Below are 57,671 nucleotides of genomic sequence, written 5' to 3' on the forward strand. Positions count from 1 at the left end.
AGCTATGTTTTCATTTTGTCTTGCTGCATTATATTTAAGCACCTCTAGCAGCTGTGGCACGATGCTTTGACGTAATAATGCACGTTCTTCACTCATTGGCATTGCAAGGTTGATTGGGTTTCTTTTCTCTAAAGCAAAGCTATGCACTTTCGCTTCATTTGTTAATGAATAGGTAATTGCTTGATATAACCCAGCCGATTCTAAATATCTTCGTGCCATACGACGTTTTTTCTGATAAGCAGTTAAAGAACCTGGTGTAGCAGCACCTATCGGCAATGTTTTCGGCAAGTTATCATAGCCATAAAGACGAGCAACTTCTTCGATTAAATCTGCCTCGATAACAATATCATTTCTTCTTGTTGGCACAGTTACGATGAATGTATCACCTTCCATTTGTGTCGCAAATTGAAGACTATTAAAAATAGCCGTTACTGCATTCGTCTCTAATGTCGTTCCTAATGTTTGATTGATTTTTTCGAGCGTAATCGAAACTACTTTTGGCTCGGCAGTTAGTGTATCAACTGCGACTTCCCCTTCAAGCACTTCTCCGCCAGCATATAATTGTAATAATCGACAAGCTCTATCTGCAGCTTCACGTACTCGATTTGGATCAATTCCTTTTTCATATCTTGCGCTCGCTTCACTTCTTAAACCAATTACTTTAGAGGATCTGCGAATTACTTTACTGTCAAAATAAGCCGATTCTAATAAAACAGTAGTAGTGCCAGCTTGAACTTCAGAATTCGCACCACCCATTACACCGGCAACAGCTATTCCTTCTTTTCCATTCGTAATAAGTAGATTATCTTCTGATAATGTTCTGTCTGTTTCATCAAGTGTTGTAATCTTTTCACCACTTTGTGCTCTTCTTACGAGAATTTCTTTTGAGCCAATTTTATCATAATCAAAAGCATGCAGCGGTTGACCATATTCTAGTAAAATAAAGTTCGTAATGTCGACCACATTGTTATGTGGGCGAATTCCTGCAGCCATTAATTTTCCTTGCATCCATAATGGAGATGGAGCGATTTTAATATTCTTAATCACTCTTGCTGTATATAATGGTACATCTGCATTCTCTTCTACTGAAACTTTAATATAATCAGATGCTTTTTCGTTAATAGTTGGATATTCTGTATTAGGTAGTTTTACTTCTTTTTCTAAAATGGCAGCTACTTCATACGCTACACCAAGCATGCTTAAGCAATCAGCACGGTTTGGAGTTAACCCCAGTTCTAGTACAGCATCATTTCGTTGTAAATATTCTAATGCGTTTTTGCCGACCTCTACATCACTTGGAAAAACAAAAATTCCTTGCGCATAGTCTTTTGCGACAATTTTTCCTTCGATACCAAGCTCTTGCAGGGAACAAATCATCCCGTTTGATTCTTCCCCCCGTAGCTTCGCTTTTTTAATTTTGAAGTTACCTGGAAGAACTGCACCAACCTTTGCTACAGCTACTTTTTGGCCTTTATCTACATTGGGAGCGCCACAGATAATTTGGATTGGGTCTCCCTCGCCAACATCGACTAAACATTTATTTAATTTGTCTGCATTCGGATGTTGTTCACGCTCGACAACATAACCGATTACTACATTTTTAATTCCTTCATCAAGAACCTCGACGCCTTCTACCTCGATACCACTCTTTGTAATTTTTTCTGCTAATTCATCAGGACTTATGCCATTTAAATCTACATATTCATTTAACCAATTATAGGATACTAACATTTTTTCTCCTCCACCCTTAATATTCCGGTACTGAAAATTGTTTTAAGAAACGTACATCATTTGTATAGAAATGACGAATATCATCAATTCCATATTTCAACATCGCAATTCGCTCTGGACCCATTCCAAAGGCAAACCCAGAATATTTCTTAGAGTCAAAACCGGACATTTCCAATACATTTGGATGAACCATTCCAGCTCCTAGAATTTCAATCCAGCCTGTTTTTTTACAGACACTGCAGCCTGCACCTTTACAAATAAAACAAGAAATATCCACTTCAACAGAAGGCTCTGTGAATGGGAAAAAGCTTGGGCGTAAACGGATTTCTCTATCTTCCCCAAACATTTTCTTCGCAAAAACTTCAAGCGTACCAATTAAATCACTCATACGAATGTTTTCATCAACCACAAGTCCTTCAATCTGCATAAATTGATGGGAGTGTGTCGCGTCATCATTATCACGACGATATACTTTACCCGGACAAATAATCTTCACTGGACCTTTCCCTTTATGTTTCTCTAATGTTCTTGCTTGCATTGGTGATGTTTGCGTTCGAAGCAATGTTTCTTCTGTAATATAAAATGAATCTTGCATATCTCTTGCTGGGTGATCCTTAGGCAGATTCAATGCTTCGAAATTATAGTAATCATTTTCCACTTCGGGGCCTTCTTCAACGGTATAGCCCATTCCAATAAATAAATCTTCAATTTCTTCTACGACTCTTGTTAGAGGATGATGATTACCTGTAGAAACAGGACGACCAGGTAGAGTTATATCAATTGTTTCAGAAGCAATTTTTTCTTGGACGAGCGCTTCTTCTAACGCCTTTTGTTTAGCCTCAATGCGGCTTGTAATTTCGTCACGAATAACGTTTACTAACGCCCCCATCTTTGGTCTTTCTTCAGCAGATAGTTTGCCCATTCCTTTTAATACTTCTGTAATTGGGCCTTTTTTCCCTAAGTATGCGATACGAATTTCATTTAGTTCTTTCATATCAATACTGCTTTCAATGCGTGTTAGTGCTTCAGCTTGCAATTCTTTTAATTTATCTTCCATTACATTTCCTCCTTATATATGGTTTGTTCTCGCATGAAAATTGGCATAAAAAAACCCCATCCCCAAAAAGGGACGAGGTTATTGTCGCGGTACCACCCTAATTAACTTGTATGTATAAAAAAACAAGTTCACTTCATTTGGATAACGGTAGTCTATACCGGTACATCTTTACATCTTTCTAAACAAGAAAAATGGTCCCGATGCCGACTCAGGAGGTGAACTTCATTCATGTTTTTAATAAAAATGCTTACAGTCTGCGGCATTTTCTCCCTTAATTAAAAAACATCAATTACTTTTCTCCATCAATGTCTTTATTCATGTAATTTGGTTTTAATTATAATATATATCTAATTAGTTTTCAAATGCCTTTTTTGCCTTTGCCAGCCTACCAACACATTATTTAAAATAATACATTAAAATACCAGCTGCGACTGCAACATTTAAAGATTCACTTTTCCCGTAAATTGGTATATATAGGTTGGTATCAGTCTTACTTAATACTTCTTTCCTTACACCATTACCTTCATTCCCAACAATTAAACAAAATGTGGCTGTTTTTTCTACCTCCCGATAATCCCTTCCATTTTCAAGGGCAGTGCCATAAATGGGAATATTTCTTTCTTTTAATTCATCCATAAACGATGCTAAATTTGCTTTTATAATTGGCAAGTGAAAATGGCTTCCTTGGCCTGATCGAACTACCTTTGGATTGTATATATCTACCGTTCCTTCTCCGATAATAACCGCATCGATTCCTGCTGCATCAGCTGTTCGGATAATCGTTCCCAAATTCCCCGGATCTTGAACTTGATCAATCGCAATAAAAGTTTGCGCTGTAGGGAGAATTTCTGGATGGCTTTGCTGCTTACATAAGGCCAGAATGCCTTGGGGTGTTTCTGTATCTGAAAGCTCCTTAATAATCTCTTTTGTAACGATCGTTATCGGAGTATCTCCATAATCCCAAGCAGGTACATCGATATCCTCTGAAACGATTAAATCAATAATAGAATCTGCTTTGAATGCTTCTTCCACAAGGTGAAAGCCTTCCACCAAAAACGTTCCCGTTTTATCTCTTTCCTTTTTTGTTAATCGTTTTTTCCATTCTTTAATTTGTGGATTTTTAACCGAAAGTATGTGTTTCACTTGCTATTCTCCTTCACAATCACCAATTGATCTCTATTGCCTCTATTATAGCGTAAATAAAATACATAATAAACGCCATTAGTGAAATGATAAAAATAGATATGTTTTACAAAAACTCTATACCATATCATTCAATAAGTGATTGGATGTGGATAGGTAACAATGGGAAAGAAGGTGCTTATTATGAATTTAAATTTACGAAATGCAATAATCCATAATGTTTCTGGCAATTCTCAAGATGAATTAAAAGATACAATCGTGGATGCTATCCAAAACGGAGAAGAAAAAATGCTGCCTGGTTTAGGCGTTTTATTCGAAGTAATTTGGAAAAATTCTTCTGAAGAAGATAAAGTAGAAATGCTGCAGACATTAGAAAATGGACTAAAGTAAAACAACTATTCCAACCATAAACCCGAACGATTAGAGGGAAATGCCAATATAATTGGATTTTCTCATAATTATTCGGGTTTTTATTCAGTCTGCTCCATTTTCTCCTAGTAATTTTAGTTTGCTTAAAAACTAAATAATCTTTAAAAACGGAGTAAAATGGAGCGGAGGACACCTGACTCCTGCGGGATGCAAAACCTAAGACTCCACAGGCTTTTGGAGTGTCCCCAAAAATTAGACACATTATTTTAACCTTTGTTCTGAGCTCGATATACTATTGGACTCCGACCATTTAGTTTTGTTTTAATTCATTTAACGCTTGTAATTTATGTGAAGTTTCTTTCGTCTCCGCATAAACTTCTTTATAAATATTATATACTTGTTCGTATTTTTTCACATTTTCTGGAATAGGGTGAAATTCTTCTTTATATTGAACAAACTTTTCCACACACTCATTCATCGTTGCAAACCACCCTAACCCAACTGCAGCAACCATCGCCGCACCTAAACCTGGCCCTTGTTCCACTGTTAAATTAACAACTGGCGTATTAAAAATATCTGCTTGAATTTGTAGCCACTTGCTGTTTTTTGCTCCTCCGCCTACGGAAACAATGCGTGTAAACTGCTTATTCGCATTTTCCTCCATCAAAATCTTACTATCATTCAATGAAAAAGTAATACCTTCTACAACAGCGCGTGCAAAGTTATCTATTGTATGTCTAGCGTCCATTCCAATAAAACTGCCTCTTATTTGACTATCTGTATAGGGTGTTCTTTCTCCCATTATATAAGGAGTAAACACTAATCCATCTGAACCGATTGGAATATTTTCAATATTTGAAAGTAACTCATCATAACTTTTCTCTGAAGCAAACGTATTTTTAAACCAATTTAAACTATATCCTGCAGATAATGTTACCCCCATGGAATAAAAACTATCCTTTATTGCATGATTGAAATAATGAACTTTCCCTGCATAATCTTCTTTCCCATCTTGTTCATAGGAAAGAAATACGCCTGATGTTCCGATACTAGCTAATCCCATACCTTCTTTAACAATTCCTGCACCAACTGCTGCACAGGCATTATCTGCTCCTCCAGAAAATACAGCAATATCATTTGTAAAACCATACTTTTTTGCAAGTTCTGCTTTCATTACGCCTATTTTGTCAGAGGACTCAACAAGCTTAGGAAAAATACCTAATGGAAGATCAAATAATTCAGCAATTGATTCACTCCAAACCTTCTTTTCCACATTCAGCATTAATGTTCCAGCAGCATCTGAATACTCCATTTGCTTATTACCAGTTAAATAGAATCCTAAAAAATCTTTAGGCAATAAAAAGTGCTTTGCTTGTTCCCATATAGTCGGTTCATTTTCTTTTACCCAAAGCAGCTTAGGCAAGGTAAACCCTTCTAGTGCTTTGTTCTTCGTGATGCTAATAACTTCTTGTCCTGCCCTATCCATTATTTCCTGACATTGCTTACTTGTTCTTACATCATTCCATAAGATAGCATTCCTGAGGGGGCTTCCATTTGCATCTAATAAAACTAAGCTATGCATCTGTCCAGAAAAACTAATTCCTTCCGTTTTGGATGCTGCTTCTGGAAATGCCTCAATAATTTCTTTTAGTACAATATCTAATGCTTCTATCCACACATTTGGATTCTGTTCACTGTACTTCGGCTGTGGAGTTAAAAGCTCGTACTCGGAGCTCTTTGTGATAAGAACCTTTCCTTCTTTATCTACTAACAATCCCTTTAAGGAACTTGTTCCTAAATCAATCCCTATTACATATGACATTTATAAACGCTCCCTTCTGAAGACCAATGTAAAGGGATGTCTCATTCAGAGAGATTTCGACCTCCACAAGTATTTCTAGTAGATTTTTTCAATTAGCTACTACTAATAAACTTGTGATGCCAACTCCTTCTATTGAGACACCCCTTTATGGTGTTATATTACTTATTTTTCTATTTGTATTATACTAAATAATCATTCAAACGAGATTTTAAGAATTCCAGATGATTTGGCTCATTTTCAATTTGATCATGTTGTAATGCATATTCAGTTAATGTTTTCAGATTTTCTTTTCCTTCTACAATAGATTTACCAATTCCAGTTGTATAGCTCTTATATCTACGTTCAATTTCTTTATCGAAGAAACCATCTTCTTTTAGTTTTGCAGCTGATTTAAGTCCACGTGCAAAAGTATCCATACCAGCAATATGTGCAAGCACTAAATCTTCCATAGAGAATGAAGAACGGCGAACTTTCGCATCAAAGTTAATACCACCTGGAGCAATTCCTCCATTTTCAAGCACTTGATACATTGCTAGAGTTGTATCATAGATATTAGTTGGGAACTCATCTGTATCCCATCCAAGCATTATATCTCCTTGGTTCGCATCTAGGGATCCAAGTGCATTATAACTTCTCGCAACAGCCATTTCATGTTCAAAAGTATGTCCTGCTAATGTAGCATGGTTTGCTTCTAGATTTAGTTTAAAGTATTTATCAAGATCGTATTTTTGTAAGAATGCCATTGCCGTAGCAGCGTCAAAGTCGTATTGGTGTTTGGATGGCTCCATTGGTTTTGGTTCAATTAAAAATTGAACTTCATGGTTTAATTCTTTGGCATAATCAACTGCCATATGGAAGAAACGAGCCATGTTATCTTGTTCTAATTGTAAATCTGTGTTTAATAAAGACTCATAACCTTCACGTCCACCCCAGAATACATAGTTCTTGCCGCCAAGCTTTTTGCTGATTTCTAAGCCTTTTTTCACCTGTGCAGCAGCATATGCAAAAACTTCTGCATTGGATGAAGAAGCAGCACCATGTACAAAGCGAGGGTTTGTAAACATATTAGCTGTATTCCATAGTAATTTAATCCCTGTTTGATCCATCTTTTCTTTAATTAAATCTGTGATTACATCTAAATTATCGAAGAACTCTTGAAGCGTATCACCCTCTGGAGCAATATCCACATCATGAAAACAGAAGTATTCAAAACCCATTTTTTCCATTAATTCAAATCCAGCTTCTACACGATTTTTTGCTGTTTCCATTGGCGTTTCACCAAACCAGTTACGATTATTTATAGCAGCACCAAATGGATCAGAACCATCCTGCGTTAATGTATGCCACCATGCCATACTGAAACGCAAATGTTCTTTCATCGTTTTTCCTAATACAACTTCTTCTGGATTATAGTGACGATATGCATAAATATTCTCCGTCTTTGGTCCTTCATATTTTACTTTTTTAATCATTGGAAAAAATTCCATTCTAATTCCCTCCTATTTGTTATAAAAATCAAGATCATTTAAACTTACTTTTTCTTTTCTCATCCATTTTCTACAAATCTATTAATTTACTTTCTATTTGTTAGTTCAATATACTAACTGAATTTATCATAAATCTAACTTTGCTTTTTGTCAAGCGCTTACAATATTATTTTTGTTATTTTATTAATAAATTTGATAGAAGAATTATAATTAGTATGGTAACCTAACAATACATACATCGTTACTAGGTGATAAACTGTTTGGAGGAAAATAATGGTTACAGACAAATATGTAATTAGAGAACAAAATGCTTCTCTTGTTATGGAGCAAATTGTTCAGCATGCCCCTATCTCGCGGGCAACCCTTTCGGCTAATATTGGGTTAAATAAAGCAACTGTTTCTGATATAACAAAGAAGTTACTTGAAGAGAAATTAATAGAAGAAATCGGCATTGGCGAAAGTAGTCATTCTGGGGGAAGAAAGCCAATTCTTTTACAACTAAATAAGAAAGCTGGTCTTTCGATTGCCATAGAGCTTGGCTATGACTTTATTTCTACAATGGTTACTTATTTAGATGGAGAAGTGGTTTTTTATAATAAAGAAAGGGGTACGTTTATTAAGAAAGAAAATGTTCTTACCCATATTTCTGATATTATTGAAAAATATGCGAAAATAAGTAATCTGACAACCTATGGTATTGTTGGGATCGGGATTGCTATACATGGTATTGTAAATAAAAATAACATTTTATTTACTCCCTATTATGATTTAGACAAAATAGAACTTTATGAAGAGTTAACGAAACTGTATCAGTATCCTATCCATATTGAAAATGAAGCTAATTTAACTGCCATTGGAGAGTCTACTTTTTCAACAGAATTTAATAACTTAATTAGTTTAAGTATCCATAGTGGTATTGGTGCTGGAATTATTATTGATGGGCAATTGTTTACAGGTTTAGACGGAAGAGCTGGTGAAGTTGGTCATTCAATTCTTTATCCTGATGGCAGAACTTGCCCATGTGGAAATAAAGGCTGCTTAGAGCAATATTGTTCCGATAAGGTGCTTCTAGAGCAGTTTAAAGAGTTAAAACAATTATCCAATGTTACACCAGATTTATTAGCTGAGCATTATTATGATAATGATTCAGCTATACAAGAACTCATTCAGCAACATTGTTATAATCTTTCAAAAGGGTTAAACAATATAATGACTTTTTTTGCTCCAAAGATTATATATATGAATAGTTCTGTTATTCGAAGAATCCCTGATATACTTTCAATCATTCATAATAACCTAGAAAGTTCCTTTAATAAAGATATCGCCATTGAAAATTCACGTCTGGGTTCTAAGGCATCTTTATTCGGCGCTACCGCTCTAAACATTCGTAATTTCTTAAATATTTCCCATTTAAAAATTATCAATGTAGAGTAACACGACTTTTTTTGCTTACGTTAAAGGGTGATACAATCTTTTCATACAAGTGGAGTAGATTGTATCATTTCTTTTTATTTCTACCTCACACCTTCCCAAAATACCATTATTTTTTTATCGTTTTTTGAAACTTTTTTCACAGTTATTTCGTTAATATCATGATGGATATAAGGATGCTATAATCGTTTTATATAATGTTTGGCTATCATTACAAGAAATAGAGCGAATATGCTATACTTGCTATACAAAATATGAAAAAGGTGAAAAATTTTGACAAAAAAGAAGTTTCATTATTGGTTATTACAAGTTCTTATCATTGTTGCGATTGTTTATTTATGCACAAAAATTTCATTTTTATTTAAACCAGTTGCAGTGTTATTTTCTACTCTTTTTGTTCCCATTATCATTACTGGTTTCTTATACTTTTTACTTAATCCAATCGTTAAGTTTTTGCAAAAAAATAAAATTCCAAAGACACTTTCCATTATTATTCTTTATGTTGGTGTTATCGGCATTTTGATTTTGGTTATTGGCAGTATCGTTCCTATGATCAGCAAAGAATTTAGTGAGTTATTTAAAAATATACCTAAATATGCTGATGAAGCAGTGCAATATTTCCAATACTTAAATGATACAAAACAGTACAAATGGATTATGAATCAAGAATATGTAAAAATTGAAGATATAACAGAAAACTTAAAGGCTTATGCTCAAACAATTCCAAGCAATATAACAAATGGAATCGGTAAAATCATCAGCACTATGACTAATATAACCATTACGATTGTCACAGTTCCATTTTTACTTTTCTATTGTTTAAAAGATGGCAGCAAATTTCCAGAGGCTCTCTCTAAATTTTTCCCTGCATCTTATCGTAAAGAAGGATTACATATTATCAAAGATACAAGCGAAACAATTGCTGCCTACATACAAGGACAAGTTATTGTAGCTCTATTTGTAGGAACCTTGGCTTTAATTGGTTATTTAATAATTGGTCTTGATTATGCGCTTGTAATGGCTTTACTTGTGGCTGTAACAAACATGATCCCATATGTTGGACCATTAATCGGTGGTGCTCCTGCTGTTATTATCGCTATTTTCACATCACCAACACAAGCCTTACTAGTTATTATCGTCATTACCATTGCTCAACAAATTGAAGGAAATATTCTATCTCCTTTAATTCTTGGAAAAAGATTGGATACACATCCAGCAACCATTATTATTCTGCTATTAGTAGCAGGAAATTTAGCAGGTATTTTAGGAATGATTCTTGCAGTACCAACTTACGCTGCTGTTAAAACGATTGTAATCAATATTAACCGCCTGCTCAAAGCAAGGAAGGCAGCGATATTGAATACTAAGATACCTCCACTAGAATAAATATCATATAGCTATTAGGGATAAGATATAGGACTTGTCGATAAAGCTTCTTAATAAAGGGAATTTGATTAAAAATCAAATTCCCTTTTAATTATGCAAATGTTAATGAATTTACTGTTTCACGATCTAATTTTTTTATTACTTCGACGATTAACTTAACAGCATTTTCATAATCATCACGATGCAGCATTGCAGCATGTGAATGAATATAGCGAGTTGCAATCGTGATAGATAAAGCCGGCACTCCATTATGTGTTAAATGAATGGAGCCTGAGTCTGTACCACCTGCTGGCACACTGTCAAATTGATAAGGAATCTTCAACTCATCAGCAGTATCTGTTACCAGATCACGTAAACCTTTATGAGACACCATGGAAGCATCATATAAAATAATTTGTGGACCTTTGCCCATTTTACTTAATGCTTCTTTTTCTGTTACTCCTGGTGTATCCCCAGCTATACCAACATCTACTCCAAAACCAATGTCCGGCTCAATAAAGTTTGCAGCTGTTTTTGCACCACGAAGGCCGACCTCTTCTTGAACAGTACCAACACCATAGACAATATTAGGATGGTTGCTGTCTTTTAAATTCTTTAATACATCTATCGCAATAGCACAGCCAATACGATTATCCCATGCTTTTGCAAGCAGCATTTTTTCATTATTCATGACCGTAAACTCGAAATATGGAACGACCATATCGCCTGGTTTCACGCCCCACTCCATCGCTTCCTCTTTAGAAGATGCGCCAATATCAATAAAGATATCTTTTAGGTCGATTGGTTTCTTTCTTGCTTCTGGACTTAATACATGAGGTGGTTTGGATCCTGTAATACCAGTGATCTCTCCTTTGCTTGTTACAATTGTTACTCGTTGAGCTAACATTACTTGTGACCACCAACCGCCTACTGTTTGAAAATAGAGAAAACCTTTATCATCAATACGGGTTATCATAAAACCAACTTCATCAAGATGACCTGCAACCATTATTTTCGGTCCATTTGCTTGGCCAACTTTCTTAGCAATTAAGCTTCCTAAATTATCTGTTGTTACCTCGTCTGCATATTCTGCTATGTACTTTTTCATGATCTCTCTTGGTTCTTTTTCATTTCCTGGAATACCTTTTGCATCAGTAAGATCCTTAAGCATTGTTAATGTTTCATCTAATTTCGCCATTATTTCGACTCCCTTAATATAATATATTCTTCATTATTATACTAGAAAATAATTATAGTACAAAATATAAAATACTACTTATAGCTTTATTGAAAAGAGATTTCTCCTTCGTCATATGGGTACAGAATAGAATCCTTGCTTATATTATGTATCAATTCTTTGTTTCTATTTATTTTTATTTCTTTTTTAAAATATTTTTCTAAAAATGAAACCTTTTATGTTCTCTTTCGTATTCTATTAGTTAATCCTGAAAATTTAAGTTACTGGAGGCTCTTTTATGAAATGGCTTTTGTTATTCGTTCTTCTCGCATTTCTTATTTATGGGTTGTTTCGACTCACTTCTTTCTTAACGAATCCGCAGCGAAGATTAACATTCGCGCAAAAGCGTGGAACATTTTATTTGTTTGATAATAAAGACAATATAAGAATGAATCTCTTACTAACATATAAAGGTCATTTGCTTGAGGGGGAAAAATACGCTGCTGCTGAAGAAGTGGATCACATTTTACTCTTTCCTACAAATCCTTATAATACAAAGTTGTCCACTCAAGACAAAGCCTATATAGAGCAGTCGCTTTTGTCTATCTATCCAAAGGCAAGAATCGAATGGACACGGTTTAAAAAATCGTAAATACCGGAAGCTCAGACATACGTAATCAACCAAATAAACCCTCGAACAATGATACTTCCTTACTAAGAAAGCTTCGTATTATTGTTTGGGGGTTTATTCATTTTAAGAAAGAAGATCTTCATTCTCTCTTTTTATTCATGAGCCTCTTTAAAAAATTCTCTCCATTTTATTATCGTAATTTTTTCTCGTAAGATATAAACAAGAATTGCCAAAGCAAACATAATGATAACAACCATCGTCAACGAGAATTGGCTTATGAATTGGCCAAAAATAGTATAGAAAAATGCTAAAGGAATATTGCTTATAAAAGAAGTTTTACTATATTCCTTTAAACTTTTTCTTTTTTCCAACAAGCAGAAATTTAATAAATGATAATGAAACACTGGGATCAATCTTAAAATGGAGATTTGTCCGAGTGTTAAATTACGATATTCACCAAACCATCTTTTTTTAAGATGAGATAGTTTGTTATGTGTTTTTGGCAAGCGGTGAATGACTGCATAGAATAAGAGACAATTAATGGTTAAGCCGATAATAGAATAGATGGTGCCAAGCGTCACTCCAAATAAAATTCCTCCCGCAATACAGACTAGAATAGGAGGAATAAACAAAAATTGCCGAAGTGTATGGAATAAAATAAAAATAATCGGTGCTAATATGCCACTAACTTCTACCATAACAAAGAGGACTGATAACTGCTCTTCCATCTTATCACCTTCTGCTCTATAGAATCATGTTGTTATTACAGTGTATAAGAAAAAAGACGAGAATATGCCTAAACATTTAGTATGTAAAGTACAATCCCAGCATCTAGTAATGTCAAGAGAGGTAAACCATATTTGAAAGAAGCATGCTTTGTTTTATGACGAAACTTTTGCATTCCAATAAATAAACCAAACGCCCCAAATAGAATAGCCGTAATCCATAATGTCCTTTCACTTATCCGATACTGATGCTTAATAGCCCTTTTTTTATCTATTCCCATTAAAAAGTATGCGAATATATTCACTACTGCCAAATAGATTAATACATATGTAATCACATGCTCTTCCCCTTTCGCAAAAAAGTATAGAAAAAAAGAAGGTATAAGCTACCTTCTTTTAAAAACTTATTTTAAGTTTTGTTTTGCAACTGTTGCTAATTCAGCAAATGCTTTTTCATCGCTTACAGCAAGTTCAGCAAGCATTTTGCGGTTTACTTCGATACCAGCTAATTTTAATCCGTGCATTAAACGGCTATAAGAAAGACCATTAATACGAGCAGCTGCGTTGATACGAGTAATCCATAATTTACGGAAATCACGTTTCTTTTGACGACGATCTCTGTATGCATACATTAATGATTTCATTACTTGTTGGTTTGCAACTTTATATAATGTATGTTTTGAACCATAATAACCTTTAGCTAATTTAAGAACTTTTTTACGACGTTTGCGTGTAACTGTACCGCCTTTAACACGTGGCATATTATTTCCCTCCTATATTGAAAAAATTACTTAATGTTGTCTAATAAATGACGAATGCGTTTGAAATCGCCTTTGGATACTAATCCAGCTTTGCGAAGTTTACGTTTTTGCTTAGTAGATTTGTTAGCAAATAAGTGACTAGTATAAGCTTTTGAGCGTTTTAATTTACCAGAGCCTGTCTTTTTGAAACGTTTAGCAGCTCCGCGGTGAGTTTTCATTTTTGGCATTTGGTATTCCTCCTCTTACTTGTCGTTTTTAGGCGCTAAAGTCATGAACATGCTTCGACCGTCCATTTTTGGATGTGATTCCACAGTGGCAACTTCTGCACAAGCTTCTGCAAAACGAACAAGTACACGTTGACCGATTTCCTTATGTGTAATAGCACGTCCCTTAAAACGGATGGATGCTTTTACCTTATCGCCTTTTTCTAGGAACTTAATAGCATTACGAAGCTTTGTATTAAAGTCATGCTCATCTATAGTTGGACTAAGGCGAACCTCTTTAATATTAATGATTTTTTGATTTTTACGTGCTTCTTTTTCTTTCTTTTGCTGTTCAAACTTGTATTTACCGTAGTCCATGATACGAGCTACCGGCGGCTTTGCGTTTGGAGCAACAAGAACCACATCAAGATTAACACGTGTTGCAATTTCAAGAGCTTCAAATTTCGTTTTAATCCCAAGCTGTTCTCCATTTTGGTCAATAAGACGAACTTCTCTAGCACGAATGCCTTCATTTAAAATCATATCTTTGCTAATAGTTAAACACCTCCAAGGTTAATGACGAATACAACGTTCGAGTCAAGAATATTCTATCCTAGGTCACCTTCTCTAGTTTAGATACTAATTGACACTTGACTCCCAAGTTGACATCGTAGGCTTTGTAATCTTTATCATCCAAATAAAAAAGTGTGGATGATGAATTCACCCACACTTACGAAACAAAAGTAATACCTAAAATGTTTTACGTAATACCTGTTAACTACTTGGAATCTGTGTCAATCAGGTGAGAAGCGGGTGCTTCTTCTTTTCCTCAAACTCGTATTCAATTTACCTTAGTAACTATATCACAATTGATATCTATAAGTCAACGAAAGAAATATCACAACGAGAAAAATTTTATCAAAATAATGGATTCAATGCAATACTTTTTATGCATAATTTCAGAAAAGCTCGGAATATAGGTTGAAAATTAGAAAATCCCGTTTGGAATTACAACTCTTTTAATTTGATAATTTCACTTCTTGTGTTAACTTTTCTAAGAAATCTACATAAGAAACTGTTTCTGATTTTTGTTCTCCGTATTTGCGGACATTTACGGCTTTGTCTTCCACTTCATTGTCTCCTACTACTAGCATGTAGGGAATTTTTTTCATTTGTGCTTCACGAATTTTATAGCCGATTTTCTCGTCGCGCTCATCTAACTCTACTCGGAAACCGTGTCTTTGTAAGTTTTCTTGTACTTCTTTTGCATATTCAAAATGAACAGAAGGTGATACTGGAATAACTTGTACTTGTACTGGTGATAACCATGTAGGGAATGCTCCTTTGTATTCTTCAATCAAGAATGCAATAAAACGCTCCATTGTTGACACTACACCTCTGTGGATAACTACTGGACGATGCTGCTTTCCATCTTCTCCAACATATGTTAAGTCAAAGCGTTCAGGTAATAAGAAGTCCAATTGGACAGTAGAAAGTGTTTCATCCTTTCCTAAGGCTGTCTTCACTTGCACATCTAATTTCGGACCGTAGAAAGCTGCTTCTCCTTCTGCTTCAAAGTAATCTAAACCTAGGTCGTCCATTGCTTCTTTCAACATGCTTTGTGCTTTATTCCACATCGCATCATCATCAAAGTATTTCTCTGTATCTGCAGGATCACGATAAGATAAACGGAACGAGTAATCTGTAATATTAAAGTCTTTATATACTTCTAACACTAAGTTTACAACACGCTTGAATTCATCTTTAATTTGGTCTGGTCTTACAAAAATATGTGCATCATTTAGAGTCATCCCGCGAACACGCTGTAATCCTGATAAAGCACCAGACATTTCGTAACGATGCATTGTGCCAAGTTCTGCGATACGGATTGGTAATTCACGATAGCTGTGAATATCATTTTTGTAAACAACCATATGGTGCGGACAGTTCATCGGACGAAGAACTAGCTGCTCATTATCCATTTCCATCACAGGGAACATATCTTCTTGATAATGATCCCAGTGTCCAGATGTTTTATACAAATCGACACTTCCCATGATTGGTGTATATACATGGTTATAGCCCAATCGCTCTTCTTTATCTACAATATAACGCTCTACAATGCGTCTGATTGTTGCGCCTTTTGGCAGCCATAGCGGCAAGCCTTGTCCCACTTTTTGAGAAGTCATAAATAAATCTAATTCTTTTCCGATTTTGCGATGATCTCTTTCTTTTGCCTCTTCTAAAAAGCGTAAGTGCTCTTCTAACTCATTCTTCTTAAAAAATGCTGTTCCATAAATACGTTGAAGCATTTTATTATCGCTGTTCCCTCTCCAGTATGCACCTGCAATGTTCAGCAATTTAAACTCTTTTAGTTTTCCAGTAGATGGTACGTGAACACCGCGACAAAGATCAATAAATTCTCCTTGTTGGTATAATGTTACTGTCTCGTCTTCAGGAATTGCTTCAATTAATTCTAGTTTATATTCATCATCCATTTCTTTAAAAAGCTCAATCGCTTCTGCGCGACTTACTTCTTTACGGATAATTTCCAGGTTTTCGTTAATAATTTTTTTCATTTCTTTTTCAATTGCTGGTAAGTCTTCTGGTGTTAACGATTGCTCTAAATCAATATCATAGTAAAATCCATTTTCGATAACTGGCCCTACACCGAGCTTAACATTTCCATAAATTCGTTTAATAGCTTGTGCCATTAAGTGTGCTGAGCTATGGCGCAAGATTTCTAAAGCATCTGGGCTATCCGGTGTAATGATTTCAAAAGAAGCATCCTCTAGTATAGGTCTTTTCAAATCATATAAAGAGCCATTAATCTTCCCTGCTAGTGCTTTTTTTCTTAAGCCTGGGCTAATGGAACCTGCAATATCTTCTGTTGTAGTCCCTTCTGGAAACTCCTTTACCGCTCCGTCTGGAAATGTAATCTTAATTAATTCTGACATGAAACTTCCTCCTTTATTTTTGCCATTAAGCTTTCCTTGTACGATAAGAACCGATTAAAACGCAAAAAAACCCGTCCCTATACGAAGGGACGAGTTTTATAGTAAAAACACGTGGTTCCACCCTAATTCCCAAACAATGAAAATGTCTGGCTTTAGTTTAAACAGATAACGGCTGCTGAGACCGCCAGTCATTACTGAGGATAATCCCGTTCCTGACTGAAGTTTAAAGGTGGTAAGCAATCTTATCGTGTTAGGAAGTTCCCAGCATCCTTCCCTCTCTTAAAACCGTACAAGAAAACTATTGTCCTTATCATTACAGGTATAAGTTATAGTTAATTTATGTACGTTATTATATGCTTTTCTAGACATAAAATCAAGGGAATTAAAGGGAAACTTACTTCATTTCTGTCTGTGTGCTTATTCTTAGAAAAAATTGTTCCTTTTCTAAAAGTTGTACTCGTTCTTCAAAAATATTTACAATAGTTCGCACAATAGGTAACTCTCTATCCTCTGTATACAAAAAGATAGTTTTCGGTGCGAGGGCAAGCAATGGTCCTAGAGAATAGGGATCGATATAATGGGTAGAAGAAACAACATTTTTTTGATCATACAGCATCATTAGCTCTTGCTGGGGAATTTCCCGGTATTCTGTATCAAAAAATTGTATTTCTAGATCGATTAACACATGGATATGATTCACTTTTGCAGCCTTTTTGGAAAGGGAATTTCGCAAAGTATGAATAAACACCTGATATTCTTGTTCCATTTTGTACTCATCAATCGATAATTCTATGTATTTTATCAACTTTCCAATAAAAGATTTTAATCGAAAGGTCACAAAGGAATCAAAGGAAAATTCTTTATGTTGTTCTATTATGAAGTTATTCATACACTCTGTCAGACAACTTTTTATGTTTATCTCTTTTGTTAAAGTGGTAAGTCCTTCCCGCTCTTCCTCCACTAAACTATGAAGTATTTCTAATATACTTCGCTGTTCTAGTTCATCCATATAGAAATAACGATTTTTTAATATTTCTCTTGCCCAATCATCTGTTTTTATATGCAAGATAAAAGCAGTTAAGCATTTCTTTATCTCCTTACTGCTTCCATCTGTTTTAACAATAATACACTTATTGTCGTCGTCCATTCTGTCAAACGACTCCGCATATTTTACTTGTTTCTTCAGTATGCGCAAAAACCTCAAAGCATCTTTTTGATCATGAAATTGAATTTCAATCAACCGTATCCCCCCTTTTATAAAGAAGTCCTCGATTTCATATATATGGGGGAGAGGTAGAAATTAGACTATAAAATATGTATGCAGATGAATGGACGTTTATAAAAAATAGTTAAAAAACAAAAAAGACAGACTATCCACTTAGTCTGTCTCACACTGTAGTCAAACACCTATATTTTGGAAATAGAGGTTTGGCTACAGTATATTTATCAATTCCTTCGAGTGGGATGTTACTTTCCATTTCAGGGGTTCGCTTTCCGTGAGGTTCGTACTAATCCCACAGGAGTCTCACCCCCTCCACTCCAAGAAATGTGTGAAAATGCAATTATACTTCTCCCATATCTTTTTATCGACAAACAGAGACAAATTATCGACTTAGTCTATCTTCATCATTAATAAAATTCCATCACAAAAACAATAGGATAGCTCCTAATACGAGAGCATACAAAATAATATATCCACTATACAATTTTTGAAACGAAATGGATCGTTTTTCGCATCGAGTTCTTATATATGCAAGTAATCTTCTATTCTTTATTATATACGTATAGGTTAAACCAAATACCAATAACGCTAGGATTATTTTATAGATTCCCGGACTATAAAAAGACAGAAAAAAGGGAATTAATAATAACAATATCGTCATCGATACAAAGAAAAGAAACTGGTTATACCGCTTTATTACTAATTTTTCTGCATTTGAAATTTCCGTCAACGCACACTTCTCCTTACTAAAAATTGAAACTTTTTAACTCTATTATGTTCGCTTATTTTTTCCTTTCACGCGAATAGGTGTAGATAAGTAACGAATTCTCTCCATTACTCTCATCGCTTTCATCTTTTCCTCTTCTCCTCTTTGCGAATAAGTAAGATGATGCTCTAAGCCACTAAAGTCAAAATTAGACGTAAATAACGTAGGTAAATTCTCTAACATTCTGAACTGCAAAATCGGTCCAAGCACCTCATCTCGAATCCAACTAGACATTGTTTCTGCTCCGATATCGTCCAGCATTAAAATAGGCTCACGTTTTATACTTTCGATTTTATCATTTAATGTGCTATCAGCAATGGAGCTCTTCATTTCTCTAAATAATTCAGGAACATATACAATCATAGACGAAATTTGCTTTTGAGAAAGTTTATTAGCAATGGCTCCTAAAATATATGATTTGCCAACCCCAAATTCTCCATAAAAATAGATTCCTTTATGTCTTTCACCAGGTTTATAATCCTCTACAAATCGGATAGCAGCTTCCACTGCCTCCATTCTCTCTCCGTCAAGATCAATGGTATTGAAGGAAGCTTCCAGAATATCCTTTGGTACATATAAGCTTTTAATCAACTTCTCTTTTTTCTTCTGATTATCTTCCGTCAACTTACGGGGACAACGGTCATACTGAATCTCAATATTCCCTCTGACTATTACTAGACTAGGATGGTATCCCTGCATCATATTTACACATCCTTGAAGACTAGGGCATTTATTGCAAGCTTTGCTTTGATTGGCATATTCATATAGCTTTATCATGCCAACATCAACTGCATTGGAAGTAAGCTCGTCCTCATGCTCTCGTAGAAAGGCCCTTACATCAGGATGTGCAAGCACTTCCTGTTTCATAGCACGGTATCGTTCCTGAAAATTATTACCCGCACCAAATTTCTTTAAGGTATCGTTAATTCTTTCCACCGTTTACTCCACCACCTGATATTATAATTTTTTTATGCGCTCTTCCAGTTCACGCTTTTTTTGTTCCAAATCTTGATCGTTTGCTTCCTTGGAAGAAGTATTTTCTTCCGTTTTTTTCGTTCCTTCGTTATCCTGATTTTGCCCAAACCATTCGGGGATTTTTTCTGTCCGGATAGCTTTTCGAGTTGACTTCGACTGTGGATTTTTTTTACCTTGAGCCCATTCCATATATTGCTTGTGCTCTTTTTTCGCTAGATCCATTGCCTCTTTTACTGTACGGATATTCTTTCTAACCCATTGGCCAGCAATCTTCTCTATATATCCCTTTGTCAATTTCATATCTGTTTTAAGCATAACATATTGAATCAGCACATTTATTACACCCGGGAGCAGCTTCTGCGAGAACATAATTTCTTCAATTATTTGCAAATCTGTTTTGGAAGGTTCTGCACCTCCTGAAACATCCTTCAACACTTGGCGCGGTGAAGCATGATCTAAATAATAGATTAATTCTTCCTCTTGTGATTTTGGAGCATCGGTTGATGAATAATCCTTTTGCGGCTGTTTCCGATCAACTAACATCGGCAGTAAATCATTATGTTGAAATTGATACCAATCACGAGCAGCTATACGCAGCTCTTCAATATCAATCTCATCCTGTTGATTAATCGCACTAATAACAATATTCTTCATTTGAATTGGATCAATTCCATAAATAAAGGCAAGATTTTGGATCGCTTCCTTCACCTTTTTCGTAAATGCCTTTTTCGATAATAAAGAATCGTGAATTCCCGCATATAACAATTCAAAGTCAAAGTCGCTCTTAGTAATTTGTATTCCCGGTTGTTCTTCTCTCCCCACATAGGTCTGATCAGTAGTCTCTTCTTCCTCTAATTCATGTATTGCTCGAACAGCACCACTATGATCAGACATAAATACCTCTTGGAATGCTTTCGTTATTGGCTGGAAACTAGGATCTGCGATTTTTTCATCAGAAAAGAACTTCTTCAATCTGCTATACTGTGCTTTTCCAATTTTTCTATATAAATAAACATTTAGCATTCCATCAAGAAAATACTGAGCGGGTGATAAAGGCGGCTGTAGTTCATATATAAACGACCGATTGCCATCTTCTTTCTTTAAATATGTTTTTAAAAGACCAATTCCTTCTAACTTTAGTCTTGCTTCATATATATCATTTAAACCACAACTCATAAAATTCATTAAGCTATGATGTGTATTTGTCAGAGACCACAAGCGATTCTCTTCCACTTCTGCCCATAAGGTCATGTATAAAGCTAAACACTTTGTCCCAATTAATGGCTGATATAAGAAGGTGATTGTCTTTCGATCATAATCACTCAACAGTCCATTCACCGCTACTCGATATCTATCGACAGGAAGCAGGTCTTGCCAATGCTGAGACATACTCATCATCCTTCCTTTCTATTTCAATCCTTCCCGCCATAGAGGGAGGAAAGGCAAAAAAGAGCCAAAGAAATCTTTAGCTCCCTTAGTAATCTTTTCCATGTAACTTTTTAATAATCTTTTTTGATTAATTCTTTCAATTCATCAATAAACACATTAATATCTTTAAATTGGCGATATACAGATGCAAAACGTACATACGCTACTTCATCGATCTTCGCCAATCGATCCATTACCATCTCACCGATTGCCTCACTTTTTATTTCGGAAGCAGCATTACTGCGAAGTTCTTTCTCTACTTCTGCTGTTATTTCCTCTAATTGTTTTAAAGCTACCGGTCTCTTCTCACAAGCTCTTATTAAGCCACGCAATATTTTATCCCTGCTAAATTCTTCACGCGTCCCTTCCTTCTTCACTACAATCAAAGGAATTTCTTCTACCTTTTCAAAAGTAGTAAATCGATTCCCACAAGCCTCACATTCTCTTCTTCTTCGAATCGATTTATACTCATCAACTGGTCGTGAATCAAGAACGCGGGTGTTATTATGTTGACAGGTAGGACATCTCATTTCTATTATCAGCTCCGAATTCATTGTTCCATGTATATACTTATCTTCATATTATATAAAATTGCAAGCTTGTACAAGTAATTATCTAAATTTCTCTATCAAAAGATGAAATTCAGCGAGGGGAAACATTCCATTTTTTTAAAATTCTGTTTGCTTGTTGGATTGACTCTTCCATCGATCCATTATTATTAATTACTTCATCAGCAAGAGCAAGTTTCTCCTGTAACGGCATTTGAGTGTTTATTCTTTTGAGCGCTTGCTCATAACTTAAATCATTTCTTTTCATTAATCGCGTAATTTGAGTATCCTGATCCACATATACTAAGATTGTTCGATCAACTGTGTGATTTAGTTTATTTTCAAAGAGCAAGGGAATATCTAAGATCACTACTTTTTCGCCCGATTCCACTGCTTTTTTCTGCTTCTCATCCATCCTTCTTCTAACATCAGGATGCACAATGCTATTAAGCACACGGCGTTCCTCTTCATTTGAAAAAATAATTTCTCCCAGCTTTTGACGATTTAGCGTTCCATCTGAATGTAAAACTCCCTTGCCAAAATGAGACGCTATCTTTAGATATGCTGGTTCTCCTTTTTCTACAGCAAGTCTTGATTCAATGTCCGCATCGATAATCGGAATATTTAGTGATTGATAATAGGAGGAGATTGTTGATTTTCCACTCGCAATTCCTCCCGTTAATCCAACTATTAACGTCATAAAAATACCTACCTTATTGATTTTTAGTATGTAACAAAATCGATAAAAAAGCCTTCTCTTTTTATTAATAGAGAAGATAGATGAATTCTAAAGGCGATTCACCAAGGAGGTTCACCGCCTAAAAGAAACAACCTATTTCATAAATAAATAATTAAAGTTTAAAGATCCCAATAATGATTAGGATAATCCCAGGAATAAAGGAGAATTTATCCATATAACTTTTCTCTGAAAGAAATCTCCCTAGATAAATCCCTAATGAAACAAAGGAAGTACTCATAAAAATCACAGCAAGTGTTAAAAATAATGGAGGAAACCCTAGCATAGAGGCACCAATTCCAGCTCCAAATGCATCCAAAGACAAGGCGAAACCTAACACAACTGCTTCTAGCCCTGTAATTGTTCCTGATTTATCAAAATCGGCTGTTAATGGCTTCTTTAAAATATTGATGACAATCCCTAAAGATTTTATTTCAAAATTAATAATATTCTTTTCTTCTGTTAGTATTTCCTTTTCCTTGCTCGGCTTAAAATATTGGTAAAGAATCCAACCACCTAATAGGATTAAAATAATCCCACCTATACTCTCTGCAAACGAAGGGGAGAATATCCTTGAGATAACATGACCAACTAACATCGCTATCAGAAGTGTTAAACCGGAACAACAGGCGATAATCAGGATAGAATTTAAGGGCATTTTCATTTTTCGAAGTCCGTACGTAAAACCAACACTAAAGCTATCGATGCTAACAGCGATTGCTAACAATAAAAGAGAAAACACCTGGACCATAAAGATAAGCTCCTTCCAAATCAATAGTAATATACTATATGGAAAGAGCCCATCCAATGTTAATTCAGGTTTATTGTTTTATTTTTTTTGGCAATTAGGACAAAAAACGGTTCCTCTTCCCCCGACTATAATTCTTTCTAAAGTATGGCCACATACTTTGCACTCTTGGCCCTTACGACCATATACATATAGTTCAAGCTGAAACATTCCAATTTGTCCTTGGGTGTTTACATAAGAGCGAATCGTGCTACCACCTTTTTCGACCGCTTCAGATAAAGTAGCGATGATTTCTTTATATAATTTTTCTATTTCTTTCACATCTAGGGAATTTGCTGTTCTCTCCGGATGAATGCCACTTCGAAATAAAGATTCATCTACATATATATTTCCTAACCCAACCACAATCTTTTGATCCAACAATGCTGTTTTGATACTGCGATTTGTTTTCGATAAACGCTCTGAAAAATTCGCTATCGTAAAGTCAGCAGCAAAAGGTTCAGGTCCTAATTGCGAAAGAGGCATGGCGTTTGATTCTTCCCCTTTTTTAAATAAATGCATGGTACCGAATTTCCGGACATCTTTATACCGTAGCTCTGAACCATCTTCAAAAAAGAAAATAACATGGGTATGCTTATCAACTGGCTCTTGTGCTTGAAATACTCCATATTTGCCTTCCATTCGCAAATGGGAGACGATGGTAAAATCATTTGTTTCAATTAATATAAATTTCCCACGTCTTTTAACATCTAAAATGGTTTGACCAACCAATGCATCCGAAAATTCTTCCACATTTTCTGGTTTTTTAATCATTTTTGCCCATGATACAACCACTTCTTTTATTACTTTATTTTGCGTCAGCTGTTTCAGCGTTTTTCGTACCGTTTCAACTTCTGGTAATTCTGGCATTTCCATCCCCTCCTTTCATGTAAAAAATTTCTATTATAAGATTCGTGAAAATTTGTTCCTTTAAACTATCGCCTAATTATTTCTATAGAAAAAAGAATAATCTTTTAGAGAACAGTCTTTATTATTTTGCATCATACCAAGTTGGACCGTAAGAATAGTCCACTTTTAAAGGCACGCTTAATTCAACTGCATGTTCCATTACATCTGGCACAATTTCTTTCAGCTTTTCTATTTCGTCTTTAGGAGCTTCAAAAATCAATTCATCGTGAACCTGCAGCAACAATTTTGCTTTCAACCCTTCTACTTCCAAGCGCTTTGCCATATCAATCATCGCTTTTTTGATGATATCAGCTGCACTTCCTTGGATTGGTGTATTCATCGCCGTTCTCTCTGCAAAACCGCGAAGATTAAAGTTTCTGCTTGTGATATCAGCTAAATATCTTCTTCTCTGAAGCAAAGTGGAGACATAGCCTTTTTGCTTTGCATCTGCCACAATTTCTTCCATATAATTTCTTACTCCTGGATAACTTTCTAAGTAACGTTCAATGAATTTCGCCGCTTCTTTTCTTGTAATATGCAGACTTTGAGAAAGTCCATAATCACTAATTCCATATACAATACCAAAGTTAACTGCTTTAGCATGTCTTCGCATATTAGAGGTTACTTCGTCAGCTTCTACATGGAAAACAGACATAGCTGTTTCTGTATGAATATCATGATCTTCTCTAAATGCTTCGATTAATTTCTCATCATTAGCGATATGAGCAAGTACCCGTAACTCTATTTGACTATAATCAGCAGCAAAAATTACCCAATCCTCTTCTGTCGGCACAAACGCTTGTCTTATTTTTCTTCCTTCTTCTAAACGAATCGGGATATTTTGCAAATTAGGATCAATCGAACTTAAGCGACCTGTTTGTGTTAGTACCTGGTTAAATCTTGTATGAATTCTTCCATTATGGACCACTTTTTGTAAGCCTTCTATATAGGTTGATTGCAATTTCCCCAGTTGCCTATATTCTAATATTTCTCTAATTACTTCATGTGAACTAGCAAGTTGCTCTAATACATCAGCAGATGTGGAATAGCCTGTCTTCGTTTTCTTTACAACTGGCAATCCAAGTTTTTCAAATAAAATCACACCAAGTTGTTTTGGAGAATTGATATTAAAGGTTTCACCAGCCAGCTCATAAATTCGCCCTTCAATTTCTTTCAATCTTTCGGAAAGCTCTTGCCCCATTGCTTTTAGGCGAGATACATCCACCTTAACCCCCGTTGATTCCATATCAGCAAGTACCAAGCTTAAAGGCATTTCTAAATCGTAAAATAAGGCTTCTTGATCGTTCTTTTTCAATTCATCTTCCATTGTCTCTTGGATAGCCTTCAATGCGAATGCCTTTCTCACGAGATGGTCTGCTAATATTTCTTGTTCGGGAACCTTTCTTTTTGCTCCTTTTCCATAAAATACTTCATCTGATTGTAAATTAGTAAAATCATATTTTTTAGCAACAGAGGCAACATCCTCAATCGTTGCAGAAGGATCCGCTAAATATGCTGCGATAAGAATATCAAATGTAATTCCTTTTAAATGAATTCCTTGATGACGTAACGATACTTCCGATCTTTTAGCATCATAAACAATCTTTTCTTTCTTCTCATCTTCTGCCCAATTTTTAAAATCAGACGACTTTAAAGCATGATCAATTGGAAGAAAGTATGCGCCATTATCATTTAAAAGAGAAATCCCTAGAATAGGTGCATAATGATAATTATCTTCTAATACTTCAACATACATAATATTCCTATCAGAAAAAATATCGTCTGTGATATTTTCAACGGTTTTAAACTCGATATCTTCTAAAACAAGTTCTTCTTTTTCTGGTGCATCTCCTAATTTTTCGAGAAGAGAATTAAAGCCAAGCTCTTTGAAAATCTCCTTTAATTTCTCTATTTGCATCCCAGGAAATTCTGTATCTTCTAATGTTATGGTTAAAGGAGCTTCTCTGAAAATAGTAGCAAGTTCTTTACTCATTAATGCTTGGTCCTTAAATTCTTCTAACTTTTCCTTCAGCTTTTTACCACTTACTTTGTCAATAGATTGGACTAAATTTTCTAAGGAATCAAATTCCTTCAGCAATTTGATAGCTGTTTTTTCTCCAACACCGGGGACACCTGGAATATTATCTGAGCTATCACCCATTAGACCTTTCATATCAATAATTCGGTCAGGCGTCAGGCCATATTTTGCTTGGATATGGTCTGGCGTATAGGACTCCATGTCTGTAATTCCTTTTCTAGTGATATAGACAGTTGTCTTATCCGAACTTAATTGGGTTAAATCTTTATCACCAGAAATTACAACTACTTCAAAACCATCTTTTTCTCCTTGAAGAGAAAGTGTTCCGATAATATCATCAGCTTCATAGTTTTCTAATTCGTAATGATGGATACCATAGGATTTCAACAACTCTCTAATATACGGGAATTGCTCCGACAATTCTGGTGGCGTTTTTTGGCGCCCCCCCTTATATTCACTAAACGTTTTATGGCGAAAAGTTGTTTTCCCTGCATCAAAGGCAACAAGAGCATGTGTTGGCTTTTCTTCTTCAATAATTTTCATAAGCATCATCGTGAAACCATAAACAGCATTTGTGTGCACACCTTTATCATTGTTTAATAGAGGCAAAGCAAAAAACGCTCGATACGCAATACTATTACCGTCAATTAAGATTAATTTCTTTTTCAAGAAATCCTCCTCCATCCTTTTAATATGGTATATTTTCTCGTATATAAACGGGGATTATTACACGACTTAATATTATTTATTTTACATGACATATTCATAAATGTAAAAAAGCAGAGATTGTGATAAAAGAGGTCTTACCAGACACGTGCTTATTTCACCCTACAAGGAAATAAGCGTGCAGTACACATCTTTTAGCAACAAACTCCGCTATTTTTACAGCATCAAAAAACAATTTAGGTATATCGACACTGGCATGGATAAGAGGATCACAATTCTACCAACAATCATTTACGATTCCTTTCCTACCATACCCACTATTAAAAGGGGAAGCCAAAAGCGGGGTAGCTTTTAGCTTAAGTCCTTAACCAAATGGATAAGGGGGACTTCAAAAATAATTGTACCAACAAAGTGTAAACCCACCATAAACCAAATGTAAAAACAATGTAAAGGAAGTAGAAAAGCGGAAGGCACCGTTTAGCGCCTTGTAAACTGGAGCGATTCTCTCAAGATAAAGGATACACGACGAACGATAGAGAGTCGATGTTGACTTATCGTAGGGAGATCGTCGGAAGTTTGCTAACCGATAGGCTCCGCAGCTAGACAATGAAAAGCGGAGGAGACTGTTCATCGGTGTACAAACTGGAGACTATCGACTAAGATAAAGGATACACGACGAACGATAGAGAGTCGATGTTGACTTATCGTAAGGAGATCGTCGGAAGTTTGCTAACCGATAGGCTCCGCAGCTAGACAATGAAAAGCGGAGGAGACTGTTCATCGGTGTACAAACTGGAGACTATCGACTGAGATAAAGGATAATCTTCTTTCTTAAAATAAATTAAAAACCCCAAAACATTATACGAATTTTCCAGCATTTTACGTATAGTTGTTTGGGGTTATGTTTAGTTAAAACACTTAAGCTACAGCCTTTTTCCTAAAATGGAAATTCCTTATGCAAAATAACAGTGAAAGTCGTTCCTTCTCCCATCTCACTCTCTACTTGAATTGTTCCTCTATGAAGCTCTACTAAATGCTTCACGATTGCCAGTCCTAATCCAGTGCCTCCAGAATTTCTACTTCGCGCTTTATCCACTCGATAAAAGCGTTCAAATATTCTAGGAATTTCTTCTTGCTCTATTCCAATTCCAGTATCCTGAATTCTTATTTCGATTTTCTTTTTCTTCTCCACGACGTAGACAGTAATTTCTCCATCATTCGGAGTATAGATAACCGCATTCGTTATAAGATTTAAAAAAACTTGCGTTAATCGACTTCTATCACCCTCAATTTGAACAATTTCATTCGCTTGAGGAAACAGTAACTTAATATTTTTCGCTTCCGCTCTACCTTCCAACATTTTTGTCGCTTTATTGAGAATTTCCATCAGATTAAATTCCTCTTTATTAAGGGCAAAATGGTGCTGTTCCAATTTTGAAAGATCCAGAAGGTCTTGAATTAACGTCTGTAATCGGTGACTCTCTTTTAAAATGATTCGTAAAAATTCCTCTAACGTCTCCTTATCTTCCATCGCTCCATCAAGAAGTGTTTCCGAGAAGCCTTTAATAGAAGTAATAGGAGTTTTTAATTCATGAGAGACATTGGCTACAAAGTCTTTACGAATTTGCTCAAGCTTTTTCAATTCTGTTATATCATTAAAAACGAGTAAAATCCCCATCCATCTGTCATTCGTCCCAATAATAGGTACTCCATACACTTGAAAGCTTTTTTTCTCATTTTTAATCTCTAGGGTCATATCTCGGATTACTTTATGTTCAGTCATAAATATTTCTTCCGCTAAATCAGTCACTTGTCTATATGGAATGACTTTGTAGTATTGTTTATAGAGATAATCAGCAGAACGGACAAAGAACATATCCTTATAGGATTTATTGATTAAATTAATATATCCTCGGCTATCTATTAATAATAATCCGCTACCAATACTCTCAATCAATGTTCCTAGACGATCTTCTTGAATTTCTTGTGCTTTTACCATCTCTTGCATATCTTTAGCTACTTTATTTAGCGAAGAACTAAGTACTCCTGTTTCATCTACTCGATCTTCATAGGTTCTCGCATGGTAATTCCCATTCGCTAAATCGACAGCAACCTTGGTAGCTGACTCAATAGGTCTCGTATAACGATAAATTAATTTATAGCCAATTAAATAAATCACTAAAAGCGACAAGAAAAAAGAAGCAAAAATAATCCAATTAATATGCTGATAAGCCTTTTCTATTTCTTCTATTTTTGCACCAATTAATAGATATCCTAATCTCCCCTCTTCACCAGTTAACTGTTGTTGATAAAAGTGAAAGTTAGGATTTCCATTAATAGATACCGCTTTTGCTTTTTCATTTGAAAGCAGCCTTTGCATTCGATTTTCATATTCTGTATCTGTCTGCAGCTCTCCTTCGTTAAAGAGAATCTCTCCAGTTTCATCTATAACAGTAATTTGTATATCTAATGCTTCACTATATTCTTTTAATAGACTATTATTAATGTCTAACCCATCGCCATTTTTCATTATTTGCTTTGCGATTAAAGTACCTTCGCGTTTCAATCGACTGTCAAAAGAGTCCATAAACGTCTTTTTATTATATGATTCAATAAATATTGCTACGAACAAAAACACAATAAATATAGTAAATAAAACACTCGCCATTAATCGAGATTTAAAGCTCTTCATTTACTTTGGTTCCTCTAACTTATAACCCAATCCACGAATCGTTTTAATATATATTGGTTTTTTCGTATTTTCTTCAATTTTTTCACGTAAGTGGCTAATATGTACATCTACAATTCTTGTATCTCCGACGAAGTCATAATTCCAAACAGCGCTTAATAGTTGATCCCTTGTAAGAACTCTTCCCTTATTTTTAACAAGATATAATAATAACTCAAATTCTTTCGGAGTTAACTCTAATAGTTCCCCTTTGAAATATGCTTCATAATAATTAGGAAGCACTCTTAATTCACCTATTTTAATACCATCGTCCTCTTCTTCATCTACTTCATCCGAGGCTGCTGGCACTTGCATTTGAATTCGTCTTAATACAGCTTTAATTCGAGCAATGACTTCCCGGGGGCTAAAAGGTTTAGTCATATAATCATCTGCACCTAGTTCAAGCCCTAAAACTTTGTCAAATTCATCGTCTTTAGCTGTTAACATTAAAATAGGAGTTAACACTTTCTGTTGGCGTAATTCTTTACAAACATCCATCCCATCTTTTTTTGGCAGCATTAAATCTAGTAAGATGACATCCGGATTAGCAGTTAATGCTAGATTCAATCCTTCTTCTCCATCCATGGCAGTTAATACATCATAACCTGCCTGTTGTAAATTATACTTAAGTAGAGTTACGATAGATTGTTCATCATCTACAACTAAAACCTTTTTCTTCATATACAGCCTCCAAATATGTTAATTCCCCTAAAGTCCCCTTATACCTATTTACATTATAATATATTGTCCAATAAAAATGGAAAAAACATTTATATCCTGTTTACAAATAGGAAATAATTCTTATAAATTATTATAGGTGTCTCTGGTTAAGTTTATTGATTAAATGAAATAAAAAAATCGGCTAGCTCTTTTTTATCGAGCTGCCGACTTTTATACTTAATTTAATACTGTCAATACACTTCGAACGGAGTGAACAGATTTATCTAAGGCTGCCTTTTCTTCCTCAGTTAGTTCCAGTTCAATAATTTGTTCGATTCCGTTTCCGCCAAGAATTGTAGGTACACCTAGATAAAGATCGTTATAGCCATATTCTCCTTCTAAATAAGCGATAGTAGGAAGGATACGTCTTTGACTTTTAATTATAGCTTCACACATATCTACCACAGAAGCTGCTGGAGCATAATAAGCACTTCCGTTTCCAAGTAAATTTACAATTTCCGCTCCACCAATTCTTGTTCTTTCAATAATCTCATCCAAGCGATGTTTTGGAATTAGTGCTTCTAATGGAATACCACCTGCATAGGAATAACGTATAAGTGGAACCATATCATCACCATGTCCGCCTAATACAAATCCTGTAATGTCCTTAACGGAAAGATTTAACTCCATTGCCACAAAGCTGCGAAAGCGTGCTGTATCTAAAACCCCCGACTGCCCAATTACTCTATTCTTAGGAAAGCCTGATTCTTTATAAACAGTATATGTCATGGCATCAACAGGGTTCGTAAGCACGATAATGACACAATTAGGTGAATATTGCACAATTTCCTTTGTTACCGATTTCATAATAGCTTGATTTGTTTGTACAAGGTCATCTCTACTCATACCTGGCTTTCTTGCCATACCAGCAGTTATTACGACAATATCAGAATCAGCTGTATCTTTATAGTCGGAAGTTCCCGTTATATTTGCATCAAACCCTTGTACAGGACTTGCTTCAAACATATCTAATGCTTTTCCCTTTGTAGAGTTTTCATTTCGCGGAACATCTAATAATACGATATCACCAAGTTCTTTTTGAGCAAGCAAAAAAGCAGTTGTAGCCCCAGTAAAACCTCCACCAATGATGGAAATCTTCTTACGTTTAACCATATTATTTCCCCCTTATTAGACCGAGAATGAATGAAGCCCACCAATAAGCAGTTACAAAGCAGAGTCCCCTTTTACTCTATTTAGTAAATACTTTTCCCAGCTTATCCCATTCTAATCCAATACCGTAAATCTTCTATTTTGGACAAAAAGGAAGAAGAGATGAGACGATCTCTTCTTCAATTTGTTATTAATTCATGTTCTTAATTAATTCATGTTCTTAATTAATTCATCACCGAACTCGGAACATTTCACTTCTGTAGCACCATCCATTAGACGAGCAAAGTCATATGTAACAACTTTGGAAGCAATTGTTTTTTCCACGGATTGAATCACTAATTGTGCAGCTTCAGTCCAGCCTAAATGTTCAAGCAATAGAACACCTGAAAGAATAACAGAAGATGGGTTTACTTTATCTAAACCAGCATATTTAGGAGCCGTTCCGTGTGTAGCTTCAAAAATAGCATGGCCAGTTTCGTAATTTATGTTTGCTCCAGGAGCAATACCGATTCCACCCACTTGTGCTGCTAAAGCATCAGAAATATAATCTCCGTTTAGATTCATTGTCGCAACTACATCAAATTCTTTTGGACGAGTAAGAATTTGTTGTAAGAAAATATCAGCAATAGAATCTTTAATAATGATTTTACCTTCTGCTTCCGCTTGAGATTGAGCTTTATTTGCTGCATCAGAACCTTGTTCTTCTTTAATGCGATCATACTGGGCCCATGTAAATACTTTATCTCCAAATTCTTGTTCTGCTAATTCATAACCCCAGTTCTTAAATGCGCCTTCTGTATATTTCATAATGTTTCCTTTATGTACTAGAGTTACCGATTTACGACCTTCTTTAATCGCATAATTAATCGCAGCTCTTACTAAACGACTTGTTCCTTCTTCTGATATCGGCTTAATTCCAATTCCAGATGTTTCAGGGAATCTAATTTTATTAACTCCCATCTCTTGTTGTAAAAAGTTAATTAATTTTGAAGCAGCCTCTGAACCCTTCTCATATTCAATTCCTGCATAAATATCTTCAGTATTTTCACGGAAGATAACCATATCTGTATCTTGAGGTCTTTTAACAGGAGAAGGAACTCCTTCAAACCATCTCACTGGACGTAAACAAACAAAAAGATCCAATTCTTGGCGCAGGGCAACGTTTAAAGAACGAATACCACCGCCAACTGGTGTAGTTAATGGCCCTTTTATAGCAATTAAATACTCTCTAATTACATCCAATGTTTCAGAAGGTAACCATTCTCCAGTTTCATTAAATGCTTTTTCACCAGCTAGTACTTCTTTCCAAACAATTTTCTTTTCCCCATTGTATGCTTTTTCAACAGCTGCATCTAACACTCTTGATGATGCTGCCCATATATCTGGTCCAATTCCATCTCCCTCAATATAAGGAACAATCGGATTTGCTGGTACATTTAATACTCCATCTACTACTGTAATTTTTTCTCCTTGCATGTTTCTATCCCTCCGTAAAAAATAGTTTCCTTTTCCAATGTAATAACATTCATTGGAAAAAGAATGAAATAAATTTATTATAACAAGCTTTTATAAGCTAATTATATTTACTATTCTGACGAATAAAAAAAAGGAAAACGCCAATACGCAAAGTAAATTAACCCATCATTAAGTATATATTATTCTATTACTCTATGGGAAATTATATCCTTTTTTATCGCTCTTGAACTGGAATATATTCCAAGCGCTCTGGCCCAATATAATCTGCTCTAGGTCGAATCAGGCGATTATTATCATACTGCTCCAGAATGTGAGCCAGCCAGCCAGAAACTCTGCTCACCGCAAAAATCGGGGTGAATAAGTCATGGTCAATACCTAAACTATGATAAACAGAAGCTGAAAAGAAATCTACGTTTGGCACTAAATTTTTCTCTTCTTTTAACAATGTCTCAATCTTTACACTCATATCATATAATTCAGGTTCACCCGTCAATTGTGTTAATTTTCTTGCCATTTCCTTTAGATGTTTGGCACGAGGATCTCCCTTTCGATAAACTCGATGGCCAAATCCCATTATTTTTTCTTTGTTTGCCATCTTTTCTCGAATATATGGCTCGACATTATCAATGCTTCCGATTTCTTTCAGCATTTTCATTACTGCTTCGTTTGCGCCGCCATGCAAAGGTCCTTTTAACGCCCCGATAGCTGAAGTAATACCAGAATATACATCAGACAAAGTAGCTACACACACTCTTGCAGTAAATGTAGACGCATTTAATTCATGATCAGCATGAAGCACAAGTGCTTTATTAAAGGCTTCAATAGCAATCGCTTCTGGTTCTTTTCCGTTAAGCATATAAAGGAAATTAGCAGCAAATCCTAAATCTTTTCTTGGAGAAATTGGATCTAGCCCTTTTCTTAATCTTGAAAAAGCTGTTACGATAGTTGGAATTTTTGCTTGAAGTCTTACAGCTTTTAAATAGTTTGCTTCAGTATCCATAGCATCTGCTTGTTCATCATATGCTCCTAGCAAAGACACAGTTGAACGAAGTACTGCCATTGGATGCACTTTATTTAATGGCATGAGCTTCATTTGTTCAATCAAAGAGACAGGTAATTCAGCATTATCTGCCAATTCTTGTTTTAGCATTGCCAGTTCCGTATCAGTTGGCAACTTTTGATGCCATAATAAAAATACTACTTCTTCAAAACTGGAATGCTCTGCTAACACATCAATATCATAACCCACATAAGCAAGTGAATCATCTATAATGGAACTAATAGAAGATGTTGTAGCAATAATCCCCTCAAGCCCTTTTGTAACAGCCATACATATCTCTCCTTTACACCTTTTCTTTTAGTTAGTACAACCCATTCAAACTCCCAGTATTGTCCCTGTCGTAGTTACCAATATTGTGAAAATCTGTAAAACAAAACGATGGAATTCACCTTAAATAAATGTTTACTATTTTGTTAGATTAACTGAATATGTACCAAAAAATCAATTAATAATATAATCCGGATTTATTTTATAAAAAGATGGGGGAGTTTTTTCAAAAAAAATTAAAGTGAGCATCATCCATTTGAAAATGCTTACATTTTCAAATAAAAAAATAAACTATTTGGTACGTTATAGATGAGATAAAATGTAACTACACATTCATTATAAACAAAAAACTTCAAAATGTCTCATATTTTATACTTAAAAACTGTAGATATAGTAAAAAAAATTTTTTCTGATTCTCCTTTACACTATATTTCTTTCCTTTAAAAATTATACCATAAATTCCTTTATCCTGTCTTATATCTTAAACGGTAAATTAGAGCAAGAGAGCGGATTAGGTTATCCACTCTACTACTTTAATGGCTGCATACGCTATTCCAGCGCCAATTAATGGGCCTACTGCCACCCCATTGAAAACCGATACAGACAAAATGGTTCCTAGAACAAGTGCTGTTGTAATTTCTGGAGAATCGGCTAATAAACTAACTCCTCCTTTTGCGAGCAGAGCAACCATAATTCCAGAAATCAAAGCTATCCATGCATACGGTGATTTAAAGGTAGCGGTAAGATCTTTAAAACCAATATCTCCAGTGGCTATCGGAACAAGAACAGCTATCGTAATAATCGTTACGCCCCAATTAATACCTTTAGATTGAATCAATGAAAATAACTTACTATCTACCCCAATTAATTTCAATACTAATAAGAAAACAACTGCGATAATCAAGGAATTGTTCTTAGCTATAAGAGCAATTGCTAACAGCAAATATAGAAATAAATATGGCTGGCTAAATAAAAACATAACTAACTCTCCTTTTCGAAAGCCATTGACTAAAAAATTCTCTCTTCTATATTTAAATTAATAAGCAGGAATTTCGATTAAAAAAGCATAAGTATAGAAAATATAAATAAAAAAGGAATATATATAATCTATATCTAGTTCCTAATCACTAATGGTCCATTTTCTATTATACTAAAAACGGGAGGATTGACATTGAATTTAACTTATCTTAACCGAACCATTCGGTTTATCATAGTGATAGCAGCTACTATCCTATTATTTGTTAGCTTTTTTTATTTATCCAAAGTAACTTATCCTTTTATTATTGGATTTCTGATTGCTTTTTTAATGAATCCACTCGTTAATTTTCTACAATTTAAATGCAAATTACCAAGGGCTTTTGCTGTTGTTTTAAGTATTTTACTCATTTTATCCATTTTTGCTGGTTTGGTTTCTTTACTAATTGCTGAAATTGTAGCAGGAGCTGCCTATCTTGGAGAAGTCGTTCCCAAACATATAGACATCATTATTCGATACATAGAAGATTTGTTTGCAGCGCAAATTATTCCATTATATAATAAAATTTCTCAAACGTTCAATAATCTCGGTACAGGTCAACAAGATACCATTATGACAAATATAGATAAAGTGGGCGAACAAGTTGGAACGGTAATGGGAGATTTTTTACAATCTTTCTTTCTTAATATCCCTATTTTCCTGTCCTGGTTTCCAAATGCAGCAAGCGTCCTCATTTTTTCTCTCTTAGCCACTTTTTTTATCAGCAAGGACTGGGCGCGATTATCATTAAAATTTGGGAAGTTCTTTCCTTCCAAGTGGTTAAATAGCGGTAAAACAGTATTCTTTGAATTAAAAAAGGCTTTGTTTGGATTTTTAAAAGCCCAATTAACGCTTGTTTCTATTACGACAGTCATTATTTTAATTGGCTTGTTAATTCTTCGAGTGGATTATGCTATTACTATCGCACTGTTAACTGGAATTGTAGATATTATCCCCTATCTCGGTACAGGGTTAATCTTTGTTCCATGGATTATTTACGAAATTATTACAGGGCAGATTGTATTGGCGATTGGATTGTCCGTGCTATATATCATCGTTTTAGTTCAAAGACAAATCATGGAGCCAAAAATCCTTTCATCCAATATCGGACTTGATCCTTTAGCTACTTTAATTGCTTTGTTTGTTGGGTTTAAGCTTTTTGGTTTCATCGGTCTCATCATTGGTCCAGTTTCACTCGTTATCGTTACTTCCTTACATCGAGCTAAGGTTTTTCATGATATATGGAGGTTTATTAAAGGAGATAGTGAAATACCCAAATAAAAGTTACATAAAAAAAAGCTGGAACATTAGCATTCCAACCAAAATATATACCCGGACAATTATACGGAGAAGCTAATCCAAGTTTCGTATAATTGTTCGGTTTTTTATTCATTAAAAAAGAAGGTTTGTGGTAAGCAGCCGCAGACTGAATATTCTTCACTTCCATGGGACTACATCTAATCCGCTTTGTTTTCCCCCAGCTTTTGTAAACTTAGTATGTTATTCATTTAATATGGACCTCTAATAGCATTTTTGACCTTTTTCTCATAAAATGCTCTCAATCTCTGTAATTCCTCATTATTAAATGGTTTTTCCACTAATGCTTTTAAATTCTCATTGATTTGCTGACGATTTTTAAAACCAGGAATAACACAAGAAATACCTGGCTGATCCAATATCCAGCGTAACGCTGCCGCCGCCATTGATTGACGATTTTCTCCAATCCAAGCAAGATCCTCTGCTAATTCAACGCCTTTTTCAAATCCAAGTCCAGCAAATGTTTCTCCTACATTAAAAGCTTCCCCATTCTCATTAAATTTGCGATGATCATCTTCCGCAAAAGTATGCTCTTTTGTAAATTTTCCAGTAAGCAATCCGCTTGCCAAAGGAAGTCGCACAAGAATGCCAACACCCTTTCTCGCTGCTTCAGGAATCAATAACTCTAATGGCTTTTGGCGAAAAATATTAAAAATTATTTGCAGAGCCTTAACGTTAGGATTCTGCAAACATATAAGTCCTTCTTCCACTGTTTCGACACTTACTCCATAATGGCGAATTTTACCTTCCTCTTGTAAGTTATCAAGCACTTCAAAAACTCGGCCATCTTTTAAAATTTCTATTGGTGGACAATGGATTTGATATAAATCGATTGTTTCTCTATTTAATCGCTTCAAACTATTTTCACAGTACTGACGTATCCTTTCCTCCGAATAGTTCTCATTTGCGAAAATATCGCCACCCCGACAAAACTTAGTGGCTATATGAATTTGATTCTCTTTCCCCTTCGTTGCCTTAGCAAGAAGCTCTTCGCTATGTCCATCTCCATACACATCGGCCGTATCAAAAAAATTCACGCCTTTGTCCATCGCCATATGTAAGGATTTTAATGCCTCTGTATCATCAACCTTTCCCCATGAACCACCAATAGCCCATGTACCGAAACTGACTTCACTGGTTTTTAGACCGGTATCCCCTAAATTTCTGTAATTCATTTCCATTAGCACCTCCGCCAGCTATGATATTTTTGATTGAATGGCCACCATAAAAAAGAAGCAAGAATTTTCTCAAGTAAATTATCCTTTTTCCTCTATATAGATAACCCTATTCTATAGGAATTATATCAATTATATATAAGTTTGTATATTAAATAAACGAACTAACTTTATCAATCCCCTCTGTTTGGTTAATAGATAAACTGTAGTATAATTAATCAATTGGAAGAGAAAGACCTTTCTGAAAGTAATTATATTCATATGAATTTCAGAAATAGATAAGAGGGGATTGCGAAAAGGATGCATATTACTTGGAATCAGCAGTTAGTAAAAAAAGAAAATAAATCTCTTTGTTTAAATTTAATTAAGAACAATGCGCCTATTTCTCGGGCGGATATTGCCCAGCAGACAGGATTAACAAAAGGGACTGTTTCCTCCTTAGTATCAGAGCTTATTAATGAACAATTGATCTATGAATCAGGGCATGGTGAATCTAGTGGAGGAAGGCGACCTGTTATGCTTCTATTTAATGAGAAGGCCGGTTATTCCATTGGTATTGACTTAGGCGTTAACTATCTATTAGGAATTTTAACTGATTTGCAGGGGAATATCATATACCGTATAAATGAAAAATATGTTAATTTATCTTATGAAGATACACTACAAATAATAAAAAAGATTATTACTTTGTTAATAGACACTGCTCCTAACTCTGTTTATGGAGTAATTGGCATAGGGATTGGGGCACCAGGGATTACAAATATGGACGGTGACATTCTCTTCGCTCCAAACTTAGATTGGAATAATGTTTCACTAAAAAGCCATCTGGAAGAAGAATTCCATCTTCCTGTATTAGTTGAAAATGAAGCAAATGCCGGGGCCTATGGAGAAAAAAAATTCGGAGTAGGTCAGACCTATCAAAATTTAATCTATGTAAGTGCTGCTATTGGAATCGGCGCTGGAATTATCATTAATGGAGAACTGTATAAAGGAAACCTCGGATATTCTGGAGAAATCGGCCATATGATAATTCAAAAGGATGGATTAGAATGCCGCTGTGGCAATAAAGGCTGCTGGGAACTCTACGCTTCCGAACAATATTTACTCAACAAGGCTGTCGAATTAAAGCTAGGTATAAAAGGTCAGGTTTATTTGAATGATTTGATTGAGCTTGCCGACCAAGGAAATACGCAAGCTATCCATTTATTCAATGAAGTTGGCAATCATCTAGGTGCTGGAATTATTAATATTATTCATATCTTCAATCCAGAGCAAATCATAATCGGCAATCGACTTACCTTAGCTAAAAAATGGATAGAGCCACAAGTGAAAAAAATAATAGACAATTATACTTTGCCCTTTCACCAATCACAACTTGCTATCCATTTTTCTGATATTAATTTTGCTTCCTCTGCATTAGGTGCTGCTGCTTTTTCAACCGAGAATTTTTTAAAATTTATGCTTCATCCAGAATAATAATTTCTCTTTAGATTTAGATAAAGTTTAAATATATTAGGTTTTTACCACTTAAAGCAAACTAAAAACGTATAAACAATTAGCATCATAACGTCTTACGCCAGTTCTAATCAGCGTATTCCAAACCAATCCAACCATATGTAGGGTGAAAAAGTCCATCTGCTGCTAAGGAAGCCTTTGCATTTGTAGCAATTAATCCATTTGATTGAAGGGATTTCTCTACAAATGCCGCTTCATCTATTTTGTACCTTCGATAATCTTTTGAATCTTTATCTGATAAATTATCCAAACGGAATATAAAAAATACATTTAATCCCAACAAGGTGCTGCATGGTGAAATTTTCCGGGAAATATTATTTTTGATAACATGTTCTATCTTTTTTCCTATCTAAAAAATGATAGGTTTACCAAAGTGAATATTTAACTATTTATAGGATAATAGTGAGGATTCACCTCCACCCTAATACTAACGGGACTAAATACTCTATAAATCTACAATTCACTTAAGGATCAGTGGAAGATCTCATTTTGATTGCCCGTCACTAGCTAGAATAACTAATCCTTTCTTATCAGGGAGTATTTTTAAACACCTGAGTACGCCATAAATCCGCCATCAACTGGCACACTAATCCCTGTAACAAAACCACTTGTTTCTTCATTCACTAGCCATAATAATGTCCCCAATAAGTCCTCTGGTTTTCCTAATCTTTTTACTGGTGTATGGGCTAATATTTTCTTCGTCCGCTCTGTATAAGTCCCATCTGAATTTTTTAGCAGTCCTTCATTTTGTTTTGTTAAGAAAAAGCCTGGAGCAATTGCATTAACCCTAATTCCTGTTTCAGCCATATGAACAGCTAACCATTTTGTAAGATTCTCTATACCAGCTTTAGCTGCGCTGTAAGCAGGTACTTTCGTCATTGGACTTGGGGCGCTCATAGAGGATATATTTATAATGGTTCCACTTTTTCCAACCATTTGTTTTGAAAATATTTGAGTAGGAATTAAAGTACCGATTATATTCAAATTAAATACAAAGGAAAATCCCTCCATTGTTAAATCAAAAAAACTAGTAATTCCTTCTTTATCAAGATCTTCTAATCGCAGAATTTCTTCTGAAGTAATACCTTTTGGATGATTTCCTCCAGCCCCATTAATAAGAATGTCACAGTTTCCAAAAGTATCTAAGACTATTTTTTCCGCTTCCTTCACACTGTTTACATCAACAACATCACATGCTATAGCAATAGCCATGCCACCTTCGTTATTAATTTCCTCTGCTACCTTTTGCGCTTTTTCATATGTACGATTCAAAATGGCTACCTTTACTCCTTGTCTGCCTAACTCTTTCGCCATGCAGCCACAAAGTACGCCTCCACCTCCAGTAATAACTGCTACTTTTCCGGATAAATTCTTCATTAAGGGTAACATTTTGTCTTCCTCCTCATTTTTTCTCATAACCTCTAAACTACTTCTCTTTCCATCTATATGTGTCCTTCCAAATTAAAATTTCTTTTAAATGAAATGAAGAGATTATAAACTATTTTTTTATATAGAGTCATTTCTTAGTACTTCTCCTTTCATTTATGAACCTTGCAAAGGTGGTGCATCATATTTTTCACTTATATTGTTAGAAGGAGATTTTTTCAAAAAATTACGATCTATATGTTTAAGCAGCTCTCTAGAATTAAACACCATTATCCATGCAAGCAAACTAGCAATGAAAACAATTAAGAAATCATTAGTGATTACTGTTGCAACAGCAGTAAAAAAGAGAATCAATATATTACCTATTGTTTCTTTCCATTTTATGAATAGATAATACGCAGACAACTTTATTAAATCCCTTATTCGAAAAGTATATTTTGCATTAATTATTAACATATTTATACTAAGCATTGTCCAAATAAGCGTAAGTGCAAGCACAACAATAAAAATGATTTGATTAACTGGTGTTATGGTTATTTGAAGGTATTGTAAGTCGATGAATAAGACAAAGAATACAGCTAAGATTATTATCCACAGAAAAAATGTGCCTTTTAAATTCGATCGATATCCATAGAAAAAGTCAGTTGTTGGTGATAGCTCTTTCGTTCTTACTAATTTCTCCATCGAATAAAGCAGTCCAGATATAGCAGGTCCAGACGGTATTAAGGCAAGAGCATAGATGAGAATATTTGAAAACGATGGTGTTAATGTCATGAAGAAAAAAATAAAGATAAGATTTGTTACGACAAAATAGATATTCGTTAGTAAAACCCAATACACATAATTACAAAATGTATATAAAACTCCTTGCCCAAACTCTCTTTGCTGCTTCATCCTTGTCACCTTCTTTCAGAATATAATAATATTACCAGCAGTGTGTGTTTCTTTTTTCCCCACTGCTGGTTAGCCTCACATAACAGTACAGTTAGGACTAGTTTAGGTTAGTTCTTCTTACCCTTCATCAGGATGGCTAGGAATGAACTTATCCATTTTATTTATTTGTTATTTTTCTTGTATTCTTGATACGTCTGATTTGCTGTATCCACATATTGCTCTAATCCTTGACTTTGTAATTCTTTTACAAAAGCATCAAACTCACTTAAATCACGTGTTCCCAAAATGAATTTTAATGTATTTTGATTCGTATAGTCTTTTAAAGGTGTACTTTGTAATGTTGCTTTTTCTCTGTCTTCAATTGAATATGGAATTAACGGATCAGTTGGAATTGGCGTTTTTACTGCTTTCATATCATTTTGGAACTTAATCTCTTCTTCACTCATCATCGAATGAAGTAAATCGGTTGTTCCTCCATAGGAAAAAACTCCACCAGAGAATCCATAGTCAACCCGTAAATCCTTTGTTCCATTTGGATTTAATCCATTGTAATTAATATCTTCCATTAATTTTCTTACTCCATCTTCCCTCGTGAATGTTGTTCCTTCTACCCCCCATTTAGTGAATTCTTGTCCTTCATCACTGTAATATAACCAGTCAATAAACTGAAGAATTGCTTCAAAGTTTTCACTTTCTTTAATTTTGGAGGTAATCATTACACCATTTTCTAATCTAGACCCTGACATTAATTGACCAGCAGGACCGCCGGGAACCGTGATTTTGGAAATAGAATATTTCCCTTTTCCTAACGTTTTATCCATATCAACTCGATGCAAGTTGATTGTTTGAGAATTTCCATTTATAATAAATGATTTTCCTGTTACAAATTTCTGTACCGCTTGATCATCGCTTTGTGTAAAGCTCTCTTCATCTAACAGCCCTTCTTCTACTAATTTATGGAAGTAAGTGAGCATTTCTTTATAGTTATTGGTTGTTGCTGCATACACAAATTCATCAGCATCTTGATCATAAGATAATCCGTTTCCAAATCCCCAACCTGCTTTCGTTCCAAAACTTGTTGCAGCAATATTTAATGTACTGTTAAATGTAAAACGATCAGAGAAAGGAATAGAATCTGGATAGATTTCTTTTAATTTCTTCATTGCTGTATATAGTTCATCCCAAGTTGTTGGAATAGCAATATTATTTTCTTCAAAAATATCAGTTCTTACAATTAACGTATAATCTGGCCAAACCTCTTCATGTAAACCTGGCAGGACATAGAACTTCCCATCATTTTGTCGTAATGTATCTAATTCTGGACCCATATCCCATTTTTCAATTTTTTCTTTGAAGTGAGGCATTTTATCAATGTAATCGCTTACCGGAAGTGCCGCCCCTGATGCCACGAAGGCAGCTTCCTCTCCTGGATAGGTTTTTGGAATAACGATTGGGGCTTCTCCTGAACTAATTAACAAACTTCTCTTTTGCGTATAATCACTCAATGGTACAATTGTCGGCTTCAAGGTAACATTCGTAATTTCTTTTATCTTATCCCATAATAGCCAGTCTTTTTTATATGGATATGTCGGCTGATCCATATATAAAATAGATAAATCAAATGGCTCTGTTGCTTTAAAGGTGTCACCTGCGCTATATGATTCCATTGCCCCTTTTGTTGCTACTTCTACTTCCTTACTTGCTGAATCATTCTTTGAACAAGCAACAGCAATCATTACGAATACTATTAGACCTAGAAATAACCCAACCTTTTTCCAACTTTCTTTCATGGCATTTCCTCCCCTTATATATATAGGAAAAGCGTAAGTTGTTTCCTTAAAAGGCATATGGAATAATAACCTACGCTGAACTCCCTAACTCCAGCAGGTCCTATTTTGACTATTTAATAGAGCCTAGCATTACTCCAGAAACAAAATATTTCTGTACAAATGGATATACCGTTAATATTGGCAAAATTGTTAAGACCATTGTTACGGATTTAATATTAGCGGAAATTTGAGTTAAGTTATCAGCTGAAGTAGCACCTGCTGACATTCCACCTGTTGTTCCCGCAATCATATTCCGCAAATAAATCGTTACTGGAAATAATTCTTTTTTATCCATATAAATAAAAGCGCTGAACCAAGAGTTCCAATAAGCGACTGCGTAAAATAACACCATAGTGGCCATTACTGCTTTACTTAGCGGCAATACTATTTTTAGTAAAATGCCATATGTGCTTAAACCATCAATAGAGGCTGCCTCTTCTAATTCTTCTGGCATATTTTCAAAAAAGGATTTCATGATCAGCATATTATAAATACTAATTGCACCAGGAATGACAATAGCCCACATTGTATTGCCAAAGCCTAGTGAATTGATTAAAACATAATTGGGAATTAAGCCGCCATTAAAAAACATCGTAAATACAGCAAATACAGTTAAAAATCTTCGTCCTACTAATCTTCTTTTAGAAAGCGTATATGCAAACATTGTTGTTAAAAACATAGAAATGATTGTTCCTACCACTGTGTATACAACCGTATTTTTATAATTAATCCAAAACATGGTGTCAGAAAGTACCTTCTCATATGTGTCTACATTGAATCCTTTTGGTATTAAATTTACCTGTCCAGAATTGATATAGGACTCACTACTAAAGGATTGTGCAACTACATTAATAAATGGATATAACGTACAAAATATAATAATTAAGAGAATACAAACATTAAAGACTTTAAAAACTTTGTACTGTTTCGATTCTTTCATTAAATCTCCCTCCCTACCATAAACTTCTTTCTGTTAGTTTTCTTGATATGCTGTTCGCCGTTAATACAAGCACTAAGCCAATAATAGATTCAAATAATCCAATAGCTGCTGCATAGCTAAAATTATTGGATTCTAAACCAACACGATATAAATAAGTTGAAATAACATCAGAAGTTTCATAGGTTAATGGGTTATAAATTAATAAGATTTTTTCAAAGCCAATTGCAAGAAAGCTGCCAATATTCAAAATTAATAAGGTAACGATAGTTGGCAATATCCCTGGTATCGTAATATGAAGGGTTTGCTTCCATCTGTTCGCACCGTCAATTTTCGCTGCTTCATATAAGGAATCGTCAATCGTTGTTAATGCAGCTAAGTATAAAATGGCCCCCCAACCCATTCCTTGCCATACTTCGGAGGTAACATAAATAGTGCGGAACCATTCTGGACTTTGAATAAAGCTTATTTTTTCTCCGGTGAAAAATTCGACTATTCCATTAATGGAACCGTTTAGCGCTGTTAATTGCAAGATCATTCCAGCAATAATAACAATAGATAAGAAATGCGGTAGATAGGAAGCTGTTTGTACAAACTTCTTAAACTTTTTGGATTTCACTTCATTCAAAAGAAGAGCAAATATAATGGGCATAGGAAAACAAAATAACAAGGTAATTCCGCCCAAAATAAATGTGTTTTTAAATACATTCCAAAAAACTGGGTCATTAATAAACATATTAAAGTAATACAACCCAACCCATTGTTCACCATAAATTTTTCCACCTGGCATATATCTTCTAAAAGCAATAACATTTCCTAACATTGGACCATATTTAAAAATAATTAAATAAATAAGTGGTAAAACTAATAATGAATAAAGCTGCCAATCCTTTCTAATTGCTGTTAATGTTGTTTTAAATTTGCTTCTTTTTGCCTTCATTGTTTTATTTACATGTGAATGAACAACCTCTGTTTCCATAAGTACCCCCCTCTGTTTTTAATACTATCTGTAGCCTTTTGCTATATCGCAGCCGACTATTATAAAGCTTCATCTTTTTAGAAAATGAAGTAAACACATCAAAAATAAAGCGCTTACTTTTTAAAAAAACAGCAATAGCCTCTTATGAATAACTAATAGATGGCGCAAGCAATATTAATGATGATAATCTCGGTAGTGGAGTGATTAGTGAAATGAGAAAAGTAAACTGGTTGTATGAAGCAGGTTTTGTTAACTTATTTTAGCCATACTAGTATGGTAGATTAACTAAAAATATATTGCTATTTAAATAATCTGAAATAGTGGCTTTTCTTTTATGTAATGTACAGGAATGTGTGGAAAATCATTTGCTAGTATAGTGGTTAAGTATTCCATGCCAGGCTCTTCGCTAACTGCATGCCCAATCAAGATTAATGCTTTCTTTCTTCCTTGTTGAACGGCATCTCTGACATACTCAGGAGACTCCCATTCTGGTCCTTCTCCAGCTATAATTAGGTCTAAATTTTGATTTTGAAATAAAGGGATTACTACTTCGCCTCCTCCGCGATAACCTGCTAACAAGCCAATTCTTTGGCATTCCATGGATAACTCCCCCACCACTCTTACAAACGGGGCATCAAGCTTAACTTTCACGTATGTTGCAATATCAGCGACAGTTTTCTTTGGAGTGACAATAGTTGTTGCAATGGATTGATGCTTTTCAATATAATTCTCCCATTCCAGCTTTTGAATTAATCCCACCATAACGCCATCTGGATTGTAACGATGATAATAATCATGAAAGCGGAAAATATTAATAGCAGCATCTTCTATTAATTGGAGCTTAGTCATGTATACTGGATCTTTCTCATATAATTTTTTCCAATTCTCATGACTATAAAATGTTCCTTCATGACTAATAATCATATTTGCTCCAATCGATATCGCTTTCTCCAACACTTGTTGCGTCACCGTGAATGCGATTACAATTCTCTTCACCTCCGTATCGGCTGACCCTTTTATTAATACATCTGTTGTGGAATCAACCATTTTTGCTGGCTCCATTAACTTATCTATTACTTCTTGAATAGTTGTCATTCTATCTCTCCCATCAAGTTAATCCAATTATACCACGCTCAAGTTTGTTTATTCAATATACAAACTATATTTTTTGCAAATTTTAATATATTTTATAAACAATAAGTCATATACTTCCTCTTATTCAATAATCGCTTTATTCATGTTCTGCTTCTGTAGCCGCTGAAAAAGCAGAATGCTACTTGACATTAATATACATGCTGCGGAAATTCCACTAAAAAAAGGGAGAAGTCCAGGTATATATAATAATAGAAAAATATCTGCTGCTAACCCAAGCAAAATCAATAATGTAATATGGATATTTAGAATTCCTAGAAAAAAGGAGTATTTAAAGTAATCGATGAATCTTAACTGATAATGTACATAGACAGGAAAGAAGAATAAAAGAGTGATAGCATATAGGCATGTAATAAGTAGTAAAATACTTATGGAAACAATCCGCATAAATCCGTCTAAATGTAAGATTAGATAGTAATCTACATACAAGATAAGACCAGCCACTATAAATATGAACCCAAAAGTATTACTTTTGGTAAATTCGCTTTTATAGACAGATAGATATGTTTTCCAAATAGGAACTTCTGTTTCCTTCCGAAACCATTTACGGACAATGGTAAAAAGTGCAACTGTTGCAGGCATAAAACCAAATAGGAAAAGACCACTTGCAGTGAACATAATCCATAACAAATTAACAGAGGCCAGCTTCATTATCCATTCACAGATGATATATAATTTTCCCATTGGTTTTGTTGTCATACTATCCCCTCTTCTTTCTCTTTCCTTCTAGGCATTGTTTTCATTATTAGCGATGAAAACTTAAATATTTTGTTTCGGAGAACGTTCTGATTCTAAATCTAATCCGCCACCTGCACCTCGAAAGCCTAATGTAAAGCTTGAGAACGCGCCAATCTGAGAATGGTGCATATTAAAAAAAATTTTTGGACATCAGATGAACCCCTCTTTTATTATCCTTTTACAGATCCTGCTGCTAAACCTTCTACAATTTTATTACTTAATAGAATGAACGCGATTAAAATAGGAATAATGCTAATCATTAAGGTTGCTCCAATCGCTCCCCAATCTGTTAAATATTGACCTACAAAGTTATTTACACCAACCGTTAATGTCTTCCATTGATCAGAGCTAATGAACGTATTAACAAATACAAATTCATTCCAGTTATAAATCATATTTATAATAACAACTGTAGCCATAACAGGAGTCGTCATGGGCAATGTAATTTGAAAGAATATACGATGAATCGAACAACCATCCATTACAGCTGCCTCTTCTAATTCTCTTGGCAGTGCCTGATAGAATCCTAATAGAATCATGATAGTTAGCGGCAAATTAAACGCTGTATAGGATAAAAGAATAGAAATAGGATTATCAATCAGCTCCAAGTTATTAAAGAAACTAAATAAAGGGATTAACGTAGAATGTAATGGAATCATAATGCCCACCATGAACAAACCAAGAACAAGTTTGCTTAGCTTCCAGTGCATTCTTGTAATCGCAAAGGTAACAAAACTTGCTAGTATAACCGTCAATACTACTGCTACGACTGTAATCCATACACTATTAAAGAAATATAAGCTGATGTTCCCTTGGGTCCATACTTTTACATAGTTCCCCCATTGTGGGTCTTTCGGAAGAGCAAATGGAGATAAGCCGAAAACTTCTTGATTCGTTTTTAAGGAAAAGAAGAATAACCAAACGAGTGGGTATATTTGAAAAATGGCAATTACTCCAAGCACTAGATACAAAAGACCGTATCCAATCTTGCTTCCTAGAGATCCTTTCGTTTTAGGAGATGTGGATAATTCAGTTTTATTTTGTTTTTTCAGGATTACTTCACTCATGATTACCTCTCTCCTTAATACTGAGCATCTTCTTTTGATGCTGTTAATTTTTGTATAACCCATGTCATAACAAGACAAATGATTAATAAAGCAAAGCCAATGGCACTGCCGTAGCCAAAATCATATGTTTTGAATGCTTCTTTATACATATAAGAGGCCATTACTTCACTTGCTCCATTTGGTCCTCCACCAGTCATTACATAGATTAAATCAAAGTATTTTAAAGAACCTACAATGGCTAAAACAATAGTTACTTTTATTACTGGTGCAATTAATGGAATTTTAATTCTATAAGCAATCTGCAATGGGGTTGCCCCATCTATTTTAGCTGCCTCAATAATTTCATCCGCTACTCCTTTTAAAGCTGCATAATAAATAATGATGTAAAACCCTGCATATTGCCACACAATTGGAATGAAAATGGAGTATAGTACTAAATTGGGATCTGCAAGCCATAAGGGTGTATTTTCTACTCCAAACATGGTTAAAAGCTTGTTTAACATTCCATTTGTTGGATCAAAAATTTTCAACCATAGCTGTGCAATAGCTACAGATGATAATAACATCGGAATTAAATATATTTTGCGAAGTATTCCAGCTCCCTTAATCTTGCTTGCTAATATAAGTGAAATTACTAAATATGCAATAAGACTTATTGCAGAAAAAACGGCTAATAAAACGGAATGATACGTACTAGACCAGAACATTTTATCTTTCATAAGCTGTATATAATTATCTAGTCCAATAAAAGTCTTAGCCCCAATACCGTCCCAATCCATTAAGCCATAATATCCTGTTAATACAATAGGAATATAGATTAAAACTAAAATGAGCAACAGTGCAGGGAGCACATAAAGAGTGATTACCCATTTGTTTGACATTACGTTTTTCATTTTCTACTTTCCCTCCTTATTGATTGGGAGGAGCTTTGTTAAATGATATATAATTATTCACTAGTTATACATGTAACCAATATCATTGTTTAACAGAGCCTTCTCAAAAATCAATAATGTGTATATCTTCCTAATTATCTAAAGTGATTACCTTTTAAATAGTGGAATCCACCTTTTTTATCCGATAGATTCCACCTCATTGTTTATTATTCTTCTTCCGCTAAAGCTTGCTCTTGTTTGGCTGTAAATTCTTTTGGTGTTGCCTGACCGCCAAATAGTGATTGGATCATATCTAAGTGCACTTGTGCAACACTAGAACTCATTTGAACATCTGCATATAAAGTTAAATTAGAAGCATTTCCAAGATCATTTAAAATATCGATATACATTTGATCTAGTTCAATATTGGCAGTGTCTACAACTGTCGCTGGAATTACACCTGCATCCTTAACAGAGTTTTTGCCCCATTCTTTTACTAAATATGCGACAAATTCTTTCGCTTCGTCTTTTACCTTTGATTTTTCAGAAACAAATAGTCCAACACCAGGACCACCTACAAAACTGTTTATGTCTCCTTTTCCGCCTACATATGTTGGGAACTTAAAGTATCCTACTTTATCTTTAAATTCTTGTGTAACATCTGGGCTTGTTGTATAGTTTGGCAATTCCCAAGTCGCCATTAAATACATAGCTGCTTGCTCATTCATAAAGTACCCTTTTGCCTCATCATTGGAAAGACCATTAAACCCTTTGACAAATCCGCCCATATCCACTAATTTTTTTACTTCTTCGGCTGCTTGAACAAGTGCTGGATCTTCAAAGCTTCCAGTACGATTAATCGCATTCGTTAACACTTCAGGTCCACCAATTCTATCTGCAAGATACATATACCACATAGAACCAGTCCAACGGTCTTTATTACCTAAAGTAATTGGTGTAACACCGTTATCAGCTAACGTTTTTACAACATTTAAAAACTCATCATATGTTGCAGGAACTTCTAAATTATATTTCTCAAAGATTTCTTTATTGTAATAAACAGGTGTGATATTTAATTCAAGTGGAAGACCATATGTTTTCCCATCCATAGCAAATGCCTCTGTTGTACCTGCAACAAATTGGTCTTTAAAATTACTATCAATTACATCATCTAACGGAGCAAACATTTCCCCTTTAACGAACGGCTGCATATATCCTGCTGCCCATGTCACACCAATATCTGGTAGCTCATTTGAAGCTGATAATACTTTAATTTTATCTTTATATTGCTCGTTTCCAAGAATTTCTGTCTGAATTTTTACATCTGGGTGGTCTTTTTCATACTGTTTAATGATATCGTTTACAATAGTGAACTGTGCTTTTGAACTTCCCTCTGGCCAAAGATGCATGAATTTAATCACTGTTTTATCTCCATTTTTTGAAGCGCTTTCATTGTTAGAAGAGGTGGATGAAGAACATCCTGCTAAAACTAATACCAGCAATAAAGCAACAGATAGACATGCTGACAGTACTTTTCTATGAAACATTTAAACTACCCCCTATACTTTCCTTTTTAATTATTTCTTTGTTACAATCTAAAGTCTATCATTAATGATTTTTCTAAAAAAGGTAACAATGATTAGGAAAAGTTCTACTATTTTTAGAAAGCCCTTTCATTATTTTCGTTATTTATTTTTCGGTAACCGCTTGGTGTTATTCCTTCTAAATCTTTAAATATTTTAATAAAATATTTGGCCGTTTTGTATCCTGACTCTTCTGCAATATCCGCAATGGAAAGTTTTGTGGAGATAAGTAGATTTTTCGCATGCTGAATTCGTCTTCTGGTGATATATTCACTAAACGTTAACCGAATCTCTTCCTTAAACAGCACACTAAAATAACTTGGATTTAAATACACATGAGCGGCTACGTCACGTTGGGTTAATTCCTCATTTAAGTGACTATCAATATATTGTAAGGCTTTCTGGATTGGCTCTCTTACTGATTCTTTTGTTACTCTTGCATCAATCAGCTTATTATCAACTACTTTTGAGATAATATCATTTCTGTCTTTATCTCTATCAATCTTTAGGGCATCTTCGACAGCTTCTATTAATTTTTTTTTACTAATTGGCTTTAATAAATAATTAATAACGCCTAAGCGAAGAGCTTCTTGCGCATATTCAAATTCTGAATATGCAGAGATAACAATAACAACAGGGAGGTGTTTTTGGTCTCTGATTGTTTTCAACATTTTTATTCCAGTTATTTTAGGCATGCGAATATCTGTTAGAAGAATATTTATTTTTTGTTTTTGCATAATATCAATGGCCGATTCTGCATTTTCCGAAATTAAAATTTGATATTGACCGCTAGACCAGTTCTCCAGTACTTTTTTGATTCCTTCTCTCGATCTCGGCTCATCATCAACAATCAATATTGTTTTCGCATACATCTTACATACCCCCATCTTTTGGAATTTCAAAAGAAATGAATGTCCCTTTATTCTCTATACTTTCTATCATTAATCCCTTTTGCTGTCTTTCCTGATAATAGAGTGTAAGCCTTTTATATACATTAGAAATAGCCATTCCCTTACCTGTGGCTGAAGAAATTCCTTCCTTTTCCATCGATTCCTTAATCTTCTTTAATTTAGACTCGCTTATGCCAATTCCATCATCTCTAACAATTACCTTTATGTTGTTATCCATCTCTCCTTGTTGCACAATAACGTCAACAGTACATTGTCCTACCTTATTCTCAGCTCCGTGTAAGACAGCATTTTCTACTAATGGTTGTATTAAAAATTTGGGGATTTTCACTTCTTCAAACGCCTTTGGGAGTTGTATTTGCCACTTCAATAGTTCTCCAAATCGCATTTTCATTATTTCCATATAGTCTTCAATGTGGGCAATCTCCTCTTTTATGCGAACCCACTCATCCTCTGTAGATCGCGAAATGGTATAGCGAAATAAATTAGACATGGTAACAACTAGTTCGGCTAATTCTTCTTCGTCATTTTCCTCTAATGACCAATGGAGAGCATCTAATGTATTAAATAGAAAGTGAGGATTAATTTGTGCTTGCAAAGCTCTTAATTCACTACGGTTTCGAGTAATTTCTTTTTGATAAACCATTGTGATTAAATGGTTTGTTTCTTTTACGAGCTGATTGTATGTACTATTTAATTCATTAATTTCATTTACAGAGGGAATCTTTGGTGTCAGTGGCAAAGACCCTTCACTTGCAAATCTCATTGTGTTCGTTAAGCGGATAATCGGGCGAGTAATCATGTTAGAAAGAAAAAAAGAGCATACAAAGAAAATCATTAATCCAATTATGCCAGCAAGAAGAATGCTTGTGCGCACAACCGTTATGCCTTCCGTTAACGTATTATAGGGAGTTAAAATAAGGACAGTCCACCCTGTCATATACGAAGAATTTTTCGTAATCATGTAATCCCTTTCATTTATTGGTACTGTTTTTTTCTTGGTCTGTAAAATGAACTCACTTGATTGCTGATAATTAGTAATAATCGGTTTATTTAATTCATCTAAAAGAATAAAATACTGATCCGTTTTGTCTGTTAATGTTTGATTAGCAAATTGAAAATAATTAGCATAAATACTAAAGAGTAAATATCCTCCATTGGTAAAACTGCGATTAATTAAATTTACTCTCCTTATAGCAAGAAAATAATTGCTGTCATTCGGATCTTCTCCAATCCAAACTAGACTCCCCTTTGCTTGGTCCGCCTTTTCTACCCAATCAGCATGCAAATCTGTCATTATTTTTGCATCATCAAGTGGGAGTATTCGTTCCTGTTCCCTGGTAAATAATTGAAACGAAAAAATTCCATCAGAATTTGCTGTAACTGTATTAACAGTCCCCATTAATTCTTGTTTTTCATAAAAGGTCGCTTTCTTGTGTTCGTATTCCCTTGTTAACAGCTTTTGTACTTTATCATTCGTTGCCGCTAATTTTGAGGCCATATTTAATTGCTCATACAGGGTTTCAATTCTTCCACTTGCTTCCACTGCAACTTGCTGAATTTGTTTTTCTGCATTTTTTTCTAATAAAGTAGATACTTGATTAAATATCAATATACTCACAAATAAAAGTACGACTAGCATTACGGATAAAAATACAAATAAAATTTGATTTCGAAGTGTATTCCATTTCCTTAATAAGCTGAACATAGATTTTTATCGCCTTTCGCCCCATTTGCAACTTATTATACCAAAAATCCTATTTACTTTGTTTATTCATTATACAAATAAACATAATAATTATTCTGCTATCTAAAAAATCTTATCACTTATTTAACAAAAAAAGAGAGTCTGACTATTTTACTATTGTAAGAAAATCAGACTCTCCTTTTATGCTTATTTATATGAGTGAATAATGGTAACTCGATTTCTCTTTTGCAGCTTTCTTTGTATATTTCTTATGAATAAATTCTTTCCAATTCTTCTTGTTGGAGGAAATAGAATAAGGACACCTGCAATATCTGTTAAAAAGCCCGGAAACAGTAATAAAAGCCCGCCAATAAGAATACAAAAGCTATCTAATATAGCATCTCCTGGCATGATACCTTGATTTATTTGAACTTGAACATTACGAATCGCCTTTAACCCTTGTTTCTTTAGTAAAATACCGCCTAGAATTCCAGTGCCTATTGCAATAATTAAGGTTTCTGGTATACCAATTATGTTTCCAGCTATCAGAAAAATCACAAGTTCAATTAATGGTAATAACAGCAAGCTGATCATAAAATTTCTCAAATTGTCACCATCCTCCTTTTCATTTCCTTTCTTTTTATTATACCCTTTTTTGATCTGTGCTGATAGTTAGCTGCCTATTGTTTTCCCTGTTAATTAATGTTATAACACGTTGTTGCTTATGGCCTCTCCTTTGGATATTTAAGAACTGCAAAAGAAGAGTATCCATTGCCTAATGATTATTAGGTATGGATACTCTTCCAATTTTTATGCTTTATAGATTATAGTACGCTCGCATGTCCGCTATATACGTAGCCGCTACGAGAATCCACTGTAATATCTAAGCCATCCTTTAAGATGCTAGTTGCGTTTTCTACTCCTACAATAACAGGAATACCAATATTTAATCCTACAACCGCAGCATGACTTGTTAAGCCACCTTCTTCAACGATTAGGGCACTACATTTTTCTAACGCAGGTACCATATCACGATCTGTAGCATTTGTTACAAGAATAGAACCGAAATTAACTTTATCTAGGGCTTCTTTAGCACTAGTAGCAATTACAGCTTTACCAAAGGCTGTTTTGCGGCCAATTCCTTGTCCTTTAGCAAGCACATCGCCAATTACATGGATTTTCATGATGTTTGTTGTACCTGCTTCTCCAACTGGAAGTCCAGCAGTAATCACAACTAAATCACCATGTGTAACAATCGAGCTGTTAACACCTTCTTGAACTGCTACATCTAGCATTTCATCTGTTGATTCTGATTTTTGGCTAAGGCGTGGATATACTCCCCAAACTAGCGCTAATTGTCTTTGAATTTTTGCATCATATGTTACCGCAATAATTGGAGCTTCTGGACGATATTTAGAAATCATTCTTGCAGTATGACCACTACCAGTTGGTGTAATTACTGCTTTAACTTCTAAATTTAACGCTGTATGAGCAACAGATTGTCCGATAGAGTCTGTAATAGAATGCTCTGAATCTTTGCTGCGTTTTGAGAGGATTTCTTTATAGTTTAATGCCTCTTCTGCTCTTGCTGCAATATTATTCATAGTTTGTACAGCTTCCACAGGATATAATCCTGCTGCTGTTTCTCCAGAAAGCATAATAGCATCTGTTCCATCAAAAATTGCGTTTGCTACATCACTTGCTTCTGCACGAGTTGGACGTGGATTACGTTGCATAGAATCTAGCATTTGTGTTGCTGTAATAACTGGTTTTCCTAATGTGTTACATTTTTTAATGAGCATTTTTTGAACTAATGGTACTTCTTCAGCAGGAATTTCTACCCCTAAATCACCACGAGCAACCATTAGTCCATCAGAAACCTCAAGGATTTCATCAATATTATCTACACCTTCTTGGTTTTCGATTTTAGGTATGATATGGATATGAGAAGCATTATTATCCTCTAATAATTGCTTGATTTCTAGAACATCAGACGCACGACGAACGAAAGATGCTGCAATGAAGTCAATTCCTTGTTCAATACCAAAAAGGATGTCATTTGCATCTTTTTCCGTGATACCAGGAAGATTTACAGCAACACCAGGTACGTTAACACCTTTTTTATTCTTCAAAGTCCCTGAATTTAATATTTTTGTATGTATTTCTCCAGCAGCTTTGTCTATTTTCGTTACTTCAAGGCCGATTAAACCATCATCTAATAGAATTTTGCTACCTGGCTCCACATCATCAATTAAACCTTCGTAAGTAACAGAGAATTTCTCTGTAGTACCTTCTACTTCTGTCATAGATACGATAATATCATTGCCAGCAACTAGTTCAATAGAACCATCTTTCATGTTGTTTGTTCTAATTTCTGGACCTTTTGTATCTAAAAGAATCGCAATATTGTTACCAGTAATTTCAGCTGCTTCACGAATGTTTTTTATTCTTGCTCCATGCTCTTCAAAATCACCATGGGAAAAGTTAAGACGTGAAACATTCATTCCAGCTTCCATTAATTGCGTTAATTTTTCTACGCTTTCACTTGCAGGACCAATAGTACATACAATCTTCGTTTTACGCATTAATAATAACCTCCGATAAATATTAGTAAATAATAATAGCGAACTAAAACAGCATTTTAGGAATTTATGAATTATCTAATCATAAAATGCACTAGAAGATCATAAATTCCTGCTGTTTATTAAATGGATAATTCTTTTGATAAGTGATATAAATTATTATCAATCGTATGTTTACGTGCTAACGCTTCAATGATATCATAATCAACCAATTGATTTTTTTCGATACCAACAGCTCTTCCGCCTTTGCCTTCTACTAGAAGCTCAACTGCATATGCGCCTAGACGACTAGCTAATACACGGTCCTGGGCTGTAGGTGATCCACCACGCTGCATATGTCCTAACACAGACACACGAGTATCGAAATCTGTATTTTCTTCAATCAATTTACCGATTTCAACACCGCTGGCTACTCCTTCAGCTACGACAATAATACTATGTTTTTTACCGCGCTCTTGACCTTTTTTCAATCTGCCTACAATCTCCTCCAGATTAAAGCCTTCTTCTGGAATAAGAATTGTTTCAGCACCACCAGCTAAACCAGCCCATAATGCGATGTCACCAGCATTTCTTCCCATTACCTCAATGATGAATGTTCTCTCGTGAGATGTAGCAGTATCACGGATTTTGTCAATTGCATCAATAACTGTATTTAAAGCAGTATCGAAACCAATTGTGAATTCAGTGCCTGGAATATCATTGTCAATCGTTCCTGGAACTCCAACACAAGGGTATCCTTGTTCTGTAAGCGCCTTCGCGCCCATATAAGATCCATCTCCACCAATGACAACTAGTCCATCGATATTATGTTTCTTTAATTGCTCAATCCCTTTTTGTTGTCCTTCTTTTGTTTTAAACTCTTCACAACGTGCAGAGAAAAGGAAAGTTCCACCACGATGGATTATATCACCAACTGAACCAACTTCTAATTTTCTGAAGTTGCCACTAATTAGCCCAGCATAACCACCAACTACCCCATATACTTCCACACCATGAAATATCGCTTTACGAACTACTGCTCTTATAGCCGCGTTCATTCCTGGTGCGTCACCACCACTTGTTAATACACCAATTCTTTTAACTGTCAATTTCCTCACCTCATAATTTCATTAACAAATAAATTATGTAGCATAACATACATATACTATTATATAACAAATTACTTGTCTGTAACATTTTTCACAAAAATTACATATATAATCTATGTAATGCTAACTTTTGTAAATTAATCAAGAAATTGGCTTTTCTCTATTAATTTATCTTGCATTTATCCAATTATCCATTAAACAATTCTACCATATCATGAAGAATCGTGTATCTCAACTTAATATGAAAAAAAAATAAAAGACGGAATAATCAGCAAAATGCAAACGTTTTATACGACGTTATTTTTGTAGCTATTTCCCGTTATTACAAACTTTAAACATATTAACTAACAGTCAGAAAAGAAACATGATAAAAAATAGCGTTAATAGTTTTAAAATAATATGCATTTAATTACTGCTTCTATAAAATCTTCTGCAAAGTACATTTTTACCTTCTTACCGCATTTTCATACCTAATAAAAACCCCCATACTTATACGAAATATTTTTACTATCTCCGTATAAGTATGGGGGTTTTTGTCACTTGGAATATTTATTCCCAATCTCGTTTAAAAAAGGTTATCAATGATTTAAATAGGCACCCATATTTTTAAACTTAGCATAGCGATGATTCACAAGTTCTTCCTTTGTCATTT

Annotated in this window: 51 protein-coding genes and 3 other annotated features (2 of these 54 only partly in view); of the genes, 6 read left to right on the top strand and 45 right to left on the bottom strand. The window is 34.7% G+C overall.

Annotated elements, in window-relative coordinates; translation table 11 throughout:
- The 3 genes from pheT to NST77_RS13415 form a co-directional block, all read right to left on the bottom strand.
- On the bottom strand, nt 1–1,731 hold the 5' portion of the coding sequence (gene pheT / locus NST77_RS13405; RefSeq protein WP_095331474.1) for a phenylalanine--tRNA ligase subunit beta. Its footprint begins 684 nt before the window's first position; only the first 1,731 of its 2,415 coding nucleotides appear in the window; its start codon is at nt 1,729–1,731; its stop codon lies beyond the left edge, outside the window.
- 16 nt (nt 1,732–1,747) lie between these two features.
- Nucleotides 1,748–2,788: a phenylalanine--tRNA ligase subunit alpha gene (gene pheS / locus NST77_RS13410; RefSeq protein ID WP_095331472.1), complete on the bottom strand. Its 1,041-nt coding sequence runs from the start codon at nt 2,786–2,788 to the stop codon at nt 1,748–1,750.
- 65 nt (nt 2,789–2,853) lie between these two features.
- Nucleotides 2,854–3,103 (bottom strand) — a binding site (T-box leader).
- Between the two features lie 81 nt (nt 3,104–3,184).
- On the bottom strand, nt 3,185–3,931 hold the full coding sequence (locus NST77_RS13415; protein ID WP_095331470.1) for a TrmH family RNA methyltransferase: 747 nt from the start codon (nt 3,929–3,931) through the stop codon (nt 3,185–3,187).
- 183 nt (nt 3,932–4,114) lie between these two features.
- Here NST77_RS13415 and sspI point away from each other — a divergent pair, with 183 nt between their 5' ends.
- Nucleotides 4,115–4,321, top strand: a complete 207-nt coding sequence (sspI, locus tag NST77_RS13420; RefSeq protein ID WP_047941909.1) for a small acid-soluble spore protein SspI — start codon at nt 4,115–4,117, stop codon at nt 4,319–4,321.
- Nucleotides 4,322–4,610: 289 nt separating this feature from the next.
- Here the strand turns inward: sspI and xylB are convergent, their stop codons facing one another.
- Together xylB and xylA are read right to left on the bottom strand one after the other, a co-directional pair.
- Nucleotides 4,611–6,122 carry a xylulokinase gene (gene xylB, locus NST77_RS13425; protein ID WP_095331468.1) on the bottom strand — a complete coding sequence of 504 codons (1,512 nt, stop codon included), beginning with the start codon at nt 6,120–6,122 and terminating at the stop codon, nt 4,611–4,613.
- A 179-nt stretch (nt 6,123–6,301) separates the two neighbouring features.
- Nucleotides 6,302–7,609, bottom strand: coding sequence for a xylose isomerase (gene xylA, locus NST77_RS13430; RefSeq protein ID WP_095331466.1), 1,308 nt, complete (start codon nt 7,607–7,609; stop codon nt 6,302–6,304).
- Between the two features lie 273 nt (nt 7,610–7,882).
- Here xylA and NST77_RS13435 point away from each other — a divergent pair, with 273 nt between their 5' ends.
- The gene (locus NST77_RS13435) at nt 7,883–9,043 is read left to right on the top strand and encodes an ROK family protein (RefSeq protein WP_095331464.1); all 1,161 of its coding nucleotides are present in this window, start codon (nt 7,883–7,885) and stop codon (nt 9,041–9,043) included.
- A gap of 270 nt (nt 9,044–9,313) precedes the next feature.
- On the top strand, nt 9,314–10,426 hold the full coding sequence (locus NST77_RS13440) for an AI-2E family transporter (RefSeq protein WP_095331462.1): 1,113 nt from the start codon (nt 9,314–9,316) through the stop codon (nt 10,424–10,426).
- Between the two features lie 91 nt (nt 10,427–10,517).
- Here the strand turns inward: NST77_RS13440 and NST77_RS13445 are convergent, their stop codons facing one another.
- Complete coding sequence (locus tag NST77_RS13445; RefSeq protein WP_095331460.1) at nt 10,518–11,603, bottom strand: M42 family metallopeptidase; 1,086 nt, start codon at nt 11,601–11,603, stop codon at nt 10,518–10,520.
- Nucleotides 11,604–11,880: 277 nt separating this feature from the next.
- Here NST77_RS13445 and NST77_RS13450 point away from each other — a divergent pair, with 277 nt between their 5' ends.
- Nucleotides 11,881–12,234, top strand: coding sequence for a sigma-w pathway protein ysdB (locus NST77_RS13450; protein WP_123258071.1), 354 nt, complete (start codon nt 11,881–11,883; stop codon nt 12,232–12,234).
- Between the two features lie 131 nt (nt 12,235–12,365).
- Here NST77_RS13450 and NST77_RS13455 read toward each other — a convergent pair whose 3' ends face one another.
- From NST77_RS13455 to NST77_RS13555, 21 genes are all read right to left on the bottom strand, one after another.
- On the bottom strand, nt 12,366–12,941 hold the full coding sequence (locus NST77_RS13455; RefSeq protein ID WP_095331456.1) for a TVP38/TMEM64 family protein: 576 nt from the start codon (nt 12,939–12,941) through the stop codon (nt 12,366–12,368).
- Nucleotides 12,942–13,009: 68 nt separating this feature from the next.
- Nucleotides 13,010–13,276, bottom strand: coding sequence for a DUF1294 domain-containing protein (locus NST77_RS13460; RefSeq protein WP_095331454.1), 267 nt, complete (start codon nt 13,274–13,276; stop codon nt 13,010–13,012).
- 66 nt (nt 13,277–13,342) lie between these two features.
- Nucleotides 13,343–13,699: a 50S ribosomal protein L20 gene (gene rplT, locus NST77_RS13465; protein ID WP_031534824.1), complete on the bottom strand. Its 357-nt coding sequence runs from the start codon at nt 13,697–13,699 to the stop codon at nt 13,343–13,345.
- Between the two features lie 26 nt (nt 13,700–13,725).
- A complete protein-coding gene (gene rpmI / locus NST77_RS13470) occupies nt 13,726–13,926 on the bottom strand; it encodes a 50S ribosomal protein L35 (RefSeq protein WP_016201803.1) in 201 nt (66 codons plus the stop codon).
- A gap of 15 nt (nt 13,927–13,941) precedes the next feature.
- On the bottom strand, nt 13,942–14,445 hold the full coding sequence (gene infC, locus NST77_RS13475) for a translation initiation factor IF-3 (RefSeq protein WP_016201804.1): 504 nt from the start codon (nt 14,443–14,445) through the stop codon (nt 13,942–13,944).
- Nucleotides 14,446–14,595: 150 nt separating this feature from the next.
- Nucleotides 14,596–14,733, bottom strand: a sequence feature (ribosomal protein L20 leader region).
- Nucleotides 14,734–14,921: 188 nt separating this feature from the next.
- Nucleotides 14,922–16,859, bottom strand: a complete 1,938-nt coding sequence (gene thrS, locus NST77_RS13480) for a threonine--tRNA ligase (RefSeq protein ID WP_095331452.1) — start codon at nt 16,857–16,859, stop codon at nt 14,922–14,924.
- An 82-nt stretch (nt 16,860–16,941) separates the two neighbouring features.
- Nucleotides 16,942–17,182, bottom strand: a binding site (T-box leader).
- A 71-nt stretch (nt 17,183–17,253) separates the two neighbouring features.
- Nucleotides 17,254–18,099: a sporulation protein YtxC gene (ytxC, locus tag NST77_RS13485; protein ID WP_123258073.1), complete on the bottom strand. Its 846-nt coding sequence runs from the start codon at nt 18,097–18,099 to the stop codon at nt 17,254–17,256.
- A gap of 403 nt (nt 18,100–18,502) precedes the next feature.
- Nucleotides 18,503–18,811, bottom strand: coding sequence for a hypothetical protein (locus NST77_RS13490; RefSeq protein WP_163188295.1), 309 nt, complete (start codon nt 18,809–18,811; stop codon nt 18,503–18,505).
- Between the two features lie 42 nt (nt 18,812–18,853).
- A complete protein-coding gene (gene dnaI, locus NST77_RS13495) occupies nt 18,854–19,783 on the bottom strand; it encodes a primosomal protein DnaI (protein WP_095331446.1) in 930 nt (309 codons plus the stop codon).
- A 21-nt stretch (nt 19,784–19,804) separates the two neighbouring features.
- Complete coding sequence (locus NST77_RS13500; RefSeq protein ID WP_123258074.1) at nt 19,805–21,211, bottom strand: replication initiation and membrane attachment family protein; 1,407 nt, start codon at nt 21,209–21,211, stop codon at nt 19,805–19,807.
- Between the two features lie 110 nt (nt 21,212–21,321).
- A complete protein-coding gene (gene nrdR / locus NST77_RS13505) occupies nt 21,322–21,780 on the bottom strand; it encodes a transcriptional regulator NrdR (protein ID WP_095331442.1) in 459 nt (152 codons plus the stop codon).
- Between the two features lie 112 nt (nt 21,781–21,892).
- Nucleotides 21,893–22,498, bottom strand: coding sequence for a dephospho-CoA kinase (coaE, locus tag NST77_RS13510; protein WP_163188293.1), 606 nt, complete (start codon nt 22,496–22,498; stop codon nt 21,893–21,895).
- A 151-nt stretch (nt 22,499–22,649) separates the two neighbouring features.
- The gene (gene ytaF, locus NST77_RS13515; protein WP_123258075.1) at nt 22,650–23,285 is read right to left on the bottom strand and encodes a sporulation membrane protein YtaF; all 636 of its coding nucleotides are present in this window, start codon (nt 23,283–23,285) and stop codon (nt 22,650–22,652) included.
- A gap of 78 nt (nt 23,286–23,363) precedes the next feature.
- The gene (mutM, locus tag NST77_RS13520; RefSeq protein WP_095331436.1) at nt 23,364–24,191 is read right to left on the bottom strand and encodes a DNA-formamidopyrimidine glycosylase; all 828 of its coding nucleotides are present in this window, start codon (nt 24,189–24,191) and stop codon (nt 23,364–23,366) included.
- A gap of 121 nt (nt 24,192–24,312) precedes the next feature.
- Nucleotides 24,313–26,937, bottom strand: a complete 2,625-nt coding sequence (gene polA, locus NST77_RS13525; RefSeq protein WP_341123079.1) for a DNA polymerase I — start codon at nt 26,935–26,937, stop codon at nt 24,313–24,315.
- 934 nt (nt 26,938–27,871) lie between these two features.
- Nucleotides 27,872–29,626, bottom strand: coding sequence for a two-component system histidine kinase PnpS (pnpS, locus tag NST77_RS13530; RefSeq protein WP_095331432.1), 1,755 nt, complete (start codon nt 29,624–29,626; stop codon nt 27,872–27,874).
- Nucleotides 29,627–30,343, bottom strand: coding sequence for a response regulator transcription factor (locus NST77_RS13535; RefSeq protein WP_095331430.1), 717 nt, complete (start codon nt 30,341–30,343; stop codon nt 29,627–29,629).
- Nucleotides 30,344–30,559: 216 nt separating this feature from the next.
- Nucleotides 30,560–31,495, bottom strand: coding sequence for a malate dehydrogenase (gene mdh, locus NST77_RS13540; RefSeq protein WP_095331428.1), 936 nt, complete (start codon nt 31,493–31,495; stop codon nt 30,560–30,562).
- A 204-nt stretch (nt 31,496–31,699) separates the two neighbouring features.
- The gene (gene icd, locus NST77_RS13545) at nt 31,700–32,968 is read right to left on the bottom strand and encodes an NADP-dependent isocitrate dehydrogenase (protein ID WP_095331426.1); all 1,269 of its coding nucleotides are present in this window, start codon (nt 32,966–32,968) and stop codon (nt 31,700–31,702) included.
- 214 nt (nt 32,969–33,182) lie between these two features.
- Nucleotides 33,183–34,298, bottom strand: coding sequence for a citrate synthase (gene citZ, locus NST77_RS13550; RefSeq protein WP_095331424.1), 1,116 nt, complete (start codon nt 34,296–34,298; stop codon nt 33,183–33,185).
- A gap of 508 nt (nt 34,299–34,806) precedes the next feature.
- The gene (locus tag NST77_RS13555) at nt 34,807–35,274 is read right to left on the bottom strand and encodes a DUF441 domain-containing protein (RefSeq protein ID WP_095331422.1); all 468 of its coding nucleotides are present in this window, start codon (nt 35,272–35,274) and stop codon (nt 34,807–34,809) included.
- 192 nt (nt 35,275–35,466) lie between these two features.
- Here NST77_RS13555 and ytvI point away from each other — a divergent pair, with 192 nt between their 5' ends.
- Entirely contained in the window at nt 35,467–36,591 is a 1,125-nt protein-coding gene (gene ytvI, locus NST77_RS13560; protein WP_095331420.1) for a sporulation integral membrane protein YtvI, read from the top strand.
- A 227-nt stretch (nt 36,592–36,818) separates the two neighbouring features.
- On the opposite strand, the gene NST77_RS13565 is transcribed toward ytvI, so the two are convergent.
- Nucleotides 36,819–37,802, bottom strand: coding sequence for an aldo/keto reductase (locus NST77_RS13565; RefSeq protein WP_163188287.1), 984 nt, complete (start codon nt 37,800–37,802; stop codon nt 36,819–36,821).
- A 300-nt stretch (nt 37,803–38,102) separates the two neighbouring features.
- Between NST77_RS13565 and NST77_RS13570 the strand changes: the two genes are divergently transcribed.
- Complete coding sequence (locus tag NST77_RS13570) at nt 38,103–39,278, top strand: ROK family transcriptional regulator (RefSeq protein WP_123258077.1); 1,176 nt, start codon at nt 38,103–38,105, stop codon at nt 39,276–39,278.
- 106 nt (nt 39,279–39,384) lie between these two features.
- On the opposite strand, the gene NST77_RS13575 is transcribed toward NST77_RS13570, so the two are convergent.
- The 17 genes from NST77_RS13575 to accA form a co-directional block, all read right to left on the bottom strand.
- Entirely contained in the window at nt 39,385–39,600 is a 216-nt protein-coding gene (locus NST77_RS13575; RefSeq protein WP_341123080.1) for a hypothetical protein, read from the bottom strand.
- A gap of 260 nt (nt 39,601–39,860) precedes the next feature.
- Nucleotides 39,861–40,706: an SDR family oxidoreductase gene (locus NST77_RS13580; RefSeq protein WP_095332345.1), complete on the bottom strand. Its 846-nt coding sequence runs from the start codon at nt 40,704–40,706 to the stop codon at nt 39,861–39,863.
- Between the two features lie 153 nt (nt 40,707–40,859).
- Nucleotides 40,860–41,597 carry a YesL family protein gene (locus tag NST77_RS13585; protein ID WP_123258079.1) on the bottom strand — a complete coding sequence of 246 codons (738 nt, stop codon included), beginning with the start codon at nt 41,595–41,597 and terminating at the stop codon, nt 40,860–40,862.
- 161 nt (nt 41,598–41,758) lie between these two features.
- Complete coding sequence (locus NST77_RS13590) at nt 41,759–43,387, bottom strand: ABC transporter substrate-binding protein (protein WP_095332349.1); 1,629 nt, start codon at nt 43,385–43,387, stop codon at nt 41,759–41,761.
- A gap of 109 nt (nt 43,388–43,496) precedes the next feature.
- Complete coding sequence (locus NST77_RS13595; protein WP_341123081.1) at nt 43,497–44,366, bottom strand: carbohydrate ABC transporter permease; 870 nt, start codon at nt 44,364–44,366, stop codon at nt 43,497–43,499.
- 13 nt (nt 44,367–44,379) lie between these two features.
- A complete protein-coding gene (locus NST77_RS13600) occupies nt 44,380–45,342 on the bottom strand; it encodes an ABC transporter permease (RefSeq protein ID WP_095332353.1) in 963 nt (320 codons plus the stop codon).
- A 303-nt stretch (nt 45,343–45,645) separates the two neighbouring features.
- Nucleotides 45,646–46,437: a Nif3-like dinuclear metal center hexameric protein gene (locus NST77_RS13605; protein ID WP_303984466.1), complete on the bottom strand. Its 792-nt coding sequence runs from the start codon at nt 46,435–46,437 to the stop codon at nt 45,646–45,648.
- Between the two features lie 120 nt (nt 46,438–46,557).
- Entirely contained in the window at nt 46,558–47,193 is a 636-nt protein-coding gene (locus NST77_RS13610) for a YesL family protein (protein ID WP_095332356.1), read from the bottom strand.
- Between the two features lie 209 nt (nt 47,194–47,402).
- On the bottom strand, nt 47,403–48,299 hold the full coding sequence (locus tag NST77_RS13615; RefSeq protein WP_171509848.1) for a carbohydrate ABC transporter permease: 897 nt from the start codon (nt 48,297–48,299) through the stop codon (nt 47,403–47,405).
- A gap of 14 nt (nt 48,300–48,313) precedes the next feature.
- The gene (locus NST77_RS13620) at nt 48,314–49,192 is read right to left on the bottom strand and encodes a carbohydrate ABC transporter permease (RefSeq protein WP_095332358.1); all 879 of its coding nucleotides are present in this window, start codon (nt 49,190–49,192) and stop codon (nt 48,314–48,316) included.
- A gap of 206 nt (nt 49,193–49,398) precedes the next feature.
- Entirely contained in the window at nt 49,399–50,718 is a 1,320-nt protein-coding gene (locus NST77_RS13625; RefSeq protein WP_095332359.1) for an extracellular solute-binding protein, read from the bottom strand.
- A 113-nt stretch (nt 50,719–50,831) separates the two neighbouring features.
- Complete coding sequence (locus NST77_RS13630; RefSeq protein WP_095332361.1) at nt 50,832–51,626, bottom strand: response regulator transcription factor; 795 nt, start codon at nt 51,624–51,626, stop codon at nt 50,832–50,834.
- A gap of 1 nt (nt 51,627) precedes the next feature.
- Nucleotides 51,628–53,370 carry a cache domain-containing sensor histidine kinase gene (locus tag NST77_RS13635; RefSeq protein WP_095332362.1) on the bottom strand — a complete coding sequence of 581 codons (1,743 nt, stop codon included), beginning with the start codon at nt 53,368–53,370 and terminating at the stop codon, nt 51,628–51,630.
- A gap of 186 nt (nt 53,371–53,556) precedes the next feature.
- On the bottom strand, nt 53,557–53,955 hold the full coding sequence (locus NST77_RS13640) for an FxsA family protein (protein WP_095332364.1): 399 nt from the start codon (nt 53,953–53,955) through the stop codon (nt 53,557–53,559).
- A 218-nt stretch (nt 53,956–54,173) separates the two neighbouring features.
- Entirely contained in the window at nt 54,174–55,934 is a 1,761-nt protein-coding gene (gene pyk / locus NST77_RS13645; RefSeq protein ID WP_095332365.1) for a pyruvate kinase, read from the bottom strand.
- Nucleotides 55,935–56,053: 119 nt separating this feature from the next.
- Nucleotides 56,054–57,019, bottom strand: a complete 966-nt coding sequence (pfkA, locus tag NST77_RS13650) for a 6-phosphofructokinase (RefSeq protein ID WP_217275753.1) — start codon at nt 57,017–57,019, stop codon at nt 56,054–56,056.
- Between the two features lie 578 nt (nt 57,020–57,597).
- Nucleotides 57,598–57,671, bottom strand: partial view of an acetyl-CoA carboxylase carboxyl transferase subunit alpha gene (accA, locus tag NST77_RS13655; protein ID WP_095332367.1) — the 3' end only. The gene runs 880 nt beyond the window's last position; only the last 74 of its 954 coding nucleotides appear in the window; its start codon lies off the right edge, out of view; the stop codon is at nt 57,598–57,600.

Source organism: Niallia sp. FSL W8-0177 (assembly GCF_038006285.1).
Classification (GTDB): Bacteria; Bacillota; Bacilli; order Bacillales; family Cytobacillaceae; genus Niallia; species Niallia circulans_A.

What these genes read in the sequence shown, in the direction of transcription:
- citZ (WP_095331424.1), bottom strand. Translation starts at nt 34,298, where the DNA reads ATGGCTGTTACAAAAGGGCTTGAGGGGATTATTGCTACAACATCTTCT.
- coaE (WP_163188293.1), bottom strand. Translation starts at nt 22,498, where the DNA reads ATGACGTTAATAGTTGGATTAACGGGAGGAATTGCGAGTGGAAAATCA.
- NST77_RS13590 (WP_095332349.1), bottom strand. Translation starts at nt 43,387, where the DNA reads ATGAAAGAAAGTTGGAAAAAGGTTGGGTTATTTCTAGGTCTAATAGTA.
- rplT (WP_031534824.1), bottom strand. Translation starts at nt 13,699, where the DNA reads ATGCCACGTGTTAAAGGCGGTACAGTTACACGCAAACGTCGTAAAAAA.
- rpmI (WP_016201803.1), bottom strand. Translation starts at nt 13,926, where the DNA reads ATGCCAAAAATGAAAACTCACCGCGGAGCTGCTAAACGTTTCAAAAAG.
- NST77_RS13555 (WP_095331422.1), bottom strand. Translation starts at nt 35,274, where the DNA reads ATGTTTTTATTTAGCCAGCCATATTTATTTCTATATTTGCTGTTAGCA.
- nrdR (WP_095331442.1), bottom strand. Translation starts at nt 21,780, where the DNA reads ATGAGATGTCCTACCTGTCAACATAATAACACCCGCGTTCTTGATTCA.
- sspI (WP_047941909.1), top strand. Translation starts at nt 4,115, where the DNA reads ATGAATTTAAATTTACGAAATGCAATAATCCATAATGTTTCTGGCAAT.
- NST77_RS13455 (WP_095331456.1), bottom strand. Translation starts at nt 12,941, where the DNA reads ATGGAAGAGCAGTTATCAGTCCTCTTTGTTATGGTAGAAGTTAGTGGC.
- NST77_RS13610 (WP_095332356.1), bottom strand. Translation starts at nt 47,193, where the DNA reads ATGACAACAAAACCAATGGGAAAATTATATATCATCTGTGAATGGATA.
- pyk (WP_095332365.1), bottom strand. Translation starts at nt 55,934, where the DNA reads ATGCGTAAAACGAAGATTGTATGTACTATTGGTCCTGCAAGTGAAAGC.
- NST77_RS13635 (WP_095332362.1), bottom strand. Translation starts at nt 53,370, where the DNA reads ATGTTCAGCTTATTAAGGAAATGGAATACACTTCGAAATCAAATTTTA.
- NST77_RS13630 (WP_095332361.1), bottom strand. Translation starts at nt 51,626, where the DNA reads ATGTATGCGAAAACAATATTGATTGTTGATGATGAGCCGAGATCGAGA.
- NST77_RS13625 (WP_095332359.1), bottom strand. Translation starts at nt 50,718, where the DNA reads ATGTTTCATAGAAAAGTACTGTCAGCATGTCTATCTGTTGCTTTATTG.
- NST77_RS13565 (WP_163188287.1), bottom strand. Translation starts at nt 37,802, where the DNA reads ATGAATTACAGAAATTTAGGGGATACCGGTCTAAAAACCAGTGAAGTC.
- pnpS (WP_095331432.1), bottom strand. Translation starts at nt 29,626, where the DNA reads ATGAAGAGCTTTAAATCTCGATTAATGGCGAGTGTTTTATTTACTATA.
- mdh (WP_095331428.1), bottom strand. Translation starts at nt 31,495, where the DNA reads ATGGTTAAACGTAAGAAGATTTCCATCATTGGTGGAGGTTTTACTGGG.
- mutM (WP_095331436.1), bottom strand. Translation starts at nt 24,191, where the DNA reads ATGCCAGAATTACCAGAAGTTGAAACGGTACGAAAAACGCTGAAACAG.
- NST77_RS13500 (WP_123258074.1), bottom strand. Translation starts at nt 21,211, where the DNA reads ATGTCTCAGCATTGGCAAGACCTGCTTCCTGTCGATAGATATCGAGTA.
- NST77_RS13570 (WP_123258077.1), top strand. Translation starts at nt 38,103, where the DNA reads ATGCATATTACTTGGAATCAGCAGTTAGTAAAAAAAGAAAATAAATCT.
- NST77_RS13445 (WP_095331460.1), bottom strand. Translation starts at nt 11,603, where the DNA reads ATGGCGAAATTAGATGAAACATTAACAATGCTTAAGGATCTTACTGAT.
- NST77_RS13615 (WP_171509848.1), bottom strand. Translation starts at nt 48,299, where the DNA reads ATGAGTGAAGTAATCCTGAAAAAACAAAATAAAACTGAATTATCCACA.
- NST77_RS13620 (WP_095332358.1), bottom strand. Translation starts at nt 49,192, where the DNA reads ATGAAAAACGTAATGTCAAACAAATGGGTAATCACTCTTTATGTGCTC.
- NST77_RS13585 (WP_123258079.1), bottom strand. Translation starts at nt 41,597, where the DNA reads ATGAAGCAGCAAAGAGAGTTTGGGCAAGGAGTTTTATATACATTTTGT.
- icd (WP_095331426.1), bottom strand. Translation starts at nt 32,968, where the DNA reads ATGCAAGGAGAAAAAATTACAGTAGTAGATGGAGTATTAAATGTACCA.
- NST77_RS13600 (WP_095332353.1), bottom strand. Translation starts at nt 45,342, where the DNA reads ATGGAAACAGAGGTTGTTCATTCACATGTAAATAAAACAATGAAGGCA.
- xylA (WP_095331466.1), bottom strand. Translation starts at nt 7,609, where the DNA reads ATGGAATTTTTTCCAATGATTAAAAAAGTAAAATATGAAGGACCAAAG.
- NST77_RS13435 (WP_095331464.1), top strand. Translation starts at nt 7,883, where the DNA reads ATGGTTACAGACAAATATGTAATTAGAGAACAAAATGCTTCTCTTGTT.
- NST77_RS13535 (WP_095331430.1), bottom strand. Translation starts at nt 30,343, where the DNA reads ATGAAGAAAAAGGTTTTAGTTGTAGATGATGAACAATCTATCGTAACT.
- NST77_RS13595 (WP_341123081.1), bottom strand. Translation starts at nt 44,366, where the DNA reads ATGAAAGAATCGAAACAGTACAAAGTTTTTAAAGTCTTTAATGTTTGT.
- thrS (WP_095331452.1), bottom strand. Translation starts at nt 16,859, where the DNA reads ATGTCAGAATTAATTAAGATTACATTTCCAGACGGAGCGGTAAAGGAG.
- NST77_RS13450 (WP_123258071.1), top strand. Translation starts at nt 11,881, where the DNA reads ATGAAATGGCTTTTGTTATTCGTTCTTCTCGCATTTCTTATTTATGGG.
- NST77_RS13580 (WP_095332345.1), bottom strand. Translation starts at nt 40,706, where the DNA reads ATGTTACCCTTAATGAAGAATTTATCCGGAAAAGTAGCAGTTATTACT.
- NST77_RS13605 (WP_303984466.1), bottom strand. Translation starts at nt 46,437, where the DNA reads ATGACAACTATTCAAGAAGTAATAGATAAGTTAATGGAGCCAGCAAAA.
- ytaF (WP_123258075.1), bottom strand. Translation starts at nt 23,285, where the DNA reads ATGGTCCAGGTGTTTTCTCTTTTATTGTTAGCAATCGCTGTTAGCATC.
- pheS (WP_095331472.1), bottom strand. Translation starts at nt 2,788, where the DNA reads ATGGAAGATAAATTAAAAGAATTGCAAGCTGAAGCACTAACACGCATT.
- xylB (WP_095331468.1), bottom strand. Translation starts at nt 6,122, where the DNA reads ATGTCATATGTAATAGGGATTGATTTAGGAACAAGTTCCTTAAAGGGA.
- infC (WP_016201804.1), bottom strand. Translation starts at nt 14,445, where the DNA reads ATGATTTTAAATGAAGGCATTCGTGCTAGAGAAGTTCGTCTTATTGAC.